The sequence below is a fragment of the Flavobacterium hiemivividum genome, from assembly GCF_004349145.1.
Classification (GTDB): domain Bacteria; phylum Bacteroidota; class Bacteroidia; order Flavobacteriales; family Flavobacteriaceae; genus Flavobacterium; species Flavobacterium hiemivividum.
This window is the reverse complement of sequence record NZ_SMFO01000005.1, coordinates 173,014-230,684: the sequence shown is the minus strand read 5'-3', so window position 1 is coordinate 230,684 and position 57,671 is coordinate 173,014. Positions and strand designations below refer to the sequence as shown.

Genomic DNA, 57,671 nt, shown 5'->3' with positions numbered 1-57,671 from the left:
AATGATGTAAGTCCGTATTTTTAATGAAAGGCTTTAATAAATCACTTCCAGGCCCATACATCGCTAGTTCACTATAATCAGCAGAATGATCCATACTAATCCAGCCAACTGAATTGTATTTCTTTTGAATGTCAGCTAGTAGTTTGAAAGGCAAATGTCTCGGATTATAAAGACCTTCTTCTAATTTTATATTCGAATAAAAATTTAAAATTTCCTTAGCTTCGTCCTGTTTTAGAATTGTTTTATTAGCGTATTCGATTCTGTCAATTAACTGAGAAACCATAGTTTCTTGGCCAATTCCATTTAAAATCCATTCATTAGTTTGTTTGTAATTTTGGATACTATCAAAATTAGCATCTGCATCTCTACCGTAGATAATTCCCGGATTGGCATTTCCATGGTCAGTGGTAATAATTACAAGGGTGTTTTTATCTTTTTCAGCAAAATCAATAGCAAGTTTTACAACTTCATCGTGTGCTACTTGATCGTAAAGTAGACCTGTAATATCGTTCCCATGTGCCGCCCAGTCCACTTTTCCAGCTTCTACTTGAAGTACAAAACCATTGGGATGATCTTTCATTTTATCAATAGCACGTTGTGCCATTTCTGCTAATGTTGGAATAGTTCCGGTTAATTCTTTACTACTTTCTCTATCTTTAGAATAGGGTAGTCCATCGTTATAAAATACACCAAGAATAGGTTTGCTATTACCGCAAGCAAACATTTCACTTTTGTTTTTTACTACAGAAAATCCATTGTTAGAAAACTCTTGATACAGATCGCGTTTATCTTTGCGGCTTTCAGAAGAAAAATAGTTATTTCCGCCGCCCATCATAATATCAAATTTCAGGTCAAGATACATTTCGGCTATGCTGTCCTGACTATTTCTGCTTTTTGAAGCAACACAAAATCCAGCAGGTGTGGCATGAGTAATAGGAACTGTAGTCACACAACCCGCCATTTTTCCGGCTTTTTTAAATTTTTGCCAAATTGGAAGGTAGTCTTCTCCATTTATGCCAACATTTAAAGAACCATTTTTTACACGGAAACCACTTCCCCAAGAAGAACTTGCTGCTGCGGAATCAGTAACGATTGATGAAGCCGAAGCCATATCCATCAAACCTCGAGTTACTTTATTGTCTTTATATAGTTGAATCCAGTTACTCCCTTTTCCAGTTTTTCTATTGAGGTAAATATCAGCCATGTTTAGCGTACCAATGCTCATTCCATCGCTAACAATAACAATGATATTTTTTGCTTTTGTATTCTTTTTTAAAGTATCAAAATCAAGTTCTTTTGCATTTCCTTCGAAAGGATTTAATACGGTCGCTCCAATTGCAAATAAAGAACCGTTTTTGAAAAATTTCCGTCTATTCATTGTTTTTGATTTTTTTTGTAGGAAATTCAAATGTAAATAAACTACTTCATTTAGTATGTTAAGAACTGTTTATTTTTTTGTAAATATGTTTTTTTGGTTGCTTTTTTAAAGAAAAAAAAATCCCATTCGTCAGGAACGAATGGGAATGTTATTTTAGGCTGTTGCCGTTGTTATGGGAAGTGGAATTTGATTTTTAAGCAAATCTTCAAAGGTTTCATGAGCTCGTATTAAATGCCCTTCGCCGTTCATCCATAATACTTCAGCTGGTTTGTATCGTGAGTTGTAGTTAGATGCCATAGAATAACAGTAAGCACCCGCATTTCTAAAACTTAATATATCGCCTTCTTTAATTTCTGAAATTCTTCTATTATTAGCAAATGTATCCGTTTCACATATATAACCTACTACTGAATAGAAACGTTCTTTTCCTTTAGGATTAGAAATGTTTTCGATATGGTGTTGTGATCCATATAACATTGGACGGATTAAATGATTGAAACCACTATCAACTCCAGCGAAAACAGTCGATGTTGTTTGTTTAATTACATTTACTTTTACTAAAAATGAACCAGCTTCACTTACCAAAAATTTCCCTGGTTCGAATATTAAAGTTAATTCTTTACCGTATTCAGTGCAAAAAGCATTGAATCTTTTAGATAATTTTTTACCTAACTCTTCAATGTCAGTTTCGATATCATCTTTTTTGTACGGAACTTTAAATCCACTTCCGAAATCTAGAAATTCAAGGTTTTTAAAGTTTTTGGCTGCGTCGAATAAAATTTCGGCAGCATATAAAAACACTTCGATATCAAGAATATCTGAACCTGTATGCATGTGAATACCTACTATGTTCATCTTTGTATTTTCTACAATTCGAACTAAATGAGGTAATTGATGGATAGAAATTCCGAATTTACTATCGATATGTCCTACAGAAATGTTAGTGTTACCGCCCGCCATTACATGAGGATTGATACGAATACAAACCGGCACATTAGGATGTTTTGCACCAAATTGCTCTAGTATGGATAGATTATCAATATTGATTTGTACTCCCATAGCGTGTACTTCTTCAATTTCTTCAAGAGAAACTCCGTTTGGCGTATAAAATATTTTTTCTGGATCATATCCAGCATGAAGGCCTAATAGAACTTCTTGAATCGATACCGTATCAAGACCAGATCCCATTTCTTTTAAAAGTTGAAGGATGGCAATATTAGACAATGCTTTCATGGCATAATTGATACGCAACTTCTCTACCTTAGAAAATGCCTTAGTTAATCTATTGTATTGAGATTTTATTTTTTCGGCATCGTAAACATAAATTGGACTTCCAAATTGTTCGGCTAATTGTAGTAGATCTTTTGATTGCATCGTTATTATTTTTTAGCAAATTTATTATTCTTTATTGATATAACAAGGGAATATTTAAATTCTAACAATTTGTAACAAAAAGTTATAAATACAACATTAAGTACGTTTTAATTAATTAGATTCAACATTCTTAAATAAGGCGTTCTAAAATTAAAATAGTTGGCATAAATCTGACTTAGTATGATTTATTGATACACTCAAATAAAAATGGCTGTCAGAAAAAAAATCTGACAGCCATTTTTCGATAGTAGTATCATTTATAGACCGGGTAAATCACCATTCCCTTTTGTAGGTAAATTAGTGTAGCCCATTAAATAATTATCAACTTCTCTTGCTGCTTCACGGCCTTCGGAGATTGCCCAAACAATTAAAGATTGTCCTCTTCGCATATCACCAGCGGTGAAGATGTGCGGTACATTTGTTTGATAATTTTTTGCTTTATAATTGCTACGCATATCAGTTTCTAATCCCAGTTGGTCACTCAAGGTTTTTTCAGGACCTGTAAATCCAAGAGCAAGTAAAGCCAAATCACAAGGCCATGTTTTCTCAGAGCCTTCCTTTTCGACTAATTCTGGTCGTTGTCCTGGAGTCATTTTCCAAGCTACTTCTACAGTTTTTAATCCTACCAGTTCTCCTTTTTCATTTGCAATAAATTCTTTGGTATTGATTAACCAGTTTCTATCACAACCTTCTTCATGAGAAGAGGATGTTTTTAATTGCAAAGGCCAGAAAGGCCAAGGTGTAGTTTCGCTTCTTCCAACTGGTGGTTTAGGCATAATTTCGAAATTAGTAACGGATTTTGCTCCGTGTCTGTTTGATGTTCCTACACAGTCAGAACCCGTATCTCCACCACCAATTACGATAACGTCTTTCGCAGTCGCTTTGATTTGGTCAGGAATAACTTCTCCATAAACTACTTTAGTTTGCTGAGTTAAAAAGTCCATTGCCTGAACAACTCCTTTTATTTCAATTCCTTTAGTAGGTAAGCTTCTTCTTTCGGTAGCTCCACCACACAATACGATTGAATCAAATTCATTCAATTGTTCTACACTATAGTTTACTCCAACATTTACATTCGTTTTAAAGATAATTCCTTCGGCTTCTAATATGAGTACGCGTCGGTCAATTATTCCTTTTTCTAATTTAAAATTAGGAATTCCGTAGCGCAATAGTCCACCAATAGCATTATCTCTTTCGAAAACAGTTACAGTGTGCCCCGCTCTATTTAATTGCTGAGCAGCAGCTAATCCGGCAGGTCCGGAGCCAATCACAGCTACTGTTTTACCAGTTCTTTTTAATGGAGCTTGTGGCTTGATCCATCCTTCTGCAAAACCTCTTTCGATTATGTTTTTTTCAATGTTTTCAATTGCTACAGGTTCTTCGATAATACCTAACACACATGATTTTTCGCATGGAGCAGGGCATAAGCGACCAGTAAATTCAGGAAAGTTATTTGTTGATTGTAAAATCTCCAAAGCACTTTGCCATTCTTCCTGATGAACCATATCGTTAAAGTCAGGAATCAAATTTCCTAAAGGACAGGCGCTATGGCAAAATGGAATTCCGCAATCCATACATCTCGATCCTTGTTCTTTAATTTTATCTTTCGATAAAGGAATTGTAAACTCATTATAATTTGAGACACGATCCTTTACTTCTATATTACTTTCGTCAGTTCTATTGTATTCTTTAAATCCACCTATCTTTCCCATGACTATGCTATTAATTCTTCAATTTTCTTTTCTTCTGCTAATCGTTGTAATGCTATTTTATAATCGGTAGGCATTACTTTGATGAAATGTTTTTGTTGGTTTTCCCAATCTTTCAAGATTCTTGTGGCTAACGGACTGTTAGTATACATCGAGTGATTTTTGATTAATCGTCTTAGTTTTTTCAAATCATCCTCTTCTAATGTTTCTAAAGCAACCATTTCCATATTGCATAAACCATTTTCGAATTGTTTTTTCTCATCAAAAACGTAAGCAACACCACCACTCATACCTGCAGCAAAATTTCGTCCCGTTTTACCTAAAACAACTACTGTTCCTCCGGTCATGTACTCACATCCATGATCCCCAATTCCTTCTACAACTGCTGTTGCTCCAGAATTTCTTACAGCGAAACGCTCTCCGGCCATACCATTAATATAGGCTTCACCAGTTATAGCTCCATACAATGCTACGTTACCAATAATTATATTTTCTTCTGGTTTAAACGTTGCAGTAGGAGGAACTTTGATAATTAATTTACCTCCAGAAAGTCCTTTTCCTAAATAATCGTTACAGTTACCATGAATTTTAAATGACAATCCATTAGTAGCAAAGGCACCAAAACTTTGTCCAGCAGAACCTTCAAAATCTACAAGAATAGTGTCGTCTGGCAAACCTTGGGCACCGTATATTTTTGAGATTTCGTTACTTAAAATTGCACCTACAGAACGGTCTGTGTTTTTAATTTTAAACGTTACTCTCGTTTTTTCTTTTCTATAAATCGAAGGAATAGCTTCTTTTATGATTGCAAAATCAAGTACATTTTCTAATGCATGATCTTGAGTAGTTGTATTGTGATTTGGTACTGTTTTCGCTTTTTCTGGTTTGTACAAAATAGTAGATAAATCTAAACCACTTGCTTTATAATGTTTGATGGCTTTGTTGACATTCAGTTTTTGTGATTGTCCTACCATTTCTTTCAATGTTCTAAAGCCTAACTGAGCCATGATTTCTCTCAACTCTTCAGCAATAAAATACATGAAATTAATGATGTGCTCTGGTGTTCCTTTGAAATTTTTTCTTAATTCAGGATCTTGAGTAGCAATACCAACGGGACAAGTGTTTAAATGACAAGCTCTCATCATAATACAACCTGAAGCCACTAGAGGTGCAGTCGCAAAACCAAACTCTTCCGCTCCTAATAAGGCAGCAATTGCAACATCACGGCCTGTTTTCAATTGCCCGTCGCATTCTAATACAACACGACTTCTTAAATCATTTAATATTAGTGTTTGTTGTGCTTCGGCAAGTCCAAGTTCCCAAGGAATACCTGTATGTTGTAATGAAGTCAATGGTGCAGCACCAGTTCCTCCGTCGTAACCTGAGATCAAAATCACATCCGCTTTTGCTTTTGCAACACCGGCAGCAATTGTTCCAACCCCTACTTCAGAAACTAACTTAACGTTTACACGAGCTTCACGATTGGCATTTTTTAAATCAAATATCAATTGTGATAAATCCTCAATTGAGTAAATATCGTGATGCGGAGGGGGAGAAATTAATCCAACATAAGGAGTTGAATTTCTAACCTTTGCAATCCATGGCACTACTTTTTCGCCTGGTAGTTGTCCACCTTCACCCGGTTTAGCACCTTGGGCCATTTTTATCTGAATCTCTTTGGCACTGGTCAAATAGTTAATAGAAACTCCAAATCTTCCTGAAGCCACTTGTTTGATCGCACTATTTCTGGAATCTCCGTTTTGATCCTTTTGAAAACGTTGGGGATCTTCTCCACCTTCTCCAGAATTGCTTTTTCCGCCTATTCTGTTCATGGCAATCGCCAAGTTCTCATGCGCTTCTTGGCTTATCGATCCATAAGACATCGCACCAGTTTTGAATTTTTTTACAATTTCTGTCCACGGTTCTACTTCATCAATTGAAATAGGATCCAAGTTATTGAATTCGAATAAACCTCTAATTGTCATTAGGTTTTTACTTTGGTCATTGACCATAGTTGAATATTCTTTATAACTCTCAGGACTGTTTAAACGAACTGCTTGTTGCAATTTAGCAATAGTAGTAGGGTTAAACATATGCTTTTCTCCCGTTCTTCTCCATCTGTAGATTCCTCCAATTTCGAGAGACAATAGATTAGCTACTTTCGAATTTGGGAATGCTTTCTGGTACCTTTTTTTAATTTCTTTTTCGATTTCCATTAAACCGATTCCTTCAATTCTGGAAGGAGTGTAGGGGAAATATTTAGTAGAAAAAGTTTTGTTTAAACCTAAAATTTCAAAAATTTGAGCAGCTCGATACGAATGTAAAGTAGAGATACCAATTTTATTCATGATTTTCAGAATCCCTTTTGCAATCGCTTTATTATAATTTGCAATTGCATATTCAGGTGTAATACCTGTAATGGATCCTTTCTCAACTTGATCATGGATAATTTCATTTACTAAATAAGGATTAATGGCACTTGCACCATATCCAAATAAAAGGGCAAAATGATGTGGTTCACGTGGTTCTGCAGATTCAATTATAATTCCGAATTTAGAGCGAACTTTTAGAAGATTCAACGAATGATGAATGTAAGAACAAGCTAATAGCATTGGTATTGGAGCCTTTTTGTCGCTAACTCCTCTGTCTGAAAGTATAATGATATTGTATCCTTCTTGTACTGCTTTGAAAGTTGCTTGAACACATTTTTCTAGCGCACGCTCTAGTCCATTTGCTCCTTTTTCTATTTCATATAAGGTAGAGATCGTCGCCGATTTGAAATCGGGATGGTCAATATTTCTTATTTTATCTAAATCTTCTTTTGAAATTACCGGATTCTGAATTTTTAACTTTTTACAATGCTTTGGAGCAATGTCAAAAATGTTGAAATCTCCTCCAATCGCTAAGCTAACATCGGTAATAATTTCTTCACGAATTCCGTCCAAAGGTGGATTCGTAACTTGCGCGAATAATTGTTTGAAATAATTATATAAAAGTTGGGGTTGGTCTGATAGTACAGCTAATGGAGTATCATTCCCCATGGAACTAATAACCTCTGCGCCTTTGGCTCCCATTGGGGTGATTACGGTCTTAACATCTTCAATCGTGTAACCAAATAATCGTAATCTCGTTTCGAAATCTACCTTTTCAGTAAGAGTGCTATTATTAGTATATGGTATTTGAGATAATTGTAATAAATTTTCGTCTAGCCATTTTCTGTAAGGACGTTTGGTTACAATAGCATTCTTGATCTCATCATCTTCTATAATTCGACCTTCATTCATATCTACAAGGAACATTTTTCCTGGTTCTAGTCGGCCGTGCTGGACTACATCTTCTGGCTTTATATCAAGAACACCTATTTCGGATGCCATAATTACAAAACCTTCTTTTGTAAGTGTGTAGCGCGAAGGACGCAATCCATTTCTGTCAAGAAGTGCACCTATCACGTTTCCATCCGTAAACGGAATAGAAGCAGGACCATCCCATGGTTCCATAATACAAGCATTGTACTCGTAGAACGCTTTTTTATCGTCGGACATGGTTTGGTGTTTTTCCCATGCCTCAGGAACGACCATCATCATAACTTCAGGCAATGAACGTCCCGTCATTAATAACAATTCGACAACCATATCCATAGAAGCGGAATCCGATTTACCATCTAATATTATAGGAAACAATTTTTTGATATCATCGCCGAATACGTCACTTTGCATTAATTCTTCACGAGCACGCATTCTACTTACGTTTCCACGAAGGGTGTTTATTTCACCATTATGACACATGTATCTAAAAGGCTGTGCTAACTCCCAAGAAGGAAAAGTATTAGTCGAAAAACGCTGGTGAACTAAAGCTAGTCGAGTAACTAAATCGGTATCGGTTAAATCAGTATAGTATCTACTAATGTCTTCTGGCATTAATAAACCTTTATATATTATAGTTGTTGTTGATAAACTAGAGAAATAAAACATATGACTTTCTGAAGTTTTTGAACTCAGAATTGTATGTTCGGCTATTTTTCTTGCTGCAAATAATTTGGCGTTGAATTGTTGTTCGGTTAGTTCCAATCCATTCTTACCAATAAATACTTGTTTTACTGTTGGTTCTTTTTCGGCTGCTATTTGTCCAAGGTTGGAAACGTCCACAGGAACATCTCTCCATCCGATGATATTCAAATTTTGATTGCGAATCGCAGTTTCAAAAGTAGTTTTGCAAAAATCAGATTGGTTTTCCTTTTTTGGTAAAAAAACCATTCCTACCGCATATTCTCTCGTTTCTGGAAAAGTAAAGTCACATACTTTTTTAAAAAAATCATGGGGAATATCAAAAAGAATTCCTGCTCCATCTCCTGTTCTTCCATCAGCGCTTACTGCACCACGATGCTCTAATTTAATTAAGATGTCGAGTGCTTTATGTATAATGTCATTAGATTTAATTCCATTTAAATTACAAATAAATCCTGCGCCACAGTTGTCATGTTCAAATTCGGGCAAATAAAGGCCTTGTTCTTTAACTTTCATGTCTTTATAATTTTTTTTATACAAAAATAGAGATTTCATTGCGTTTAATGTATTGAAATGGGGTAAAACGGGTAATTTTTGCTATAAAATTAGAATAACGGTAAATAAATGTCAATAATCATTTTTAGGCATAGCTGAATTACAATATTGGTAAACTGATTTTTCTATTGAGACGATATAATGATAAATGGGAGGGGTACGTTCAAATTTACGGAATTAATTTCAAACGATATAGTGACTTTTGGATCACTGTTTTAATTTATTTTTATGTTTCGAAAAGTTTAATTTGCGCTGTTATTTTGTAATTATTATGGAACTTATAATATAAGAAATTTAAATAGGTAAAAGATTTTTCTGTTCAGATGAATTTTGCTATTTTTGTGCCACTTATATTCTGAAATAAATTCAGGAGCCAGACAAATTCTATATTATGAACATACACGAATATCAAGGAAAAGAGATTTTAGCTAGTTACGGAGTTCGCATTCAACGCGGTATCGTTGCTAATAATGCAGTTGAAGCTGTAGCTGCTGCAAAACATTTAACTACTGAAACAGGAACAAGTTGGTATGTAATTAAAGCACAGGTTCATGCAGGTGGACGTGGAAAAGGTGGAGGAGTAAAACTTGCCAAAAACTTACAACAAGTAGAAGAGATTGCAGAACAAATTATTGGAATGCAATTGGTTACGCCTCAAACTTCTGCAGAAGGTAAAAAAGTACGCAAAGTTTTAGTTGCTGAAGATGTTTATTATCCTGGTGAATCTGAAACTAATGAATTTTATGTTTCTGTTCTTTTGAATAGAGCGACAGGTCGTAATATGATCATGTATTCTACTGAAGGCGGAATGGATATCGAGGAAGTAGCTGAGCATACTCCGCACTTAATCTTTAATGAAGAAGTTGATCCTTCTGTTGGACTTCAAGGTTTTCAAGCAAGAAGAATTGCTTTTAATTTAGGTCTTTCTGGAAATGCTTTTAAAGAAATGGTGAAATTCATCGACTCTTTATACAATGCATATATCGGTTCTGATGCTTCCATGTTTGAAATTAACCCAGTTTTAAAAACATCTGACAATAAAATTTTAGCTGTTGATGCTAAAGTTAATATTGACGATAATGCTTTATACAGACAAAAAGCGTATGCTGAGATGCGTGATATTCTTGAAGAAAATCCAATCGAAGTAGAGGCAAAAGAAGTAGGATTAAACTATGTAGATCTTGACGGAACTGTTGGATGTATGGTTAACGGAGCTGGATTAGCAATGGCAACTATGGATTTAATTAAGTATGCTGGTTTTGAGCCTGCAAACTTTCTTGATGTAGGTGGAACGGCTGATGCAAAACGTGTTGAAACTGCTTTCCGTATTATCTTAAAAGATCCAAACGTAAAAGCAATTTTGATTAATATTTTTGGTGGAATTGTTCGTTGTGACCGTGTGGCACAAGGAGTTGTTGACGCTTACAAAAATATGGGAGATGCTATTAAAGTGCCAATCATTGTTCGTTTACAAGGTACAAATGCAGCTATTGCAAAAGAATTAATTGATAATTCAGGAATGCCAATTTTATCGGCTGTTGAATTCCAAGAAGCAGCTGACCAAGTAAAAGCAGCGCTTTCTTAATTAGAAATTATTAGATATAAAAAAATCCTGTTTGCCTCGGCAAACAGGATTTTTTGTTTTTTAAAAAAGTTATTTTGCGCCAATTGCTTCTTAGCCTCTTAATATAATCTTGTTTTCATTGTCTAAATTTTCTTTGGTTTTCACCAAGATATTAATGATGTCAAATTTGACTGCACTATCTCTTAAATTATAAAACTCATTTGAATTGGTGATTTCGATCTTTAAAATATAGTTTTTATCTATTTTGAACGTCTTGTAATTGTCCTTAATAAATGCTCCATTTATCATATAAATCACATCGTTATTTTTTATTTTGGTAAATTTAGATTTTACTTGTTCCAAATTTATAAATGCATATTTTTTTGGATTTTTGGAAGTAATATGAATCTGTCCAACGTAATGTAGGTTATTAATTACCGTATCATTTTTAATAACATTGACTGACGCTATTTCGTCAGGATTAAAGTACTTCATTGTATCGGCAGAAATAAGAGCTGAATCAAGAAACAAAGCAGCTTCTTTAGTTTTATTATTTTGTCCAAAAAATAGTGTCGTAATGAATAATAATTGAAGGGTTAGGAGTAGTTTCATATTTGAGCAGCTAAAATAGTTGTACAATAAATTAAATGTACAAAAAAATCCTGTTTGCCATGGCGAACAGGATTTTTTGTTTTTATTAGTTTCCGATTTGTTGAACTTCATCAGATTCATATATTGTAAAACCTTTTAAGTTTTTCTGTGCAATTCTAAAAAGAGCTTTTGCTACAGTTTCACTTTCTATAGGTTTATATTTTCTAATACTTCCAATAAATAAAAAGGAAAATATTTTCATAACGAAAGCCGCCGTTTTTTCAGTTAATCTAAACTCGTTTCGGTGTCCTAGAAGTAACGAAGGTCTTACAACCGCGACACTTTCAAAACTCGAAAATTTCAAGAAGTCTTCTATTTCTCCTTTGGTTTTCAAATAGAAATTGCCGGAGGCTTTGTCAGCACCAAGTGATGATATGATCAGAAATTGCTTGACATTATTTTTTATGGCAAATGAAGCAAACTGTTGTGGATATTCAAAATCTACTTTTCTAAATGCTTCTTTAGTGCCCACTTTTTTGATAGTTGTGCCAATTGTACAGAAAAAATCGTCACCTACAACTAAATCTTGATAACTTTCAGGTTTATCAAAATCTATAATATGCTGCGTTAATTTGGCGTGCTCTTTTCCGGCATCTCTTTTTACGAAAGTAATTACGCTGTCGTAATAAGTACTTTCTAAAAGGATATCCAATAATTGGGAACCAATTAATCCAGTACTACCAATAATTATTGCAGTTTTCAATGGCGTGTTATTTTTTATTCTTTCCGAAATTGTATTTCACTTTTTCGACTACCTGTGTTTTTGAATTTCCTTTCGGGTACTCTTTCTTAGACGGTTTTTTTGTCGCAGATTTTGTTTTCGAAGGGGCTTCATCACCTCTTGACTTTTCTTGATCTCTAGGTTTTGCTTTAAATTCAGGTCTTTCTTTCGACCCTTCTTTTGCAGGAATTTGAGCTTTGTGTTTTGCTAAAACGTCATTTGGATTTTTAGGATTCTCTTTTGTCCCACGTAAGTGAATAACTAAAGCATTCAGGAAATTACGTAACACTTGGTCACCACATTCCATATAATTTTCATGTTTTTCATCACGGAAAAACGCGCCTAATTCTGATTTAGTAATTCTAAAGTCTACTAATTCCAATATTTCAACTATTTGGTCATCACGTAGCATCAAGGCAACACGTAGTTTTTTGAAGATATCGTTATTTGTCATCATATTCTAATTTTTTACAAAGGTACGTTTAAAATGTAAGTGGTCGTAATTTTAGATTCAGAATTGGTATTGGTTTAGAATAGCAATTATTTTATTTAAATCGTCCTCCGTATGATTGGCGGTAAATATGATTCTGTTCAAATCTTTACCATCGGTAGGATATTTAAAATTAGTTACAACGATGTCATTTTTAGTAAACACTTCATTGATTCCAGGCATCTCTGGATAAATTACAGGATAGTCAGGATGAAAGGCAAATGCTTTATTTTTGACTAATATACTTTCAATATATTTTAGATTTTTTTTTAATTTTAAATGTTGACTTTTATATATTCCTTCAGCTTCGCCCACTGCCTCAATTAGAGCTGGGCTCATTCCTGCACTTGAAACAAAGGAGGGATTATTCATAATTTGACTAATAAAGTATTGATCAGATGCAATTACACCCCCGGTAACTCCCATCGCTTTACCTAGAGAAGCGAGCATGATTTTTCTTTTAACATTTTTATAGTTTATCGAAGAGTAAATCCCACTGCCGCTATTTCCTAAAACACCCAAAGAATGCGATTCATCGACGACTAAAGTAACTTCTTTATTGGGCGAAATTAAATTAATAGCATCTAAATCCACTGCTTTGATTTGAAAGCTAGGCACGGCATCAGTCAGAATTGTTATTCTTTCCTGTTTGGTGTCTAGCAAGCGCGGATTTAACTCATTTTCGATAAAAAAGGGTAAGCTATTAGAAACTCTTAACGCAGTGTGAGTGTTGGGAAAGTAATAGAAAACATCGGTGGAGTCGCTAAGTTCTTCGATTACTAATTTTGCGGCTAACATTCCTGAAGAAACAGTAACAGTGGCTTCTGCTTGTATATAAGCAGATAGAAATTGCTCTCCTTTTTCGTATGCGGTTAGTTGTATGTTTGAATTTCTGGAACTGCCGTAAGCAGAACCCCATCGCAGAATATTTTTTACAATTAGTTGTTGGAATTCAGGGTTGGCAGGCATTCCTAAATAAGCTGTTCCGCCAAAATATAAGTAACTTTTTTCCTTAACTTCAATAATTCTATCTGGAAAATGATTGATTTTCATTGCTGATTATTTTAAAACAACGCCAGTTCCGTTTAGCTCAGAATAGCTGATTTTTCCGTTTTTTATGGTCACTCCATTTGCGATATCTTCTGCAAGAAGAAGCGCACCGTCCATATCTACATAATCCAATTGTGGTAATAAATGAGCAATAGCTGAGATTCCGACAGAGGATTCCGTCATGCATCCTACCATTTTTTTTAAACCCAGGTTTTTGGCTTCTTGAATCATGCGTCGCGCCGGAGTAAGGCCACCACATTTTACTAACTTTATGTTTATGCCATGAAAATGGTTGTGGCATTTAGCGACATCTTCTTCGATAATACAACTTTCGTCGGCTATTATCGGAAGAACTGAATGTTTAAAAACTTCCTTGTGTCCTTCCCAATTATCTGCTTTCATAGGTTGTTCCAGAAATTCTACACCTAATTTTTTCAATTCTACAGCATTGTTGATGGTTTCTTCAACTCCCCAACCACAGTTTGCATCAATTCTAAAAATAGCATCTGTATGTTTTCGAAGTTCTTTTACTATGGCAATGTCTTCTTTAGTTCCAAGTTTAATTTTATATATGGGCCATGGCAACTCCTTCATTTTAGAAACCATTTTGTCTATAGAAGCAATCCCAATAGTGTAATCTGTTAATGGATTATTTTCGATTGAATAGCTCCAATGTTCATATAATTTCTTCCCTTTTATTCGTGCGTACAAATCATTGTACGCCATGTCCAAAGCACATAAAGCAAACATATCCTCTTTTAAATGAGAATGCATTTTTTTCCAAAAATCTTCAGGTGTTTCACCTTCACTTGCTTCAATAATACTACGTATTTTGTTCAAATCTTCCGTCATTACGGGAACGGTAGTTTTGTAATAAGGATTTGAGGTGGCTTCACCAAAACCTGAAAATTCTCCGCTTTTCAATTCGACAATTAAGGAAGGCTGGAAATCGATCGATTCTCTTGAAATAGTGAACGTATGTTTTAATTTAAGGTCGTAGGCTCTTATTATTAATTCCATAATTTATTGAGGATGTAAATTTTTGTTTAAATAAGTTGTGATAACAGTCTATAAATATAAGGAATTAGTTAATATCCTAACCATAGAATGGCTTTTGTAAATCCATCACGCCATAATTTTTCGTTGTGCTGGCCTCCACTAATAATTTCCTTTTTATTTAGGTGCAAACAGCTGCATCGCTTTGTATTTACTAAATGTTCCATCTTGTTCATATCGGCAATCATATCTTCACTTTCCTTATCACCACAGAGGAAATAAATTTTAGTTTTTATTTTTTTAGTATTTTCTGTTAAGTCGAATATCTTATTAGAGAACCAAAATGAAGGACTGAAAACTCCCGCTTTCCCGAATACATTTGGATATTTCAGAATGGCGTAATACGATACTAATCCGCCAAGAGAGCTACCCATTATTAATGTATTTTTCTTTTTTGTCTTTGTTCTGTACTTTTTATCTATTGCTGGTTTTAGAGTTTTGACAATAAATTCAAGATAGGCATCGGCATTTCCGCCACCATATTTTTCGTTTTTAAAGGGAGTCAGCTCTTCCATTCGTTTCTCATTCCCATGTTCGATTCCTATTACGATGAGCTGGGCATTTATACTGTCTAGCTTTTCGTCAAGATTCCATTCGCCGGCATAGGAAGTTTTAGCATCAAATAAATTCTGCGCGTCGTGCATGTAAATAACAGAATAATTTTTCTTGGAGGTTTGGTAATTCTTTGGAAGATAAACCCATATTTTTTTTGTGGTTTTTAATTCTGGGGCTTTAATAGTAAAAGTAGAAACTTGTTTTGAGGCGGTGCTTTCTTGAGCAATTGTATTTGACAGGAAAAATAATAGCGCAAGAGTGGGAAGTAGTTTTTTAATCATTGAAAAGGGTTTTTATAGCTAAAAATAGTAATTATTTTTATTGTACAACTGCATGAGTAGTTCTGGTTAGCACTAATATTTTTTTTATATTTTATTTTAAGATTGTAAATACTTGATTATGCGTGTGTATAGTTTTTGTAGTTAATGATTTCAGTTGGCTTTAATAATTGTCATTGTTTGTGGAACAATTAAGTGGCATAGTTATTGGCTTGGGTTAATATAGTTGTAATTTAAATTTTAGAACATATGAAAAATATAAAAGTACTTGCAATACTAGGAATCGCCTTTTTTGCCTCAAGCACGATAAATGCGCAAGTTTCAGTGGGTGTCAACATCGGACTTCCATCAGTAGTTATATCGGGTCAGTATGAACGCGGCTATGAGCCACAAAGGAGAAATGTTGAATATCGTGAGGAACGTGTAATATATGTAGAACGTGAAGACTGTGATGATAGATGGCATGACGATCGAAGATATTACGAGAAAAATTATAAGAATAAAAAATACCACAACGGGAAGCATTATGACAAAAAATATAAAGGAAAAGGTCATAAAAAACACGACGATAACGATTGGGATGATTAATAGCAGATCCAGATAAGAGTACGTAAAGAGAACCAATTCTGGTTCTCTTTTTTGTTTCCTACTTTTTTAATGGAGCTCTAAAAGTAGTGAACTCCGCTAAAGAGTGAAGTTTATAATATAATCTTCAGCAGCTGTTTTTATGTTTTTGAAAAGGGCTTAACTAGTGTTCTAAAAAAGAATAATAAAATAATTGATGTAATTTGTTGAATCACTGCTTGTTTTAGGGTTTTAATTTTAAAATCCATATTTTAGCTAAAATTAATTATTATGAACGAAGAAAAAAGGAGCCTGCTCAAAGAGATGATTGCGTTTTCGACCGTTGATGGTCATTTGCAAAAAAAAGAATACGAATTATTATTTCTAGTTGCCAATGAGTTGAATATCGAAAAAGGAGGTTTTAACGATTTATGCCATCAAAAATTACCGAAACTTTCGCAAAAGAAGGAGTCAGAAAGAATTCAGCAATTTTATAGATTAGCAGTATTATTAAATAGTGAAGGTAATTTGTATTTACGAGAAGCAGCATCAATTAAACAAATTGGAATGAGTATGGGGTTGAATCCAGATGCTACCAAACGAGTTTTGAAGAAAATCGAAAAAGCGCCAACTACCACTATTCCTGAAGATGTATTAGTACGAATTTATAAAGAGGAGCAAAATTAGCTAAGTTGTGCTTGTAATTTTTTGATGTCATCACGCAGTTTTGCAGCTTGCATAAAGTCTAAATCTTTTGCAGCTTTCTCCATTGCTTTTCGTTTTTCACGAATTCGTTTTTCTAGTTCTGCTTTCGATAAATATTCGGTTTCCGTTTCAGCGGCGGTATCTAAAGTTAATCCTAGTTCGTAATCAACTAATGGGTTTTTAGTAAAAGCACTTTCTATTTTTTTGTTCAGTGCTTGTGGAACTTGGTTGTTCTCTGTGTTATAATTGATTTGTTTGGTTCTACGGTACGTTGTTTCATCAATAGTCTTTTGCATACTTGCTGTAATTTTATCAGCATACATAATTGCTTTTCCATTTAAATTTCTTGCAGCTCGGCCAATAGTTTGTGTCAGCGAACGATGGCTACGAAGGAAACCTTCTTTGTCAGCATCTAAAATGGCTACCAGAGAAACTTCCGGTAGATCCAGTCCTTCACGAAGTAAGTTCACTCCAATTAATACATCAAACAATCCTTTTCGTAAGTCTTGCATGATTTCGATGCGCTCTAGCGTATCGATATCAGAATGGATGTAGCGGCAGCGAATATTGACTTTTGTCAAGTATTTAGCTAATTCTTCAGCCATTCTTTTGGTTAAAGTAGTTACTAAAACTCGCTCGTCAACTTCACTTCGCGCATGAATTTCCTCAATTAAATCATCGATTTGGTTTAAACTTGGTCGAATTTCAATTACGGGATCTAATAATCCTGTAGGACGGATGACTTGTTCTACAACAACACCTTCTGTTTTTTGTAATTCATAATCCGCCGGAGTTGCCGATACGTAAATGACTTGGTTTTGCATAGCTTCAAATTCGTCAAATTTCAAAGGACGATTGTCCATCGCAGCTGGAAGTCTAAAACCATATTCTACTAAGTTTTCTTTACGGCTACGGTCACCACCGTACATGGCGTGCACTTGAGAAAGTGTGACGTGGCTTTCATCAACTACCATCAGGAAATCTTTTGGAAAATAATCCAATAAGCAAAATGGTCTTGTGCCTGCTAATCTTCCGTCAAGGTAACGAGAATAATTTTCGATACCAGAGCAATAACCCAATTCTCGAATCATTTCTAAATCGAAATTTGTACGTTCTTCTAAACGTTTTGCTTCGAGATGTTTACCAATTTCTTTGAAATAATCGACTTGTTTGACTAAATCTTGCTGGATTTCCCAAATAGCACCTTGCAATACATCAGGCGATGTTACAAACATGTTTGCAGGATAAATGGTCAGTTTTTCGAGTTTTTCAATAACTGCTGCTGTTTTTATATCGAAAGATTCAATCTCTTCAATTTCATCTCCAAAAAAATGAATTCGAAACGCATCATCGGCATAACTTGGATAAACCTCGACTGTGTCGCCTTTTATCCTGAAATTTCCCGGCGTAAAATCGGCTTCTGTTCTAGAATACAAACTCTGAACTAATTGGTGTAATAATTTAGTTCTTGAAATAACTTGATCTCTTTCGATCTCAATTACATTTTTCTGAAATTCTACAGGGTTCCCAATACCGTATAAGCAGGAAACGGAAGCGACAACTAAGATATCGCGACGACCAGAGAGTAGGGAAGAGGTGGTGCTTAATCGCATCTTTTCGAGTTCTTCATTGATAGACAAATCTTTTTCAATGAAAACACCTGTCACCGGCATAAAAGCTTCGGGTTGATAGTAATCGTAATAAGAAACAAAATACTCCACCGCATTATTAGGAAAAAACTGTTTGAACTCTGAATACAATTGAGCCGCCAAGGTTTTATTATGAGCCAAAACTAATGTAGGCCTTTGTACTTCTTGAATAACATTAGCCACAGTAAACGTTTTACCAGATCCTGTTACTCCCAATAGAGTCTGGAATTTATCTCCATCAACTATTCCTTGAGCTAATTTTTCTATGGCTTGTGGCTGGTCGCCTTTTGGCAGGTAATCGGATACTACTTGGAAATTCATTTGTGTAAGGGACAATAATTTAGAATTGCAAAGTTACAAAGTTTATAATTATTCCAATCGAAAGTTAAAACCAAAAAAAAACCACCATGCAGTGCATGATGGTTGGGATTTTATAGCTTCTGTTTTATTAGAAGCTGAAGCTTACTCTAGTAAAAATGAATCTTCCGTTTTGTCCAAATTGAGATACGTTTCTTGAATACGTAAATTGGTTTGAATTGGACAAATCTGATGTTGTTGGAGCGGCAGTATAATCAACCGCACCATTAACGATTCTAGGTTTGATTGCCGTTGATGGACCATAATTTGCATCTGGGTAAATGTCAAAGATATTATTTGCACCAATAACAATTTTTGCTGATTTAGTAAAATTATAGGCAATTGAAAAGTCTGTTATAACTTTTCCTCCCCAAACTGGGTGTTCCGTTTCAACTATTTGACCATTAATAATAGCGCCTTCAATTCTTCCGTCTCCATTTACATCAACTGTATTTGGGTCAGTAACTTCACCGAAATATACGTTTCTCAAGAAGAAATCAAATTTATTAACAGAAAGTGAATTGGTTAAATTTGCTTTTACTCTTGGCACAGCCTCTTCTAGATAGATTCTACTAGTCTCAGAATAGTATTTATTAATTTGGCCGTTAGCTTCTAATATCGGGGAAGCATTGATATCACCTACCTTTGTTGTTTTAGAAATAGTTCCAGATAGATCAGTTTTTAAAGTCAAACCATTTCCGATATCTCCTTTATGGCTAATTACAACATCGATACCTTTTGATTTTGTGTCAATTGCATTTGCAAAGAATGTTGCTGCTGTAGCATTAGCAGAATCAAACAAAGTGTTTAATTGAGCCGCAGGAGTTCCTGGATCTGGGTTTCCTCCTGGTCTAGAGAACTGGTCTGTAAGTACGACTCTGTCATCGATATTTACGATGTAAGCATCTGCAGTTAAGGTAAGATTAGCTTCGGGAATTTTAGCTGTAAAACCAATACTTGCACTTTGAGACTCTTCTTGTTTTAATTGAGGAATTCCTAGTAATTTAGCTGCTGGCGAATCATTACTAAATGTTCCTACTTCAAATGGTACACCTCCTACGAATTGCGTAGCTGTAGAGTTAAAGTAGATTTGGTGTAATGAAGGAGCTCTAAATCCAGTTGAAATTGCTCCACGTAAATTAATATTATCTGTTAGTTTGTAACGAGATGCTAATTTATAATTTGTAGTTCCTCCAAAATCAGAATAATTCTCGTAACGAAGGGCACCGTTCAATAGCCATTTTTCAGTTACATCATATTCTAGATCGGCATATACTGCAGCACTATTTCTTCCTTTGTCAATTGCATTCACCGGTTTGAAACCCGGGAACACCTGAGATGATCCAGGTCTAAAAGATCCGTAAAAATCAGTTACTTTAATATTATTCGGAGTAGTTGCAGTAACTATACCTCCGTTAATATCGTAGGTGTTATAAGATTCTGGTTGTCCCTCCTTTATTTTAAAATTTTCATATCTGTATTCTGCTCCGAATGCTACATTCAGTTTATCAAATTTTCTACTTACATCAAAATTGGTTGTGTTTTGAGAAAAACCTAACCCTCCAGCATCAAATTCTGTAGGAGATTGTTCTCTTAAAGTGGTATTTAATGTGTTTTCGATCGTGTAGTCGAAGGTGTTTTGACCATAGGTGTTACTTAAATCAAAATTCCAAGTTTCGAATATATTTCCTCTAAGCCCTGCTGCTGCAGATACGTCATTAATTGTAGAGTGTATTTCAGGTAAGAAACCATTTGGATACAAAGCAGTGTAGGCTCTTGATTGATTTGGTCTTCTGTAAAATCCTGCTGCTTCACCCTCTCTATAACTTGTACCTCCAAAAGCGTATACTTCAAGATTGTCATTAATTGGATAGGCTGCATTCAAAAAGAATTGTCCACTTTGTAATGACGATTGTCCTACCGCCATGTTGAAGGCACTTCTTTCTAATTTTCTATAAGCTAATTCTCCTGCTGTTGCGTCAAAATTCAAAGCGGTTTGCATTTGCGTAATAGAAGTTGCACCTAGTATTGCAGTTTGTTGACCGGCTGTAAAATAACTAACTTGTGGAGCATAAGTTTTAATTAGACCAAGAATTTGAGTAGAGTTTGGCGTGTTATCAATATTTCCAAATAATGCGTTAATATTAGTACCAGCTTCTACAGCTCTTTGCTCTACAGCATTAAATGCACTAAACAAAGTACCAGTAGCATCTTTCGCTCTTCCTGTTTGCCCTCTTAATTGAAAACTTGCCGTTGCGTTGATGAAACTTTTCTCTTTACCAAGACTAGTACCGTAGTTCATGTCTATTTGTGCATTATTTCCATCATTACCGCCTCTGTGATCATTTGCTCCTTTAGAAAAATGACTCCCTCCAAAAAGGGCAATATCAAATTTATTAGTATCTTTTTTTACATTGATGTTGATCACACCTGCAATCGCATCAGAACCATACTGAGCTGAAGCTCCATCTCTCAAGACTTCGATTTTTTCGATAGCAAAAGCTGGAATCGCATTCAAATCCGTTCCTACAGAACCTCTACCTGGTGATCCATTAATGTTGACTAGAGAAGAAGTATGTCTTCTTTTTCCATTTACCAATACCAATACTTGGTCAGGACCTAAACCTCTTAATTGTGCAGGGTCAATATGGTCCGTTCCATCTGCAACAGTGGCAGTGTTTGAAGTGAACGATGGTGCTACCATGTTCAAAATTTGATTTAAATTTACTTGTGCACCTTGTGACGAAATCTCTTTCATACTAATCACATCAATTGGCACCGCAGATTCAGTTACTGTCCTAGGAGCACTTCGTGACCCCAATACAACTACATCTTGAAGTGTTAGTCCGCTTTCGGCTAACTTAGCGTTTAAAGTAGTTCCTGTAACTTTTAGCGTTTTAGTTTCCATTCCTACAAATGTGAACTGTAAAAATTCTCCAATTTTTGCACTAATTGAATATTTTCCATCAGCATCTGTTGTTGTTCCTTTAGTTGTTCCTTGTACTAGGACTGATGTGCCTGGTAAAGGTACATTTGAGTCGTCAGTAACAATTCCTGAAAACTTTAATCTCTTGTGCAGTTAATCCTGCCGAAAAAATAAAAGTTAGAATAAATAATAATTTTTTCATTATGTGGTTGGTTTATGGTTAGTCTTGTAAACTTACATATTTAAAATCTAAATGTTATTTAAATGTTAAAAAATATAAAAACAGTAATATGTGGAGGTTTTTAGTTTCTATAATTGAAATATTGCACTCGTATTAGTATTTTTTTTAGGAATTTTCTTAACTTTTATTTTTTGTTATCGTGAATTTATGAACTGTAAACGACTAGTTAAGAATGTGATTCAGTAAAAAACACTTAGTTTTTATCAAAATTTGAATCATTAGTATGGTTTTGATATATCTTTTAAAAAAAATATGGAAATTCGATTTGCATACTGCAAAAGGAATTTCCATACTTAATAAACGATCAGTTTTAAACTAGCTATTCAAACTTCCATTGTTTTTGTTGTCCTTCGCTTAGAAAAGTCCAAGCTATTATTCTACTATTTTTTTGGCCTTGAGCCATATCGATAGTTTTAATCATAGCAGCATTCACTTTATTCAATGTTTTATAAATGCTCGAAAGATGAGATTGTTTTGATACTAATGTAGTGAACCAAAAACATTGCATTGGATATTTTGCACTCTCATATATCATTTGGGTAATGAATCCAAGTTCTCCGCCTTCACACCACAATTCTGCATTGTGTCCACCAAAATTCAAAACAGGTTTAGTTGCTTTGTTTGCGACATCTCGAGATTCTAGATTATTTACTTTGCGCAACGAACCCTTTGTTGCTTCTTCCTCTGATTTGTGAAATGGCGGATTGCAAATGGTGAAAGTAAATCTATCTTCAGGCGTAATTATATTTTTAAAAATAAATCGCGACTCTGTTTGTTGTTGCAGACTAATTGATTCAATTAATTTAGGGTTGTTTTCAATTATATCACTACAGTTTTGCAGTGCTTTTTCATCGATATCGGTTCCTACAAAGCTCCAACCATATTCTACATTTCCTATTAGTGGATAAATACAGTTAGCGCCAATACCTATATCTAAACCTTGAATTACATTGCCTTTTGGGATTATTCCGTTGTTGCTACTGGCCAATAAATCGGCTATATAATGGATATAATCGGCTCTTCCAGGAATGGGAGGACAAAGATAATTGGCTGGAATATCCCAGTTTTTAATATCGTAATTCGTGATCAATAATGCCTTGTTTAATGCTTTTACAGCTTCAGGATCACTAAAATCTATAGTTTCGATTTTGTGTTCGTTGATTGAAATATACTTTTTTAAGGCTGGACTATTTTCAATTAAAAGCTTAAAATCGTATCGGAATCTATGTTGATTCCTTGGATGTAAATTTGTTTTCTCTGTATTCGTTTTAGTTGTCATTTTTTTTGTTTCAAGGCAAATATGGAGCTCTTTTTAAAATCTAGTTTTGTAGCAAGTTATGTAAAAAAGAATCGCTTTAGTGATTTACTTAAGATTTGTTTTTCGATTTCAAAATTAATCAAAGCATTCCATCATTAATAAATCACCGGCATCATGTTCTATGACTACAATTCCATCTTTTGCTACATGGTTGCTACTGCCGGTTCGGTATCCAATGGTGAGGCTGTCATTTTGCAAAGGATAAAATAAATTTTCAGAATGAATTCCACTAACATGGCCTATTGGAATTAGTGAAATAGGAGTATTTGCAGTGTACCATTTTTCGAATCTTTTAGATAATAAAAAAACTTTGGAATGATCGTCCAGAATAACAATTTTTAATTTTTCGCGGTAGCGTACAATATTGGTAAGGTTTGTTATCGTGTGATCGGTGCGTTTTCCTGTCGCCCACACGACATTTACGGCAGGTATTTTTCTTTCGTACAAATAGTCAAAGGCTTTTTCTAGATCTGTTTTGTTTTGATCTGGCGCATGTATTATTTCAATGGGATACTGGGATTCTTTATATCGAGCCACATCAAAATTACGGTCAAAATCACCTAATAGCACATCTACTTTTATATCGAGCTTCATGACTCTTTCCATAGCCGAATCTAATACGATTACTAAAGGAGACCATTCTAATAATTGTCCCAGTAGCTCAGGGTCGCAAGAAGCACCATTAGCGATTATTAATGCGGGTTCTTGATCGTCGCGTACAATATGGTGTGAGGACATTTTTGAAATTAGATTTTGGTTGTTTTTAATTTTAAAATTTGATTGTTACACAAACGAATTTCAGTTTGCAAAGTTAATCAAAATCTAATAAGCTTACTACTGTATTATATAGGTTCGTGTATCGGCTTCACTCAGAGCAAAATAACCCAGTGGATAATTTGCTGCATTTGTGGTGTTGATAATATTTCCTCTCACTGTTGCAGGAGGAGATTGAAAAGGTGCGCCACCGTTACCGCCTGCAATACTCACTAGTATTTTAATGTAATTATAATAAGACTTCGAAATACCGAAATGGCTAATAGCGATCTCGTCTCCCTGCTCTAAGTCGTCATTTTGCGAAATACTGAAAAACTTATTTCCCTGAAAAAAGATATCTTCATCAGCATTGTAATTGATCTTTTTCTCCTTTGGATAACTGTATTTGTATAAGTAATAATTGGATTCGTTATCCGGATCAGTAAAGTACGTTTTAATTTCAATGTTTTTTCCTGTAAAACCACCCTCGTTATTTTGTATTATTTCTGATATTGGAGCTACTGATTTTAATTTTTCTGTAGCCGTATAAGTTTCACCGTCCTCTATTACAGTTAAAACGTAGTCTTCGTTGATAACTGGCACAAAGTTGTTGCAGATGTATTCTCCCGTATTTGGGGTTTCAATAAAATCAAATCGTATATTGGAACTGTTTGTAATGTAAACGGTGGCGCCAGATACCGTGGGAATTGTATTGCTGAAGTAGTCTGCTGTTGTCGTTAATTTTACTTTTTGTACTCTTCCAGTCGTTTCTTTATACCAGTTTATAGAGGCTTCAATAACTAGTTTTGGTGGAGTATTATTTAGATCTACGTCAACAACTTCTTCACAGCTGACAAAGAGGACTGATAGTAAGATTACGATAAAGTGAATTGATTTTTTCATAGTATTTTTTTATTTCGAATTACATTCTTAAAATTTAAAATTGTAACTAACTGCGGGAACGATCCCAAAAATTGATGTTTTTACAGCCTCGTTATTTCTTGTGTCTTCATTTTTCCTAAAATTAATAGACGCCGCATTTCTTCTGTTGTATAAATTGTAAACACTAAAAACCCATTCTCCTTGCCATTCTCGGTTCTTATTTTTGCGCGGGGTCAAGGTGGCAGAAACATCGAGATGATGATAGGTGGGAAGACGGTTTTCATTTCGTAATCCATAACTCGGAACGGTAATTCCTAAGTATTCATATTGTCCGTTAGGATAACTCGTTGGTTGTCCAGTTTGCAAAGCAAAGTTGGTGCCAAAAGACCATTTCTCATTTAAAGTGTATGATGCAGTTACAGCAAGGTTGTGCGGCTTGTCATAACTAGAATTGTACCAACTGCCGCTGTTTATTCCGGACTCTTCTGCAGTTCTTCCAGGAGTTTGCTGCTCTGACTTTGATAACGTATAGGAAATCCATCCGTTTAATTTACCTTCATTTTTTCGAAGTAGTAATTCAATCCCATAGGATCGTAACTGGCCGTTTAAAATGATTTGTTCGATTGCTTTATTTGCAATTAAATTTGCGCCATCCGTATAATCCAATCTGTTTTTCACCTCTTTATAATAGGTTTCTACCTCCAGCGAGTAGCTATCATTTTTGAAATTCTTAAAATATCCAACTGCTACTTGATCTGCAATTTGAGGTTTTATAAAATTATCACTTGGCATCCATACATCTAGCGGAGTAGGTGAGGAAGTATTAGATATTAATTGTAAATATTGGGTCATTCTATTGTAGCTCCCTTTTATCGATTGGTTCTCGTTGAGTTGATACGAAACTGAAAATCGAGGCTCTAGATTATTGTAACTTTGAATGACTTTATTCTTATCATAGAATTTTGTTCCTATAGGTGTCGCCTTTTCATATATCTGTAAATCTGTATTGAAAGTCAGCGGACTGTTATTTTCATATATATTCACCGTCGATGATCCTAATCTATAAAAAAGGCTGTATCGCAGTCCATAAGAAAGAGAGAGTCTATCTGAAACTTCTTGTACGGCACTAATATAAAGAGACGGTTCGAATGCATATTTTTTATCTAATTGATCGAAATTGATTCCGGAGTCTTCATTGGATGGCTTTATAGTTCCAGGATTAAAGTCATAATAAATGGCGTTTATACCATAATTCAATTTAAATTTATCTGAAATATAATTTTTGAAATCATATTTTATATTGTAATTCTTAATACCAGAATCCCATTTGAAGCCAACGAAATCTAAATCCAATCCGTAATAATAGTCGCTGTAAATTAGGGAAAGGTTCGAAAATAACTTGTCTGAGAAAAGATGGTTCCATCTTAGGTTCAAAGTCGAATTTCCATAAATATTAGAAAAGCTTTTGTTTATTGAAAATACATCTCTACCAAAATATCCCGATAGAAATAAGTTGTTATTTGGATCTAATTTATAGCTCAGTTTGGTATTCAAATCATAAAAATAAGCAGAGTTGTTTTTTTGCTCTTCAGACAGTTTTAAAAATAAATGGGCATAAGAGCTTCGGCCGCCTATCAAGAAAGAACCTTTGTCTTTTACTAATGGTCCTTCCAGTAATAGCCTGGATGAAATTAATCCTATACCACCATTCATGTGGAATCCTTTGCTGCTTCCGTCTTTTTGGTAAATGTCCAATACAGAAGAAACCCGACCTCCAAAATTAGCTGGAATACCACCTTTATATAACTTTAAATCTTTAATAGCATCAGGATTAAAAACAGAGAAAAAACCAAATACATGAGAGGAATTAAAAATGGTTGCTTCATCCAGTAAAATTAGATTTTGATCTGCGCCACCACCACGAACGTTAAATCCAGAAGCGCCTTCACCGGCATTTGTTACTCCAGGGAGTAGTAAAAGTGATTTTATTACATCGACTTCACCTAGGACAACAGGCATTTTCTTAATGGCCGAAATGGAAAGCTTGTTGAGGCTCATTTCTGGCGAGCGAATAGCACTGCGCGGACTATTATCTGTAATGATAACTTCTTGGAGTATTTCACCACTTTCAGATAGGCTGAAGTTCATTTTTTTGTTTCCCGATAATTCTATATTTTCAGATACAGTCTGAAACCCGATGTAGCTAATTAAAACTGTATAATTATTTTTAGGGAGTGTTATCGAATAAAAACCGTATTCATTTGTTGTTGTACTAGATTTAATTTCAGGAATATACACATTCACGCCTATCAGCGTTTCGTTGTTTTTTATATCGGTAATCGTGCCGCTAAGTGTAAACTTTTCTTGTGAATAGCAGGAAAGTGTAAATAAGAAACCGACAGTTAAAACGATAATTTTATTGAAAAACATACTATTTATTTAGAATTACAAAGTTGATGCAATGGTACGTAAAATTCTATTAAACAAAGGTTAAAAAAATAGTAATAAAAAAAAAGACAACCGTTGCTGGTTGTCTTTTAGAGTATAATAATAAGATAAATTAATTAAGCAATTTTAGCTAAAATAGTATTAAATGTTGCGCTAGGACGCATTGCTTTGCTTGTTAATTCAGGAGTCGGTTGATAATAACCACCAATTTCTTGTTGTTTTCCTTGCGCTCCAATTAATTCCGTATTAATTTTCGTCTCGTTTTCTTGTAGTTCCTTTGCAATAGGTGCAAATGTAGCTTGTAATTCAGTGTCTTTGGTTTGCGCTGCTAAAGCCTCTGCCCAGTACATCGCTAAATAGAAATGAGAACCACGGTTGTCAATTTGTCCAATTTTACGAGCTGGAGATTTATCATTTTGCAAGAACTTCTCTGTCGCTTGATCCAAGGTTTCTGATAAAACTAATGCTTTTGGATTAGAATAAATACCAGCTAAGTGTTCTAATGAAACAGCTAAGGCTAAGAATTCTCCAAGAGAGTCCCAACGCAAGTAACCTTCGTAAGTGAATTGTTCTACATGCTTTGGAGCTGATCCACCAGCACCAGTTTCAAACAAACCACCACCATTCATTAATGGAACGATTGATAACATCTTAGCTGAGGTTCCTAATTCTAAGATTGGGAATAAATCAGTCAGGTAATCACGCAATACATTTCCTGTTACAGAGATAGTGTCTAATCCTGCTTTAGTTCTTTCTAAAGTGAAAATAGTAGCTTCTATCGGGTTTAAAATTTGAATGTCTAAACCAGCTGTGTCGTGATCTTTTAAATATTTTTTTACTTTTTCAATAACTTTTCTGTCATGTGCTCTGTTTTCGTCTAACCAGAATATAGTAGGTAAATTAGTTGCACGAGCTCTGTTTACAGCTAGTTTTACCCAGTCTTGAATAGGAGCATCTTTAGTCTGACACATTCTGAAGATGTCTTTTTCTTCAACAGCTTGCTCCATTAAAACGTTTCCTTTACTATCTGTAACACGAACAACTCCGTCTGCAGTCATTTGGAATGTTTTATCATGAGATCCGTATTCTTCTGCTTTTTGTGCCATCAAACCTACGTTTGGAACACTTCCCATTGTTGTAGGGTCAAAAGCGCCATTCTTTTTACAGAAATCAATTGTAGCCTCATATACTCCAGAGTAACAACGATCTGGAATTAAAGCGAAAGTATCTTGAGATTTACCCGCTGCATTCCACATTTGTCCCGAAGTACGAATCATTGCAGGCATAGAAGCATCTACAATAACGTCTGAAGGAACGTGAAGGTTAGTAATTCCTTTGTCTGAATTTACCATCGCTAAACCTGGACCATTTTCAATTGCTTGAGTAATGGCAGCTTCTACTTCTGTTTGTTTCGGATGTCCAGCAATTTTTGCATAAACATCGCCTAATCCATTTCTGGTGTCAATACTTAATTCATTAAATAAGACTCTGTATTTTTCAAATACTCCTGCAAAGAAAACTTCGACAATTGCTCCAAAAATAATTGGATCTGAAATTTTCATCATTGTTGCTTTCAAGTGTACAGAAAGCAATACATTTTCTTTCTTAGCTTCGGTAATTACATTAGCAACAAAGCTTTTCAAAGCCTTTAAGTTCATTACTGAACTGTCTATTATTTCTTCGGCTTTTAGCGGAGTACTCGCTTTTAAAATTGTAGTAGCGCCATCTTTTCCAACGAATTCAATTTTTACGTCAGTAGCTTCTGCAACAGTTACTGATTTTTCACTTCCGTAAAAATCCCCCTCTTTCATTGTCTCTACTTTCGTTTTCGAATCTGCAGACCAAGCTCCCATCGAGTGCGGGTGTGCTTTTGCAAAGTTTTTAACCGCTTTAGGAGCTCTACGGTCAGAATTTCCTTCACGTAAAACCGGGTTTACTGCTGATCCTAAAACTTTAGAATATTTAGCCTTAACTTCCTTTTCTGCGTCGTTTTTCGGGTCTTCAGGGAAATTAGGTATTTTATAACCATGCTTTTGTAATTCAGCAATAGCTTCTTTTAACTGAGGTACAGATGCAGAAATATTAGGTAATTTGATAATGTTTGCATCAGGAGAAGTCGCTAGTTTTCCAAGTTCAGATAAAGAGTCTTCCACTTTTTGGTCTTGGTTCAAAACTTCTGGGAAGTTAGATAAGATTCTAGCGGCTAGAGAAATGTCTTTTGTTTCGATTTCAATCCCTGCTGTTGCAGTAAATGCTTGTACAATTGGTAAAAAAGAATAAGTAGCCAGCAAAGGCGCCTCATCAGTCAAGGTGTAAACAATCTTTGATTTTTGTATCATTTTTTTATTTTTATAGTCGTATCCCTAATTAACTAGGATGTGAAATGTATGTTTTGCCTAAAATTTGGCGAAGCAAATATATGAAAATCAGACTGAAATTAGAGTGGATTTTACATAGAAATAAAGGAATTGTGAGATTGTTATGTTGGTAGTCTTAAATTGTCGATTCCTTGCTTTTTTTAGATAAAATAAGATTTTTATTATTTTTTTTTAATAAAACGCAAAAAAAAGTCCCGACAATGTCGAGACTTTTATGATAAAGAGATATTTGACTATCTTCTTTTGTCTTTAATTTTTGCTTTTTTACCAGTAAGTTCTCTGAAGTAGAAAATTCTAGCTCTACGAACTGCACCTTTTTTGTTGATTTCAACTTTTTGTAAAGCTGGCAAGTTTACAGGGAAGATACGCTCAACACCTACAGCACCTGACATTTTACGAATAGTAAAAGTTTCTGTGTTACCAGAACCTCTTCTTTGGATAACAACTCCTTTAAAAAACTGTGTTCTCGTTTTTTCACCCTCTCTAATTTCGTAGTAAACGGTGATAGTATCTCCAGCTGCAAATACAGGGAAATCTTTTCTTGTTACGAATTCGTCTTGAACGAATTTCATCAAATCTGCCATGATATATTTAATTATGGTTTTGAATTAGAGCAACATACGCGGATCTCGCCAGAGGTTAGTCTAAAGTGGCTGCAAAAGTAGCAAATTATTTTGAATTATAAATTATAAATTTTGAATTATTTAAATTCTTATAATGAGGTGTTTAGAATATAAAATAATGTCTAATCTTCCAGTAAATCCGGTCTGCGATCTTTAGTATGTTCATAAGCCATGTCCTCTCTCCATTTGTCGATTTTGGCAAAATTTCCGCTGGTTAAAACTTCAGGAACTTTCCATCCTTTGTAGTCGGCAGGTCTTGTATATATAGGTCCGGACAATAAACCATCTTGAAAACTATCTGTCAATGCTGAGGTTTCGTCACTTAAAACACCTGGAATTAATCGGATTAAAGCGTCTGATAAAACCAAAGCGCCTAATTCTCCGCCAGATAAAACATAATCACCAATGGAGATTTCCTTTGTGATAAAATGATCACGCACTCGTTGATCTACTCCTTTGTAATGTCCACACAAAATGATAATATTCTCATACATCGACATGGTATTGGCCATTTTCTGGTTTAAAGTCTCACCATCAGGTGACATATAGATGATTTCATCGTAGGTTCTTTCGCTTTTCAAATGTGTGATACAGGCATCGATAGGCTGAACCGTCATTACCATCCCGGCACCACCACCATAAGGATAATCGTCTACACTTTTTTGTCTGTTAGTGGTATAATCTCGCAAATTGTGGAAGTGAACTTCTACCAATCCTTTGTCGATTGCACGTTTCATAATCGAAGCCTCAAATGGGCTTCTTAACAATTCTGGTAAAACGGTAACAATATCAATGCGCATAATTTTATTTGTAAGTTTTGAAAGTGCAAAGATACAAAGTTTTTTATCAGGACTTCATCTTGCTATTGAGCTCCATTTTTTTTAGAAGTATTTTATTATTCTGAGGTTTTTTTAATAAAACAGTCCCGCAAGGTTTTACCAAGCGGGACTGGATTTTAATTATAAAGTAATTCTGTTCGAATATGTATTTTGAAAGATTACTAAAGAGTTTACATCAATTTGCTAAAGAAAATTGCGTTCCAAAGTAGCTTTTCTGTACCTAGCCAGAACGCTCTAAAATTTGTATTGTCAGTAAATAAAATGATTTTTCCTTCACCTTTTTTATGGATTGAAAAGGAACGCTTTCTTTTAATAACTCCAAATTTTGTTTTTTAGTAAGCAAATATAATGATATTTCTTTATGAGCGTCGTCCTAATTTTGAGAAGCTTACCTACTTGATTTAATAAGCGACAATAGTTACGAAAACGTTTGAGCTACTCTGTTTTTTGACTACTTTTATGACTCGAAAATTAAACTACTTAAAATATGCAAATCATTTCTAAAATTAATCTGGCAAGTGCCCTGTTTTTGTTTGTGGCTGTCTTGCAGACTAACACCCTTCATTCACAAAATAATTCGGTTAAAATGAAAAATCCTCTTTTACAAAAAAGTACGCTGCAGTATCAGGCACCGCATTTTAATCTCATAAAAGACGAACACTTTAAACCTGCTTTTCAATATGGATTAAGTGCTCATGACAAAGAAATAATGGCAATTGCAAACAATCCTGCTAAAGCCACTTTTCAAAATACGGTACTTGCATTAGAGACTTCGGGAGTTGATTTAAAAAGAGCTACAGGCGTTTTTTATAATTTAACAGGTTCTAATACAAACTCTAGTTTGCAAGCTTTACAGGCTGAGTACGCGCCTATCTTTTCGGCGCATAGCGATAAAATGTACTTGAATAGTAAATTATACAAGCGTTTTAAATCGATAGATTTTAAAACTTTAAAAGGAGAGGATAAAAAATTAACAGAGTACTATTTGCAAGAATTTGAATTAGCGGGTGCTAATTTATCTGCTGCCGATAAAGAAAAAATGAAAAAAATCAATGAAGAGCTAGCTAGTTTAGGGACGCTTTTCGGAACTAAATTATTAGTTGCACGTAAAAACGGAGCTATTATTTTTGATAATGTAAAAGATTTAGAGGGTTTGAGCGCAAATGAAATTGCTGCTGCAAAAGCCAATGCCGCTGAAGCAGGTCATGGAGGAAAGTATTTAATAGGATTATTGAATACTACCCAACAACCAGTTTTGCCAAGTCTTACCAATAGAGCAACGCGAGAAAAAATCTTTAAATCGTCTTGGACTCGTTCCGAAAAGAATGACGATGGTGATACTCGCGAAGTATTAGAAAAAATGGCCAAATTGCGTTTGCAAAAAGCCAACTTAATGGGAAAAAAGAATTTTGCAGAATGGAAATTACAAGACCAAATGGCTCAAAATCCAGAACGTGCAATGAATTTATTAGCGAAAATTGCTGGTCCAGCAGTTGCTAAAGCAAAAGTAGAAGCAAAAGAAATCCAAGATTTAATTGACGCTCAAAATGGTGGATTTAAATTAGAACCTTGGGATTGGAATTTCTACTCAGAGCAAGTACGTAAGGCTAAATATGATTTAGATCAAAATGAAGTTAAACCCTATTTTGAGTTGACAACAGTGCTAGAAAAAGGAGTGTTTTTTGCAGCCAAAAAAATGTATGGTATTACCTTCAAGCAACGCACAGACTTACCAGTGTACCATCCAGATGTTGTGGCTTATGAAGTTTTTGATAACGATGGAAAATCAATGGCGATCTATTATTTAGATTTCTATACTAGAGACAATAAAAATGGAGGTGCTTGGATGAGTAATTTTGTTGATCAATCCCATTATTTAAAGCAAAAACCAGTAATTGTAAACGTTTATAATTTTTCAAAACCGGCTAACGATAACCCTTCCTTAATAAGTTTTGATGATGTAATTACGATGTTCCATGAATTCGGACATACATTACATGGTTTGTTTGCAGATCAAAATTATACTAGTCTTTCTGGAACTAATGTCCCACGTGATTTTGTGGAATTTCCTTCTCAAATTAATGAGCACGCTGCTTTAGATCCTGAAGTTCTAAAAAATTATGCGATTCATTATAAGACTAAAGAGGTGATTCCTCAGGCGTTGATTGAAAAAATTAAAAAAGCAGAAACTTTTAATAAAGGATATGATGTAACTGAACTTTTGGCAGCAGCCACATTAGACATGAGTTGGCATACTGTTGAAAACGAAGCTGATTTTAAACCGACTTTAGTTTTTGAAAATGAAGCGCTTAAAAAGTACGGCTTGTTAGTAAACGAAGTTCCTACAAGATACCATTCGCCTTATTTTGCTCATATTTGGAGTGGCGGTTATTCAGCGAGTTATTACGCTTATACCTGGTCTAAAACATTAGATTATAATGTATATGACTGGATGAAAGCAAATGGCGGCTTAACAAGAGAAAATAGTGAGCGTTTTAGAAAACACATTTTATCGGTAGGGAATAGTGTCGATTTAAATAAAGCTTTTAAAGAATTTATAGGTCACGATATGGAAATCGAACCTTATTTAGAGAACGCAGGACTTTCTGATAAGTAATCTAAGTTCAACAATAATAAAAATGGCATTCGTAATGGATGCCATTTTTTTTGTACTTTTTTTTGAAGCAATTTCCAGCTGTCCACTATATCTATTGTTCCGAACCCCGGAACAATAGGATGCCGTTTCGATCTGGGCTAGCGCTTGTACTTCGGATTGTGTTTTAGTTTCCAAATTGTAAATTTTTCCTACTATTTTTCATTCAAAATTATTATGTCTAAATTTACACTTCGTCCTAAAAATTTTAAATGTTCAAAAATGAAAATTAAATTTATTCTACCGCTATTTTTTATCAGCCTGCTTTCGTTTGCTCAACAAGCCCCGTTAAAATGGTTGGACCTTAATTTGAGTAATTATGATTATCCTTATCCAGTACATTTTATCACTTTAAAAGTCCAACAACAGGAACTTAAAATGGGATATATGGATGTGAAACCGAGTAATTATAACGGTAAAAACATTTTGTTGCTACATGGTAAAAATTTCAATGGAGCTTATTGGCAAACGACTATTGCTGCTTTGACAAAAAAAGGTTTCCGAGTGATAGTTCCAGATCAGATCGGTTTTGGAAAATCAACTAAGCCGGATCATTTTCAGTATACTTTTCAGCTATTAGCACAAAATACAAAGCAAGTTTTAGATACACTCGGGATTCAAAGAACTGCAGTCTTAGGACATTCGATGGGAGGAATGCTAGCGACTCGTTTTGCATTAATGTATCCTGAACTTACAGAGAAGTTAATCTTAGAAAACCCGATAGGCTTAGAAGATTGGAAACTTAAAGTGCCCTATCAAACGGTCGATTGGTGGTACAACAATGAACTGAAACAAAGTTATGCAGGAATAAGAAAATACCAGCTAGAGAGTTATTATGATGGGAAATGGAAACCAGAATATGATGAATGGGTGAATCTTTTGGCGGGATGGACTTTAAATTCTGATTACAAAAAAGTAGCGTGGAATTCGGCTTTGATGTATGACATGGTTTTTACCCAACCGGTATTGTATGAGTTTCAAAATTTAAAATGTCCTACTTTATTAATCATTGGAACCAGAGATAGAACTGCTGTAGGCAAACCTTTGGTGAGTGATACTGTTCGGAAAACAATGGGCTTATATGAGGTTCTAGGAAAAGAAACACAAAAGAAAATACCAAATTCTAAACTAGTCGAAATAGCTAATATTGGACACATGCCTCATATAGAAGATTTTAATAAGTTCATTACTCCCTTGCTTGAATTTTTAGAAAATAAATAACACTTTATTGGGTCTATATAATTCGTTATAATGTTATTTTTGCAAAATGAATTTATCAAAATCAAACGTACTGTTTATGGCAGTATGTACCGGACTTATAGTGGCCAATTTATATTATTGCCAGCCACTGATTATCTTAATTGCCAACGAATTTAATATCCCTGAAGCCGATGCTGGAACAATAACTTATCTTACACAAGCAGGTTATGCTATTGGTTTGTTCTTTATGGTGCCGCTTGGTGATAAAATGGAACGAAAGCGTCAAATTTTAATTACAACTTTTGCGTCAGTTATCGCGTTGATTCTTGCGGCTACTGCCAATAGTTTCTTTCTTCTTGCAGTTGCTTCACTTCTTATCGGAATTACTTCTATCGTACCTCAATTAATCCTTCCCTTAGCCGCTTCTTTAAGCGAACCTGAACAAAGGGGAAAAGTGGTGGGGACAATTATGAGTGGTTTGTTAATTGGAATCTTATTATCTCGAACCTTGAGTGGATTCGTAGGTGAATTATTTGGATGGCGCGCTATGTTTTGGATTGCTTCGGCTTTGTGTTTGCTTATCTTTTTTATGATTCGAAAAAAAATTCCGCAAAACATGCCTACGTTTAAAGGATCCTATGGACAATTGATAAAATCTCTTTTTACATTGATAAAAGAGCAACCATTATTAAGAGAAACGACTTTAATTAATATGTTTTGTTTTGCTCAGTTTGGTGCTTTTTGGACTACAATGGTTTTATTGCTTTCAGCAGAACCTTTTTCTTTTAACAGTGCAACCATTGGTTTATTCGGAATCGTAGGTGCTTCAGGAGCATTTGCGGCGCCTCTTGTGGGAAGACTTGGTGACAAAGGAAACTCTAGAATTGCAGTAGGTTACGGTTGTTTGTTAATAGCCATCAGTTTTTTAATATTTTACTTTTCAGCAAGCAGTGTTATCGGTCTTGTTATTGGAATAATATTCATTGACCTTGGTTTGCAAGGAGTTCATATTTCGAATCAAACTAGAGTGTATTCCTTACTTCCCGAAGCTAGAAACCGAATGAATACTGTATTTATGTCTTTTAGCTTTTTAGGAACTGCCGCAGGATCTGCTTATGGTTTGTTCTTATGGGAACTGGGAGGATGGCATGCTGTTGCTTTAGGTTGTTTGCTTTTGTCATCCTTGGCATTTGGAGTTTATGGATATACTTTTAAATCCAAACGCAAAGCATTAGAAAGCATCAATGAATAAAAAATTAATTCGTAAATTTGCACTTCAATAAAAATTATACAACAATGGAAAATGGAATATATGCTAAATTCAACTCTGCAAAAGGGTCGGTATTAGTAAAATTAGAGCACGAATTAACACCTGGAACTGTTGGTAACTTCGTAGGATTAGCGGAAGGAAACTTAGAAAATAAAGTAAAACCTCAGGGAACAAAATTTTACAATGGATTAAACTTCCATAGAGTAATTCCTGATTTTATGGTTCAAGGTGGATGTCCACAAGGAACTGGAACTGGAGATCCAGGTTATAAATTTGATGATGAATTTCACCCAAGTTTAAAACATGATAAACCAGGAATTTTAGCAATGGCTAATTCAGGGCCAGGATCTAATGGTTCTCAATTTTATATTACACACGTTCCTACTTCTTGGTTAGATGGTAAACACACTGTTTTCGGACATGTAGTAGAAGGACAAGATGTTGTTGATGCAATTGCTCAAGGTGATGTTCTAGAAAGTGTAGAAATCGTAAGAGTAGGAGAAGAAGCTGAAAAATGGAATGCTATCGAAGCTTTTATTGAATTCAAAGGAGCGCGTAACAAACGTGATATTGCTTTGAAAGCAGAAGCAGAAGCAGCAATGGAAAAGTTAGCAGCTGGATTTGAAAAAACAGAAAGTGGTTTGCGTTACCAATTCATCCAAAGAGGTGAAGGTAAACAAGCAGCTGCTGGCAAAATGGTTTCGGTACATTACGAAGGATCATTAGAAAACGGAAAAGTTTTTGATTCTTCTTACCCAAGAAAAAAACCAATTGAATTCAAATTAGGTCAAGGTCAAGTTATCGAAGGATGGGACGAAGGTATCGCTTTATTGAAAGTAGGTGATAAAGCACGTTTCGTTATTCCATCTCATTTAGGATACGGATCTCGCGGTGCTGGAGGAGCAATTCCACCAAACGCTACTTTGATTTTTGACGTAGAATTAATGGACGTTAAATAGTAAGTATTCAGTGATCAGTTTTTCAATGGTCATTATACAAATTACAAAATCCCAATTATCATTTTAGATAATTGGGATTTTTTATATACAGTAAAAAAAATCTTCCTTTAATTCAATTCAGATTTTTAGTGGATTCAGGGAGTAAGTTCGTGCTAAGTGGATCAGCTTTTTTTTTTGGAAAAATATTTATTTTCTAAAAAACCTCGACGAAAATAGTTTAAGCAATTCCAGAATTTTTAAATTCACTCTTCACTCTGTCCTTATTTCTTCCACTTAATATTACATCCTACGCTCGTTTTTTGATCTGGGTTAATTACTCGATTGTAAAGAACACCGTCTATCGCACCGCGTAGATCGTTTGCGCTTAATGGGATTCCGTTTCCAGGTCGACTGTCATCCATTTGTCCGCGATAGACTAGTTTATTTTGGTTGTCAAACAAGTAAAAATCAGGTGTGCAAGCTGCATCATAGGCTTTAGCGACCTCTTGTGTGGCATCATAAAGATAAGGGAATTCAAAATTATTTTCGAAAGCAAATTCAGTCATTAGTTCAGGTGCGTCCTGAGGGTAATTAATTACATCATTACTTGAAATAGCTATTACGCCAAGACCTTGCACACGGTAATCATTGGCAATCATAACTAGCTCGGTAATGAGATGATGTACAAAAGGGCAATGATTGCAAATGAATAATACTAGCGTTCCTTTTTCGCCTTGTAAATCTGCAAAAGAAAAATATTCGTTAGAATTGGTGTCTTTCAAATAAAACTCGGGGGCAGTGGTTCCCAGTGGGACCATTTTTGAAGCAGTTTTCGACATTGCAATTTTCTGATTTAAAGATTTAGCTTTAAAGTTAAGAAAAAAGCATAAGGATTTAAATGGAAAGCCTAATTATTGTAAGTAAATAAGTAGTTTTCTGCTTCTAGCTTTCGATGAAAAGGATGAATAGTGGAAGATGTTGTATATGAGAGCAGCAATTATGGCTAAGTTGTTGCCAGAAGAAAATGAGATAAAAAAAAACACCTTCATATAATGAGGTGTTTAAAAGATTCTGTATTTAGTTGCTAGTTGCATTAGATACAGTGATTATTTTTAAGGTTTTAATTCCAGACGGTAATTGCCATTCCACTTCGTCATTTTCTTTAAAGCCAATTATAGCAACGCATAATGGTGCTAAAACAGAAACTTTTCCCTCTTTAATGTTCGATTTTGAAGGCATCACAATTTGAACTTTCATCTGTTGCTTAGTGTTTACATCTTCGATCGTTACTTGTGAATTCATTCGCACGGTACTAGCATCAATAATGTTGTCCTTGTTGATGGTAGCGCGATCTAATTCTTGCGTTAACAACGCTATTTCTCTAATATTTGTACTGTCTTTTGCATTTTTTGTCAATTCCCGAAGAATATTATAATCGGAAATTGTTAAAGTGGGTATCGGTTTCATAGTAATTTAGTTTAAGTTAATTTTTTCATGATTAGTTATTTTTTCTAGATCGTTGAAAAATAACGATGTAAAACTTTCATTAGTTTTGTGGTCAATTCTTCTGTAAAATACATCTGGAGTAATCGCCTTTGGATTATCAAAGCCACAAGCTCCTATGAATTCTGCAAATGCTTTCATTGTATTGTTATGGAAATGAGCAACACGTACACTTTTGTCTGTAATGTCTAGACCTCGATATAATTTTTCATCCTGAGTTGCAATACCTACAGGACATTTTCCACTGTCACATTGTAATGCTTGAATGCAACCTAATGCAAACATCATTCCTCTTGCGCTATAACATGCATCAGCACCTAATGAAATCGCTTTGGCAATATCAAAGCCTGTAATGATTTTTCCAGAAGCCATCAATTTAATCTGATCTCTTAGTTCATATTCTTTTAAAACTTTGCTAGCAAAAATTAAAGCATCAGCAAGCGCCATTCCCATATAATCAATAAATTCTAATGGAGCGGCACCAGTTCCGCCTTCAGCACCATCTATGGTAATGAAATCAGGAACAATACCTGTATCTTTCATGGCTCGAATAATGGATATAAATTCATCCTGACGGCCAATACAAATTTTAAAACCAACTGGTTTTCCATTTGATAACGCTCTCATTTTACTTAAAAATTGCAATAACTCAACACTGTTTGTGAAAGCAGTGTGCCCCGCTGGCGAGTGTACTGCAACATGTGGCTGAATGTTTCTTATTTTGGCAATTTCAGGTGTGTTTTTTTCTCCAGGTAATAATCCACCATGACCGGGTTTAGCTCCTTGCGAGAGTTTCAATTCGATCATTTTTACCTGTGGATAATTTGATTTTACAGCAAATAATTCATCTGAGAACGTACCGTCGTCGTTTCTACATCCGAAATATCCTGTTCCTATTTGCCAAATTAAATCACCACCTTCTAAATGGAAATCACTGATTCCTCCCTCACCGGTATTGTGCGCAAATCCACCTATTTGAGCTCCTTTATTCAAAGAGGAAATCGCGGTTTTACTTAATGCACCATAACTCATGGCGCTAATATTATAGATACTTGCACTGTATGGTTGAAGACACTGAGTGTTTCCTACATTGGTTCTAAAATATTGTTTGTCTGCTCTTTTTGGATAAATAGAATGCGCCGCCCATTCATAACCAATTCTGTTAGGATCATCTTGCATTCCAAAAGAAATAGTTTGCTTTACATTTTTAGCTCTCTGATATACAATAGAGCGTTGTCTGCGGTTAAAAGGTTTTCCATCTAATTCCCCTTCGAAAAAATATTGACGTATTTCTGGACGGAAAGATTCTAAGAAATACCTGAATCTACCTACAATTGGATAATTTTTTTTGACTGTGTGGCTGGATTGAAAAGTATCCATAACCAATAGGTAAAGCAAATAAAACGGAACAATCAAGAAGAAGTAACTGAGATAGTGAAAGTAAGTCAGTGCGCAGCTGATTATTAAAAATGTAAGGATTGTCAGCCAGATAATTTGGTGTACAGCTAATTTTTTTAAAAACATGTTTTTAAATTAGATTTGATTTCAAAAAGATAACTTTTAAAATCGCGGGTTAAATAAATGAGTTACAGAAAAACCTTCGTCATGAAGTAGTTTGTTTTTATAGACGAAGGTCTAATCAACAAAGGCTTTGGAATGTGTGAATTTAGCACAAAGCACAAAATCCTCCTTAAAGAAAGAGGTAGGGGTCGATGTTATATTAAGAAAGTTCTTCATAAGAATTAAATTTCACTCTGCAAAAATACATCCATTTTTCTATTTTTAATAGCTTTTTTTAGAATTATGTTATATTTATGTTGTTTTTAAGACTCTTTATAAGCCTAATCTTTCTTTTTTGATAAATAGGTCTTGTTGGTATTTCGATTTTGACATAGTTGTAACTATTTTTACCTTTAAATAGAAAAATAATTTATGGATTTAACTTGGCAGGAATTTGATAGAGTGGAAATGTATGTGGGTACCATTGTGGAAGTTAATGATTTTCCGGAAGCTCGAAAGCCAGCTTTCCAACTCACGATTGATTTTGGAGAGGCTATTGGCCTCAGAAAATCTTCAGCGCAAATTACCAAGCGTTACTCTAAAGCTGATTTACTCCAGCGACAGATTGTTGCCGTAATAAACTTTCCTAAAAAACAGATTGGTAAATTCATGAGCGAATGCCTCGTATTAGGTGCAGTGGGAGAGGACGGAGACGTAATTCTATTGGCTCCCGATTTTAAAATTAAAAACGGATTAAGAATTGGTTGATAATCGCTCGAAACTATGCCCTATTATAAAGATCTAAGTCCGTGTTTCTTTTGTATCTTAATTTTTTGTTAGTCAATGTATAGGATATTTAATTGTAAGTTCAGTATATACTAAAGCTAGTGCTTTTTCTCTAAAGATACTTTCACTTCTCAATTAATTTGCAATTATTCTATTAATGAACTTAATTATTTAAAATAGTATGAGTACGCCTGATTCTAAAAAGACATTGCTTGATATTCTGGATTTGAGAAAGTTAATTCTTGAAAATTCAATTGAATTAAACGATGCGAATACTTTCGATAAATTAATTGAAAAAATTGGTGCTGCTAAATACGTATTGTTGGGTGAAGCCTCTCATGGAACGCACGAATACTATGCGTTACGGATGAAAATCAGCAAAAGATTAATAGAGAAAAAAGGCTTCTCCTTCATTGCTGTAGAAGGCGACTGGCCTGATTGTTATAAACTGAATCAATATGTGAAAAATGATCCAGATTCAGGGAATTCTGCTTTAGAAGTTCTTCACTCCTTCAACAGATGGCCAACTTGGATGTGGGCTAACTGGGAAACTGTTGCTTTGACAGAGTGGCTCCGTACATACAACGACCGCCGAGATAAGGTGAAAGTAGGGTTTTATGGATTAGATATCTACAGTCTATGGGAGTCTTTCGATGCGGTAATTAAGTATTTTGAAGATAAAGATCCAATAATTAAAGCGACGGCTAAAGTTGCCTTCCAATGTTTTGAATTCTATAAGAGAGGAGAAGGTCAAGAATATGGACGGGCTGCTCGCATGGTTTCAAAGTCCGCCGAAGACGAGGTAGCTAATCTACTGACAAAAATAACGGATTATATTTCAATCCAGAAGGGCGATTCTGAAGAAATTATTAATCTCAAACAAAATGCACTCTTGATTTTTAACGCAGAAAGATACTATCGGGCGATGGTAACCGCAGGACCAAAATCTTGGAATATTCGGGATCGTCATATGGTTCAGACTGTTGAAAATCTTATGGAATTTCATGGGTCAGATGCGAAAGGTATTATCTGGGCGCATAATTCCCATACTGGTGATGCGCGAGCTACAGATATGGCAGACGCCCGAACCATAAATCTAGGACAAATCTTAAACGAAGATCACAGGCCAGAAGAGGTGTTTTCTATAGGCTTTGGTTCGTATCAAGGCACTGTTGTAGCGGGACGAGAATGGGGTGATGTTATGCAGCTCATGAAAATTCCCAAAGCTTTAAAAGACAGTTGGGAATATCAATTACACCAACTTGACGCTAAAGATCGAATTGTATTTATGACCGAGGCTATGAAAGATAATCTCGGGAAAATGGAATTTGAACACCGTGCTATTGGGGTCGTCTACCGACCAAAAAACGACCATTTAAGCAATTATGTTCCTAGTAGAATTCCTTATCGTTACAATGCCTTCGTTTATTTAGATAAAACTTCGGCATTGCATCCACTTCACATCAAACCCGATGGAAATCAAATGCCAGAAACATTCCCATTTGGAGTATAAATTAGACGTTTTTTGTAATATTCCAAAAACTGATTTTTCTTCTGGCCTCGAATCCTAATTTTTCATACAACTTAATAGCACCAAAGTTTTTTTCATAAACATGTAAAAATGCTGTTTTATTTTGATTAAAAATCACATTTGTAGCGTGCGCTACAAGCTGTTTTGCATAACCTTTGCCAATGTGATCAGGATGTGTAATTACCGCACTGATTTCAGTAAAATCATTCATTTGCATTCTTTCACCCGTAATAGCGACAAGTTGATTGTCTTTGTAAATACCATAATAGTTGCCCAATGTAGCTGTTTTAGCTTTAAAATATTCTGGATATACTATTTTGACTAATTCCAAAAGATCTTCTCTGTGACTTTCTTCTAGTTTTATAATTGTATCAGTAATGGGAATGTCGATTGGTTTAAAAATAGTCATTTGGAGGCAAACCAATTCATTTCCTATTTTTAAAGTAGCTGGGATTTCTGGCTTTTCGCCAACAATAAAAAAGTTAGCGGATAACTTGGAATATTGATCAATTGCATTCAAACTCTTCTTAGTATCTAGAGCCGCGCCAAAAGGACAATATTCAGGATCATAAAACTGAGTGTCATCATCAAAGGTTATTGTGTGTGCTTTGTGGCTTTCAGATAAGGAATACCAAACGGGATTGTCTAGTTTACTTAAGTCTTCGTGACTCATAATTTAAATTTTTTATTTTTCAAAAGGCAAATTTAGGTCTTGTCCCCATTCTGTCCAAGAACCATCATAGATTGCTTTAGGATTATCTGAAATTAGTTCGTAAGCAATCAAATCAATACAAGCCGTCACACCAGATCCACAAGTAAACAATAGTGGTTTGTCTTGCGGTTGGAGTATTTTTTTTAATTCTTCTTTGGGCAAATATTTTCCGTCTTTAAGTAGCTGGGTAAAAGGGATATTGATCGAGCCAGGTATATGCCCGCTTCTCAATCCTACTCTAGGTTCTTCCGTTTCACCATGAAAACGATCTGTGGATCGGGCATCGACAAGCAAGGCTTCTTTAGCATCTATGTTTTCTAAAATTTGTTCCTTGGTTTTAACCAGCTGAGGTTGAAAATTTGCAGTAAAATTTCCTATTGAATACGATTGCGGCTCTCTTTTTTCAGTAGGATGACCTTCATTTAGCCACTCAGGTAATCCGCCGTCGAGCACCCAAACTTTTTCGTGCCCCATGACTTTAAAAAGCCACCACGCTCTAGGGCTCGAATAAATCCCTTTAGTGTCATAAACTACAATTTTACTGTTGTTGTTAATTCCGAGGGCACGGCAAGCTGTAGCGAAAGCTTCTGGATCTGGGATTGTATTGGGTAGCGGATTATTAGTATCACTAAAATTATTTTTAATATCGAAAGTTCGGGCACCTTTTATCTGGTGATCCTCTGAAGGCATATCGATAAAAGTATCTAGAATAATTAATTCAGGATCTTGAATGTTTTTTTGAAGCCAGGCTACAGATACGATTGGATCTTTCATAATTTTTTTATTTCGTTGGGTTTTGAGTTGTTGTTTCGCTTGTTCCATTTCCAAATTTCAATCCAAAGTACTGAAACTCCACTTACAGTAATGCAAATCGCGATTTGATATAGTGCTAATGGAATAACGTCAAAGAAACGGGCGATTGGATTTATATATACGATAAGGGCTAGGAAAATCAAGGTTAGTGAATTGGTAATCACCATCATGCTGTTTTTATTTTTCAAGGAAGTAAAAATAGAAAAGTAAAACGAACGATTTACTAAAGATAGAATTACATTCGAAAAAACTAAAGTGGTAAATACCATTGTCCTTGTCAGTTGTTCGTTACCTCCATTTTGTACGGTCCATTGGTACACAAATAAAATTCCTATCGTAATCCCAATTCCTTGGATAATGCTAATTCCAAGTTCTTTTAACGATAAGAATGTACTGCCGGTAGGTCTTGGGACTTCTTGCATACTGTTTTTTTCGGCAGGTTCATTTTCGTACACGATAGAACACATGGGGCCCATTACTAGTTCTAAGAAAATGACATGAACGGGCGTGAAAATATCGGGATAGACCCATCCTAAAAATAAGGGTAGGGATACCGCTAATATGATTGGAATATGAATGGAAACAATGTAGCGCACCGCTTTTTTGAGATTGGAATAAATGCGGCGTCCGGCCGCTACGGCAAGGATCATTTTTGATAAATCATCATCAATCAAAATTAGATCTGCTGCATCTTTTGCGATTTCAGTTCCCTTTTTTCCCATGGCGATACCTATATTTGAAGCTTTTAAGGCTGGGCCATCATTTACACCATCGCCCACCATGGCCACCACTTGATTGTCTTTTTTTAAGGCATTCACTACGGCAAGTTTAGCTTCGGGAAACATACGGGTTAAAAGCGTTGTGCCGTGAATGGCTTTTAGCATTTCGACTTCGTTCAATTTCATGAACTCTTCACCTTCCATCACGCTATCAGAGTTTTTAATTCCTGCTTTTTCAGCAATGGCTTTTGTGGTTAACGCGTTATCTCCTGTTATAACTTTTACCTGTATACCCGCTTCATAAAATTGTTGAATCACACTCTGTATGTTTGCTTTTGGAGGATCATAAAAAACCACCAAGCCCACGAAATGAAAGGGTAATTCCTGTTGGTCTTTCGGATAACTGTTTCCAGCATAATCTGAATAACCGACACCAAGAATTCGATACCCTTTTGATGCTAATGTAATTATTATATCATGGATTTGCTTTTGTTGCTCTGTCGTCAGGTTGGATACTTTTATAATCGTTTCGGGTCCACCTTTGGCGGCAATAATACGTTTGCCTTCCTCATTCTCAAAAACGTGCGTCATCATAGGTGGTTTTCCATCAAGTGGATATTCATGCACCATGGAAAACTGTCTGCGGGCGTCATTATTGGTGGTTTTCTCATACTCCTTATGCAAGGTTTTTTCCATAGGATCAAAAGGCACAGGTTCGCTGGCCCACATTGCAATTTCAATGACTTTTTTAGCCTCTTCTATATTCCATTGTTCTTTTTCGTATAATTTATTGCTGCTAAAAGCGTACACAGACTGCAGACTCATTTTATTCTCTGTCAGCGTTCCTGTTTTATCCGTACAAATAATCGTCGCGCTTCCTAAGGTTTCTACCGTTCTGATTTTTTTGACAATAACTCCTTCTTTCATTAATCGCCAAGATCCCAAGGCCATAAAAGTTGTGAACGCTACTGGGATTTCTTCGGGAAGAATGGACATCGCTAGGGTCAGTCCTTTTAATAAACTGGTCAATAGGTTCTGTGTTTTCCAAAAATAGACACCCCAAACTAATAAAAAAACAGCAATACCCATAATGGCCATTACTTTTACAAATTTTTGAATTTGAACTTGTAATGGGGTAGGTGTATCTTTGATGTTTTGTAAGGAGCTCCCTAATTTTCCAACTTCTGTATTAAAACCAATTTTAGTTACTCGGTAAACAGCTAAGCCAGAGGCAACCAAGGTGCCACTGAAAACAGATTTTAGTTCCGTTTTTTCTGATTTAAAAACAGCGTAAGGTTCGCCTGTTAGTAGCGATTCATTAACTGAAAAATCATTGCTGTGTATAATTTCGCCATCTGCATTAATCGTGTTTCCTTCCTGAGCAATTACCAAATCATCGATGACAATTTCAGCAGTGGGAATTCTTGTAGATTCCCCATTTCGAAAGACGGTAGTTAGTGGTTCATTTAACTTTTCTAAACTTTCCATCGCAATCCTGCTGCGGTTGTCCTGATAGAAAGAAATTCCAGAAACCGCAACTATTGCGGCCAGCATAAAGTAAGCTTCGTTATTTTGTCCTAATATAAAATAAATGATTGCTACGGCTATCAATAATAGCAACATGGGCTCTTTGAACAAGTCAAAAAGGCCTAGCCACCATTTGTGTTTTTGTTTGTTAATTTGTTTATTCTTACCAAATTTCCCTCTTGAAGTTTGAACTTCAGGATCAGTCAAGCCTATTATATTTTCGGGAATATTAATTTTTATTGACATAATTTTGAGAATGAAAACACTACTCAAATATAAGGTATTTAGTAGCAGTAAGAGTATCGTATGCAGTGATTTATTAGATGAAAAAATGTTATTAGAAATTAAGTACTGTAGTTATGTCTTTTCGGTGGTCATAAAAATAAAATACAAACCAATTAGCACACTAGCGATAGCGGTTACAATGAAAGCATTATTTGCGCCAAACTGAAACCATATCAATCCTGTCATTGAACTGGCGAGCATGGCAAAAAAACTTTGAAAAGCAGAGTAAGTTCCAATAGCGGTTGCGGTATCTTTTTCATTTGAAATATTGCTAATCCACGCTTTAGAAATGCCTTCCGTAGCCGCAGCATAGATTCCATAAAGTGCAAAAAGTCCAGCGAAAACATAAAAATTTTGATTGAATCCCATCCCAAAATATACAATCGAGAAGATACTAATTCCGAAAATCAGCATTTTTTTTAAGCCGATTTTATCAGCCAACATTCCGATAGGAAATGCAAATAAGGCATAAACGAGATTGTAAAAAATATAAATCCCTATAACCATTGTGTCACTTAGTCCAGATTCTTTCGCTTTAAGCAGTAGGAAAACATCAGAGCTATTAAATAAAGTAAAAGCTAAAAGTCCGATTACGACTTTGCGATACATCGGTGGGCTTACTTTCCAATAGTTCAGAAAAGAGAAGAAAGGGGTTGCTTTTTTATCTGTAGTAACTGTTCTTTGTTTTTCCTTTAATAAAAAGGTAGCGGTTATAGCTAAAAGTCCTGGAATAAAAGCGAGGTAAAATAAAGCAATATAATTCTCGGGATAAAAATAGAGGAAGAGCAAGGCTAATGACGGGCCTAAGACCGCGCCCAATGTATCCATAGAACGATGAAAACCGAATATTTTTCCTTTGGTTTGTGCAGTGGCTTCGTCCGAAAGGATGGCGTCTCTCGCTCCCGTACGGATTCCTTTTCCAAAACGGTCGATGGTTCTTGCAAAGAAAATCCAAAGCGGATAAACGAATACTGCCATCATAGGTTTTGAAATGGCGCTAAACGCATAACCCAATTGTACATACGGAACTCTTTTGCCAGTCACATCAGAACGCTTTCCGAAATATCCTTTGCTCAATCCCGCAGTAGCTTCGGCAACACCTTCAAGGATTCCAATAAGTACAATGGAGAAACCAATCGACTTTAAGTAAATGGGCATGATAGGATATAACATTTCGCTAGCCGTATCAGTAAACAGGCTTATCAAAGACAAAATCCAGACCGTGCGGCTGATGTTTCTCAAAATAGTGGCGATTGAAGATCATTCACTATAAATGTAAATAAAAAGTCTGAAAATCATATGACTTTCAGACATTTAAAATAATGCTTGTATTTGCTTTCGTAAAAAATAAGCCAGAAATGAATACTAATTTGATTTTTGAATTTTGTTTGTTTCCGCTTTAGCGGGGTTTTCTTGAGCTTCTTGAGGTTTATGCATTACCACTTGCGGAAACGGAATTTCTATTCCTTCATTATCAAAGGCAACTTTTAGCCTTTTGCGCAATTCACCAGTGACTTCCCATTGTTTACTTGGTAGTGTCTCTCCTAATATTTTAAGCATGATGGAAGAGTTGGCAAAGTCATTCACACGTAAAAATTGAGGAGCAAGGATAATGTTACTTTTCCATAACGGATCAGCGGCTAATTCTGTCCCCACTTTGTTTATCACTCCAATTACATGCTCCAAATTAGATGAATAACCTACGCCAATATCTAAGTTAATACGAGAGAAATCCTTGGAAAGATTGGAGACTTTCTTAATTTCTCCGTGAGGAATGTGGTGAACAGTTCCGTCTAAATCTCTTAATGTTGTTTTTCTCAGACTGATCTCTTGAACGGTTCCACCAGCATTGTCAAAATTAACTACATCACCAACGCGATATTGATTTTCGAGGATAATAAAAAGACCCGAAATAATATCCCTGATAAGATATTGTCCTCCAAAACCAAAGGCGAGTCCGACAATTCCGGCTGCTGCCAAAATGGGAGCGATTTCTACTCCAAATTCTTGAAGTATCATCAAACCAACGATAGTTATCAGAACAATTGTAGAAGTAGTAGTAAATATTTGAATTAGTGTATTTTCTCTTTTTTCTTCGGCATCTTTGGACGAAATTCCATCAGGTCTAACAGCAAGTCTTACCGCTTTTTCGATAAAGGTTATAATAACCTTGTTTAGAATTAAAGAACCTATAATGATAAAAACGATTTTTAGTCCGCTTGTTAACAGCCATGGGATAATAAATTCAGCGTATTTATCTGTGTATTTCATGAAAATCTCCTGCATCTGTTGTGTTTTTAGTTGAAATTGGTTTTTCGTAAAAATGTAAAAAGTCCAAAAACCATTTGATTTTTGGACTTCTTGCTTAAGTAAATATATTTAATTTAGAATAAAAAATTAAATGTCATCAAAATCAATATCTGTAAAAGTTGATATGTTTGGCAAAGCTTCATCAGCGGTTGCTTTTTCAGTAACATATTCTTTTTTGAAATCTTTCTGATGTCTCTCTGAAATTACTTCTTCGCCTTTGTGGTTCAAAACGTAAGAGGTCATATCTCCAAGAATTTCTGCGAAAGAGGCAAAATCTTCTTTATACAAATATATTTTATGCTTTTTGAAGTGAAACGATCCGTCTTCTTCAGTAAATTTTTTACTCTCGGTAATTGTAATGTAATAATCATCAGCTTTTGTAGCTCTCACATCAAAGAAATAGGTTCTTCTCCCAGCACGTAAAACTTTAGAAAAGATCTCTTCTTTTTCTAACATATCATTTTCTCTCATAATCCTTTTTCTCAATTTATGGTTGTTAAATCGTAACCAAAAATCATAAAAATATATTTATTAAACAACAATTACTGCAATTCTTTTTCTGAAAGTTGTTTTAAATATAATGAGGCATAATAGCCTTCTTGATTTACTAACTGGTTATGAGATCCTTGTTGAATGATTTTACCATCCTCTATAATTATAATCTTATGTGCATTTTTGGCCGATGAAACCCTATGACTTACAATAATGGTTGTTTTATCCTTGCATATTGTGTTTAGATTATTCAGGATTGTTTCTTCAGTTTCAGTGTCAACAGCTGATAAACAGTCGTCAAAAAGCAAAATTGGCGGGTTTTTAATGATCGCTCTAGCAATGGAAACCCTTTGTTTTTGTCCTCCTGAAAGTGTAATCCCACGTTCGCCCAGAACGGTATCATATTTTTTGTTGAAACCCATGATATTATCATGTACCACAGCACTTTTGGCAGCTGTTTGTACTTCTTCATCAGTAGCATCTTCTTTACCAAACTTGATATTGTTCTTAATAGAATCTGAAAACAGAAAGGCATCTTGTGGAACTATCCCGATGCTGTTACGCAAATCATTAAGGTTTAAAATACTTATCTCTTGATTGTCAATTTTAACTTTCCCGTCAGTCGCATCGTATAGACGCGAAATCAATGATAAAATAGTTGATTTTCCAGAGCCAGTTTTTCCAAGTATTGCTAAAGTTTCTCCTTTTTTAACCGTGAACGAAATGTCTTTAAGTGCGGTTATATTACTGTCTTCATAGGTGTAGCTTACATTTTCGAATGAAATCGAGCCATTTATAATCGAATGTTTTGGATTGTTATTTTTTATCTCTGGTTCGATTTTTAGGAATTCATTCAAACGCTTTTGCGAAGCTTCTGCTTCTTGAACCATTGACGAAATCCATCCTAATGAAGCTACGGGCCAAGTAAGCATGTTGACGTACAAAATAAACTCAGCGATCGTACCAATGCTTTTAATTGTTCCATCAATATACATTAATCCACCAAAGTAGATTACAACCAAGTTACTGATTCCAATAAGAGCAAGCATAAGTGGTCCAAATAAGGACTGGACTTTGGCTAAATTCAAACTTTTAATTTTACTTTCCTTTGCCAGCAAAACCATATTGTTCTGGTGTTGCTCTTCTAATGAATAGGCTTTTATCACTCGAATACCTGAAAAAATTTCTTGGGAGAAACTAGATACCTTCGATAAATATTGCTGAAAAACGGTACTTCTTTTGTTTATTTCTGTACTTAATTTAAAAATACCATAAGACAAAATGGGCAAGGGGAGGATGGTGTATAATGTTAGGAGCGGAGAAACATTGTACATGTATATAGTAACAATTGCAAAACGGATAAGCGTATTTATCGAATACATTACCGCGGGACCCACATACATTCTCACCTTTGAAACATCCTCGCTGATTCGATTCATTAAATCACCAGTACGATTCTTTTTATAGAAATTCTGAGATAGGTTTTCATACTGTCTAAAAACCTCATTTTTTAAATCAAATTCGATATGACGAGACATCACAATTAGCGTTTGTCTCATCAAGAAAGTCAGAAAACCCGCAATTATTGTTGTGGCTACGATTAATAGAATATTCGATAGCAATTCTTCTCTAATAACTGATGAAGGAATGCTAGAGTCTTTAGCAAATTCTTCAATTGCTTTAAATGAGCTGCTAATCAACTTGGGTGTGAACAGCATGAATATTTGTGCGATAATTGTGAAGGCAATACCTAGTAAAAAACGGTATTTATATTTGACGAAATATTTGTTTAAATAGAGTAACTCTTTCATTATTTTAAGATATTCTGTATTGGTTTTGTTTTGTTTTTATGATTTTTTTTAAATATTTAATAATTTAGCTAAATATGTTTTTATGATAATATTGCTAAATAATTAAATTTTATTAAAAATATATATAGATATTTATTTTTTATGTAATTTTGACTTGTCTTTTTTGACAAATTCATAATTTCACTACTTTAAAAATTAATACTATGGATGCAACTTTCACAACAGGAAAGGAACTTCAAAAAATGGATCCCGTTTTTGGACAATTATCATTTGATGATCACGAACAGATTGTTTTTTGCAACGACAAAGATACAGGTTTAAAAGCAATTATTGGTATTCATAATTCGGTTATGGGACCTGCTTTAGGAGGAACTAGAATGTTTAATTATGCTAATGAGTGGGAAGCGCTGAATGATGTTTTGCGTCTTTCTCGTGGAATGACTTTTAAAGCAGCGATTACAGGACTGAATATTGGAGGAGGAAAAGCCGTTATTATAGGCGATGCCAAAACTCAGAAAACACCTGAATTGATGCGCAAGTTTGGTGAATTTGTACATGGTTTAAGCGGAAGATACATTACTGCCGAAGATGTAGGAATGGAAACTAGAGATATGGATATCGTACGCGATGTTACGCCCTATGTTACGGGAATTTCTGAGGAAAGAGGTGGGGCTGGTAATCCATCGCCTGTAACTGCTTATGGAGTGTACATGGGAATGAAAGCAGCTGCCAAACATAAGTTTGGGTCAGATGTGCTTACAGGAAAGAAAGTATTGGTTCAAGGTATTGGTCACGTTGGGGAAACTTTAGTAGATTATTTAACTAAGGAAGGAGCGATTGTTACCATCGCTGATATCAATGAAGAAAAATTGTTTGAAGTAGGAACGAAGTATAATGCTACTATTTACACAGGAGCTGATTTATATACAGCCGATGTAGATATTTATGCGCCTTGTGCGATGGGAGCAACGATCAACGATGCTACAGTTCATAAGATAAAAGCAAAAGTAATTGCCGGCGCCGCTAACAATCAATTAGCAAATGAAGATATTCATGGTGCAATTTTGCAGGAACGTGGTATTTTATATGCTCCAGATTTCTTGATTAATGCGGGTGGAATCATTAATGTTTATGCTGAATTAGCGCATTATGGTAAAGAGGAAATTATGCGCAAAACAGAGAATATCTACAATACAACTTTAGAGATTCTTGATTATGCTGTTGCCAATGGAATTACGACGCATCATGCGGCGCTTACCATTGCTCAAAATCGTATCGATCAAAGAAAAATAGAGAATAGTAAGAAGTAATTTTTCTTTTATTTATCAAAAAGTCACAGTTTTCTATATAACCTTGAAAACTGTGACTTTTTTAGTATAAAAGAAACAAATTTATCAGCAAAATCTTTATTTGACATTTTAATTTTATTTTAAAAAAGGAAATGCTTATTTTTGCCAGCTAATTTAATAAAAGTTCTTACAAGGTGGTAAATAGAAGACACATACGCGTTAAAGTCATGCAATCCATTTATGCAATGCATCAAAACGGTTCTGATAATCTAGAAAAAGAAGAGAAATTCCTTTTTTACAGTATCGACAATATTCAAGATTTATACCTTACAATGATTTCTTCCTTAATGGAAATATGTAAAAGAGAGTCCGTTTTTTTACATAAATCAAGTTTGAAACATCTCGCTACAGCTGCGGAACTTAAACCCAACGAAAAATTTATTAAAAACAGTATTTTTCAAATACTAGCCGAAAACAATTCCCTTAGCATTGCTATGGAAACGCGTAAAGTTGACGCTTGGACTTTGAATGATGATTATATTTTGTTGTTGCTTAATGCTATAAAAGCAAGTAAGTTCTATACAGATTATATGAGCAATCCAGCAACTTCATTTGAAGAAGACAAACAGCTTATTGTAGATTTATTTACAGAAGTTATTGTGCCAAATGAAAAATTGTACGAATTCCTAGAGGACGATAAACTGACTTGGATTGATGATATACCTTTGGTAAACACTCAAATCATTAAGCAGCTTAAAGCGATGAAACCTATCATGGATGATAATTTCACCGTGCCAAAAGTGTATAAGGACAGTGAAGACAAGGCATTCGTTAAAGATTTGTTTAGAAAAACGGTTTTGAATGAAGTGGAACTTGCAAAGGAGTTTGTAAACAAAACACCTAACTGGGATAGCGATAGAATTGCTGAGGTAGATACTATTATTCTTAAAATGGCAATTTGTGAATTTTTAAAATTCCCCTCAATTCCAGTAAAAGTAACTCTTAACGAATATTTAGAACTTGCGAAAGAGTATTCTACACCAAAAAGTAGTATTTTTATCAACGGAATTCTGGATAATCTAGTTAAAGAGCTAGAAGTCAGTAAAAAATTAAATAAAACCGGTCGCGGTTTAATGTAACACTAATAAAAAAAAAGAATTTAAAATTATGGAACAATTAACTCAATTTGCACCTTTCTTATTAATGTTTGTAGTGATCTATTTCTTTATGATCAGACCACAACAGAAAAAAGCTAAACAAGAAAAAGAATTCGAAACAGCTTTAAAAGTAGGTGATAAAATCATCACTAAAAGTGGACTTCACGGTAAAGTTTCGGAGCTTGCAGATACTACAGTTGTAATTGAAACAATGTCTGGAAAATTAAAAATGGAGCGTTCTGCAATTTCTATGGAAATGAGCGCGACACTTGCTAAAAAATAATTTTAGTTTTTTAACTAATAAAAAAAGTCTCAACCGATATTCGGATTGGGACTTTTTTAATGATTTATGGTGATCATTTTTTTTTATTCTTCTTAGCTTTTTTCGCCTTTTTTGCTTTCGCTTTTGCTTTTTTTTCCTTCAACTTAGCTTTTGCTTTGGCCTTTTTAGCCTTGTCTTTTTTTTCTTTCTTAGCTTTGGCTTTCTTAGCTTTCGCTTTTTGTTTCGCTTTATCTTTAGCATCTGCCTTTTTAGCCTTTTCTTTCTCTTTTTTCTTCTTTGCCTTATCTTTTTTCTTTTCTACTTCTGCCTCAACTGTTTTATCAGTTTTCTCCACAGTTTCATTTTCAGATTTGATTACTTTCTCTGCATTGGGTTTTACACTGTCAGCATTAGGCGCTGCAGTCGTCTTCGTTGCCCTAGGTTTTCTAGTTGTAACTGGTGTAACTGCCGCAGTTTTGGCGGTAGTGTTTTGTTCTGCAACTTTTTCATTTTTTACAGCCATAATTTCAAGTGTTAGTTTAAAAATATATTATTATTATTACAAAAAATAGACAGGGGCTATTTTAATAGTCTTTACGTAAGACCTTAAATATAATGAATTTATGTCCTCTATAATGTTAATGTTTTATGAATTTTTATGAAAACGAGATTCTTTTCAAAGCTTTGAATAATCCAGTTAAAAGTGGATCGAAACAGTTGAAGCACTTCGTCGTAAATAAGAAATAGAGGAAAAAAAAGTCTCAACCAGTAGATTGAGACTTTTTATTAAAGTAAAGAGATTTTTTTATGAGTGTTGAATATTCAACCTCTTTTCTAGAATTAAGTAATTTATTTTTGCTTTTTCTTTTTGCTTTCCTTTGCTTCTAGGCCAAAGTTGGGCATTGTGGTCAACTCAGCAATTTTTACAATAACGTCCACTGCTTTTTGCATGCTTTCAACTGGAACATATTCGTATTTACCGTGAAAATTATGTCCGCCAGCAAAAATATTTGGACAAGGCAATCCTTTGTATGATAATTGACAGCCATCAGTTCCACCACGAATGGGTTTGATTAATGGTTTGATACCTACTTCCTTCATCGCTTTTTCGGCAATATCAACAATGTGTTTTACAGGAACTACCTTTTCTTTCATGTTGTAGTATTGATCATTGATCTCAACTATTGCAATGTCTTCACCAAATTGTTTTGCATATTTCTTATTGATTTTGCGGGCAATTTTTTCTACTTTTTCTTTTCTTTTTTCGAATTTAATCTTACTGTGGTCTCTGATTATTAATTCTAAAACAGTTTCCTCGATACTTCCTGTTAAGTGATGTACATGGAAAAAACCTTGGTATCCTTTTGTGGTCTCCGGTGTTTCATCAGAAGGTAGTGCAGTAATGAAATCATTGGCAATTAACATGGAGTTAATCATCTTTCCTTTGGCATAGCCAGGATGTACACTTTTTCCTTTAAAAATAATTTTGGCTGAAGCCGCATTAAAATTTTCATATTCTAATTCTCCTACTTGGCTTCCGTCCATCGTATAAGCCCAGTCCGCACCAAATTTCTCCACATCAAAATGATGCGCTCCACGACCTATTTCTTCGTCAGGTGTAAAACCAACTCTAATCTTTCCGTGTTTGATTTCTGGATTGTTAATTAGGAATTCCATTGCGGTCATAATTTCCGTAATTCCAGCTTTATCATCAGCACCTAAAAGAGTAGTTCCATCAGTTGTGATTATGGTTTGTCCCTTGTATTGTAATAAATCTTTGAAATAATTTGGAGATAAAACAATATTTTGTTCCGCATTTAGAATGATGTCTTTACCATCATAATTTGGAATAATTTGAGGTTTTACATTAGCTCCTGTAAAATCAGGAGTAGTGTCAAAATGAGATATAAACCCAATTGTAGGAGCCTCATGATCAACATTACTTGGCAGTGTGGCCATGATATACGATTTATCATCTATGGTCACATCCTGCATTCCTATGCTTTTTAGTTCTTCAACCAATTGATTGGCAAGAACCCATTGTTTTTCTGTACTTGGTGTCGTTTGTGAATTGGGATCTGACTCTGTGTCAACAGTAACATAACTGATAAAACGGTCTATAATATGTTGCATAATTGTATTTTTTAATGAAGGACAAATATAAGGTTTATTTAGAAAGGAGTGTTTAAAACTCTAACTTTGAAAAGCAATTGTGCTAATAAAATGGTATTGTTTTAATGCATCATTTGAGCTCCTTCTTTATAGGAATTGGCTTGGCCATAATGCATGACTTTTACTTTTGTTTCGCCGTTAGGATTTATCGTAAGTAGAAATAGATAATCGTACTCTTGATCATCAATAGAAGGGATTGGTCTCTTGCTTCCAAAAGCTTCAATCGTTTCTAAAACGGTATTAGAATGGCCTACAATTAATACTGTTTTTCCTTTATTTTCCTTTAGAATTTTGGCCGCTTCGACTGTTAAAATTTTAGCGTCATACAATTGAATATCTTTTTTTTGCTGCTTGGAGCTAGGTATTACTGTGCTTTGTGTACGCTTGTAATTTGTGCTGTAAATGTTGTTTATTGTTTTGTATTTTAGTTTTTTTGCAAGTGCAAGGGCTCTTTTGTTTCCATATTCAGTCAATAACGGATCTTTTTCTTTTGGATCATTCGTCATCTTTTCGGCATGACGTACTAAGTAAATCCGAGTTGGTTTTTCTGCTTGCGCAAAAAGGCTAATGGTCAGAAATAACAGTAGAAAGCTGCAATAATTTTTCATGTTTTTATTTATTAAATGCTGTGGCTAATTTATAAATAAATAATGATTCTTTCTTTCTCAGCGCGGTTTGTTATAGCCCAAAGTCGTTTGATAGATTTGAAGATCAAATTTTAAGGCTAAATATTTATTTATCGGCTAGATAATTCTATTTTTGCAGCACACAACAAAACACACATGTATAAACTATTTATTCGTCCCATTCTTTTTTGGTTTGACCCAGAAAAAGTACACTATTTTACCTTTTCTTTGATTCGATCTTTATCTAAAATTCCAGGATTTAGTGCTATCTTTAAATCACTTTATGAAGTAAATGACAAGCGATTAGAAACTGAAGTTTTTGGATTAAAATTTAAAAATCCAGTCGGACTTGCCGCTGGTTTTGATAAGGACGCTAAGCTGTACAAAGAATTGTCAAATTTTGGTTTTGGGTTTATAGAAATAGGTACACTTACACCAAAAGGACAAGAAGGAAACCCTAAAAAACGATTGTTTCGCTTAAAAGCTGATTCTGCTATTATCAACCGAATGGGTTTTAATAATGGAGGAGTTTTAGAAGCGGTCGAACGACTAAAAGAAAATACCGACGTTTTAATAGGAGGAAATATCGGGAAAAATAAATTGACGCCAAATGAAGATGCAACTTTGGATTATGAAATCTGCTTCGACGCCTTGTTTGATCATGTAGATTATTTTGTGGTGAATGTGAGTTCGCCAAACACGCCTAATCTTCGTGCGTTGCAAGACAAAGAGCCATTAACACAATTGCTGCAGACTTTGCAAAATAAGAATTTGGCAAAGCCAAAACAGAAACCAATATTACTAAAAATCGCTCCTGATTTAACAGACGAGCAATTACTAGACATTATAGACATCGTAGCACAAACAAAAATTGCTGGTGTTATCGCTACTAATACAACTATTTCTCGTGAAGGTTTGCTATCTGAAAACAAAACAGAAATGGGCGGATTGTCAGGAAAGCCATTAACAAGCCGTTCTACTGAAGTGATTCGTTTTTTGTCTCAGAAAAGCAATAAGGCATTTCCAATAATAGGAGTGGGAGGAATT

General features: G+C 34.8%; 45 protein-coding genes (2 of these 45 only partly in view). 13 read left to right on the top strand and 32 right to left on the bottom strand.

The genetic code is table 11. The features are described 5' to 3' along the window. The 4 genes from E0F98_RS09490 to gltB form a co-directional block, all read right to left on the bottom strand. Nucleotides 1–1,378: the 5' portion of an alkaline phosphatase gene (locus E0F98_RS09490; RefSeq protein ID WP_132110816.1), read on the bottom strand. Its footprint begins 38 nt before the window's first position; the window shows 1,378 of its 1,416 coding nt (coding positions 1–1,378); it begins with the start codon at nucleotides 1,376–1,378; the stop codon falls past the left edge of the window. 153 nt (nucleotides 1,379–1,531) lie between these two features. After that, entirely contained in the window at nucleotides 1,532–2,752 is a 1,221-nt protein-coding gene (lysA, locus tag E0F98_RS09485) for a diaminopimelate decarboxylase (RefSeq protein WP_132110814.1), read from the bottom strand. A gap of 257 nt (nucleotides 2,753–3,009) precedes the next feature. Beyond that, the gene (locus E0F98_RS09480) at nucleotides 3,010–4,464 is read right to left on the bottom strand and encodes a glutamate synthase subunit beta (protein ID WP_132110812.1); all 1,455 of its coding nucleotides are present in this window, start codon (nucleotides 4,462–4,464) and stop codon (nucleotides 3,010–3,012) included. Between the two features lie 2 nt (nucleotides 4,465–4,466). Then, on the bottom strand, nucleotides 4,467–8,981 hold the full coding sequence (gene gltB, locus E0F98_RS09475) for a glutamate synthase large subunit (RefSeq protein ID WP_132110810.1): 4,515 nt from the start codon (nucleotides 8,979–8,981) through the stop codon (nucleotides 4,467–4,469). Between the two features lie 430 nt (nucleotides 8,982–9,411). Here gltB and sucC point away from each other — a divergent pair, with 430 nt between their 5' ends. Further along, on the top strand, nucleotides 9,412–10,605 hold the full coding sequence (gene sucC / locus E0F98_RS09470) for an ADP-forming succinate--CoA ligase subunit beta (RefSeq protein ID WP_132110808.1): 1,194 nt from the start codon (nucleotides 9,412–9,414) through the stop codon (nucleotides 10,603–10,605). A 90-nt stretch (nucleotides 10,606–10,695) separates the two neighbouring features. On the opposite strand, the gene E0F98_RS09465 is transcribed toward sucC, so the two are convergent. The 6 genes from E0F98_RS09465 to E0F98_RS09440 form a co-directional block, all read right to left on the bottom strand. After that, a complete protein-coding gene (locus E0F98_RS09465; protein WP_132110806.1) occupies nucleotides 10,696–11,196 on the bottom strand; it encodes a hypothetical protein in 501 nt (166 codons plus the stop codon). Nucleotides 11,197–11,281: 85 nt separating this feature from the next. Next, nucleotides 11,282–11,938, bottom strand: a complete 657-nt coding sequence (locus E0F98_RS09460) for an NAD(P)H-binding protein (protein ID WP_132110804.1) — start codon at nucleotides 11,936–11,938, stop codon at nucleotides 11,282–11,284. 7 nt (nucleotides 11,939–11,945) lie between these two features. After that, entirely contained in the window at nucleotides 11,946–12,410 is a 465-nt protein-coding gene (locus E0F98_RS09455; RefSeq protein WP_132110834.1) for a DUF1456 family protein, read from the bottom strand. 57 nt (nucleotides 12,411–12,467) lie between these two features. Continuing rightward, nucleotides 12,468–13,499: an aminotransferase class I/II-fold pyridoxal phosphate-dependent enzyme gene (locus E0F98_RS09450; protein WP_132110802.1), complete on the bottom strand. Its 1,032-nt coding sequence runs from the start codon at nucleotides 13,497–13,499 to the stop codon at nucleotides 12,468–12,470. Between the two features lie 6 nt (nucleotides 13,500–13,505). After that, on the bottom strand, nucleotides 13,506–14,516 hold the full coding sequence (locus tag E0F98_RS09445; protein WP_132110800.1) for a dipeptide epimerase: 1,011 nt from the start codon (nucleotides 14,514–14,516) through the stop codon (nucleotides 13,506–13,508). A gap of 68 nt (nucleotides 14,517–14,584) precedes the next feature. Further along, on the bottom strand, nucleotides 14,585–15,388 hold the full coding sequence (locus E0F98_RS09440) for an alpha/beta hydrolase (protein WP_132110798.1): 804 nt from the start codon (nucleotides 15,386–15,388) through the stop codon (nucleotides 14,585–14,587). A gap of 246 nt (nucleotides 15,389–15,634) precedes the next feature. Between E0F98_RS09440 and E0F98_RS09435 the strand changes: the two genes are divergently transcribed. Then, the gene (locus tag E0F98_RS09435; protein WP_132110796.1) at nucleotides 15,635–15,973 is read left to right on the top strand and encodes a hypothetical protein; all 339 of its coding nucleotides are present in this window, start codon (nucleotides 15,635–15,637) and stop codon (nucleotides 15,971–15,973) included. A 267-nt stretch (nucleotides 15,974–16,240) separates the two neighbouring features. Continuing rightward, the gene (locus E0F98_RS09430) at nucleotides 16,241–16,636 is read left to right on the top strand and encodes an excinuclease ABC subunit B (protein ID WP_132110794.1); all 396 of its coding nucleotides are present in this window, start codon (nucleotides 16,241–16,243) and stop codon (nucleotides 16,634–16,636) included. On the opposite strand, the gene uvrB is transcribed toward E0F98_RS09430, so the two are convergent. The 9 genes from uvrB to trmD form a co-directional block, all read right to left on the bottom strand. After that, nucleotides 16,633–18,624: an excinuclease ABC subunit UvrB gene (gene uvrB, locus E0F98_RS09425; RefSeq protein ID WP_132110792.1), complete on the bottom strand. Its 1,992-nt coding sequence runs from the start codon at nucleotides 18,622–18,624 to the stop codon at nucleotides 16,633–16,635. The genes E0F98_RS09430 and uvrB overlap by 4 nt on opposite strands. A gap of 127 nt (nucleotides 18,625–18,751) precedes the next feature. Then, nucleotides 18,752–21,712: a TonB-dependent receptor gene (locus E0F98_RS09420; protein WP_449404272.1), complete on the bottom strand. Its 2,961-nt coding sequence runs from the start codon at nucleotides 21,710–21,712 to the stop codon at nucleotides 18,752–18,754. Nucleotides 21,713–22,146: 434 nt separating this feature from the next. Beyond that, the gene (gene rlmF, locus E0F98_RS09415; protein WP_132110788.1) at nucleotides 22,147–23,106 is read right to left on the bottom strand and encodes a 23S rRNA (adenine(1618)-N(6))-methyltransferase RlmF; all 960 of its coding nucleotides are present in this window, start codon (nucleotides 23,104–23,106) and stop codon (nucleotides 22,147–22,149) included. A 114-nt stretch (nucleotides 23,107–23,220) separates the two neighbouring features. After that, complete coding sequence (locus E0F98_RS09410; RefSeq protein WP_132110786.1) at nucleotides 23,221–23,883, bottom strand: thiamine diphosphokinase; 663 nt, start codon at nucleotides 23,881–23,883, stop codon at nucleotides 23,221–23,223. A gap of 96 nt (nucleotides 23,884–23,979) precedes the next feature. Then, nucleotides 23,980–24,801: a DUF4249 domain-containing protein gene (locus E0F98_RS09405; RefSeq protein ID WP_132110784.1), complete on the bottom strand. Its 822-nt coding sequence runs from the start codon at nucleotides 24,799–24,801 to the stop codon at nucleotides 23,980–23,982. A 27-nt stretch (nucleotides 24,802–24,828) separates the two neighbouring features. Next, nucleotides 24,829–27,210 (bottom strand): TonB-dependent receptor, encoded by a 2,382-nt coding sequence (locus E0F98_RS09400; RefSeq protein WP_132110782.1) that lies wholly within the window; start codon nucleotides 27,208–27,210, stop codon nucleotides 24,829–24,831. A 134-nt stretch (nucleotides 27,211–27,344) separates the two neighbouring features. Then, entirely contained in the window at nucleotides 27,345–29,567 is a 2,223-nt protein-coding gene (locus tag E0F98_RS09395) for an NADP-dependent isocitrate dehydrogenase (protein ID WP_132110780.1), read from the bottom strand. A gap of 272 nt (nucleotides 29,568–29,839) precedes the next feature. Continuing rightward, nucleotides 29,840–30,190, bottom strand: coding sequence for a 50S ribosomal protein L19 (rplS, locus tag E0F98_RS09390; RefSeq protein WP_132110778.1), 351 nt, complete (start codon nucleotides 30,188–30,190; stop codon nucleotides 29,840–29,842). A gap of 161 nt (nucleotides 30,191–30,351) precedes the next feature. Further along, nucleotides 30,352–31,029, bottom strand: coding sequence for a tRNA (guanosine(37)-N1)-methyltransferase TrmD (gene trmD, locus E0F98_RS09385; RefSeq protein WP_132110776.1), 678 nt, complete (start codon nucleotides 31,027–31,029; stop codon nucleotides 30,352–30,354). A 526-nt stretch (nucleotides 31,030–31,555) separates the two neighbouring features. Between trmD and E0F98_RS09380 the strand changes: the two genes are divergently transcribed. The 4 genes from E0F98_RS09380 to E0F98_RS09365 all read left to right on the top strand — a co-directional run bounded on the left by E0F98_RS09380 (nucleotide 31,556) and on the right by E0F98_RS09365 (nucleotide 37,150). Beyond that, nucleotides 31,556–33,685 (top strand): M3 family metallopeptidase, encoded by a 2,130-nt coding sequence (locus E0F98_RS09380; RefSeq protein ID WP_132110774.1) that lies wholly within the window; start codon nucleotides 31,556–31,558, stop codon nucleotides 33,683–33,685. Nucleotides 33,686–33,943: 258 nt separating this feature from the next. Further along, entirely contained in the window at nucleotides 33,944–34,942 is a 999-nt protein-coding gene (locus E0F98_RS09375; RefSeq protein ID WP_132110772.1) for an alpha/beta fold hydrolase, read from the top strand. A 76-nt stretch (nucleotides 34,943–35,018) separates the two neighbouring features. Beyond that, complete coding sequence (locus E0F98_RS09370; protein WP_243699223.1) at nucleotides 35,019–36,173, top strand: MFS transporter; 1,155 nt, start codon at nucleotides 35,019–35,021, stop codon at nucleotides 36,171–36,173. A 44-nt stretch (nucleotides 36,174–36,217) separates the two neighbouring features. Continuing rightward, nucleotides 36,218–37,150, top strand: coding sequence for a peptidylprolyl isomerase (locus E0F98_RS09365; protein WP_132110768.1), 933 nt, complete (start codon nucleotides 36,218–36,220; stop codon nucleotides 37,148–37,150). Between the two features lie 260 nt (nucleotides 37,151–37,410). Here E0F98_RS09365 and E0F98_RS09360 read toward each other — a convergent pair whose 3' ends face one another. From E0F98_RS09360 to E0F98_RS09350, 3 genes are all read right to left on the bottom strand, one after another. Then, nucleotides 37,411–37,968, bottom strand: coding sequence for a thioredoxin family protein (locus E0F98_RS09360; protein ID WP_132110766.1), 558 nt, complete (start codon nucleotides 37,966–37,968; stop codon nucleotides 37,411–37,413). 238 nt (nucleotides 37,969–38,206) lie between these two features. Continuing rightward, the gene (locus E0F98_RS09355; RefSeq protein WP_132110764.1) at nucleotides 38,207–38,596 is read right to left on the bottom strand and encodes a GreA/GreB family elongation factor; all 390 of its coding nucleotides are present in this window, start codon (nucleotides 38,594–38,596) and stop codon (nucleotides 38,207–38,209) included. A gap of 6 nt (nucleotides 38,597–38,602) precedes the next feature. Then, on the bottom strand, nucleotides 38,603–40,156 hold the full coding sequence (locus E0F98_RS09350) for an FMN-binding glutamate synthase family protein (RefSeq protein ID WP_132110762.1): 1,554 nt from the start codon (nucleotides 40,154–40,156) through the stop codon (nucleotides 38,603–38,605). A 408-nt stretch (nucleotides 40,157–40,564) separates the two neighbouring features. Here E0F98_RS09350 and E0F98_RS09345 point away from each other — a divergent pair, with 408 nt between their 5' ends. Continuing rightward, a complete protein-coding gene (locus tag E0F98_RS09345) occupies nucleotides 40,565–40,900 on the top strand; it encodes a tRNA-binding protein (protein WP_132110760.1) in 336 nt (111 codons plus the stop codon). Nucleotides 40,901–41,099: 199 nt separating this feature from the next. Next, the gene (locus E0F98_RS09340; protein ID WP_132110758.1) at nucleotides 41,100–42,431 is read left to right on the top strand and encodes an erythromycin esterase family protein; all 1,332 of its coding nucleotides are present in this window, start codon (nucleotides 41,100–41,102) and stop codon (nucleotides 42,429–42,431) included. Between the two features lies 1 nt (nucleotide 42,432). Here E0F98_RS09340 and E0F98_RS09335 read toward each other — a convergent pair whose 3' ends face one another. The 7 genes from E0F98_RS09335 to E0F98_RS09305 all read right to left on the bottom strand — a co-directional run bounded on the left by E0F98_RS09335 (nucleotide 42,433) and on the right by E0F98_RS09305 (nucleotide 51,118). Next, the gene (locus E0F98_RS09335) at nucleotides 42,433–43,122 is read right to left on the bottom strand and encodes a GNAT family N-acetyltransferase (protein WP_132110756.1); all 690 of its coding nucleotides are present in this window, start codon (nucleotides 43,120–43,122) and stop codon (nucleotides 42,433–42,435) included. Between the two features lie 12 nt (nucleotides 43,123–43,134). Further along, entirely contained in the window at nucleotides 43,135–43,935 is an 801-nt protein-coding gene (locus E0F98_RS09330; RefSeq protein WP_132110754.1) for a sulfurtransferase, read from the bottom strand. Continuing rightward, nucleotides 43,932–46,466: a cation-translocating P-type ATPase gene (locus E0F98_RS09325; RefSeq protein WP_132110752.1), complete on the bottom strand. Its 2,535-nt coding sequence runs from the start codon at nucleotides 46,464–46,466 to the stop codon at nucleotides 43,932–43,934. Before E0F98_RS09325 ends, E0F98_RS09330 begins: the two co-directional genes overlap by 4 nt. A gap of 111 nt (nucleotides 46,467–46,577) precedes the next feature. Next, nucleotides 46,578–47,747 carry an MFS transporter gene (locus tag E0F98_RS09320; protein ID WP_132110750.1) on the bottom strand — a complete coding sequence of 390 codons (1,170 nt, stop codon included), beginning with the start codon at nucleotides 47,745–47,747 and terminating at the stop codon, nucleotides 46,578–46,580. Between the two features lie 123 nt (nucleotides 47,748–47,870). Continuing rightward, on the bottom strand, nucleotides 47,871–48,791 hold the full coding sequence (locus E0F98_RS09315; protein ID WP_132110748.1) for a mechanosensitive ion channel family protein: 921 nt from the start codon (nucleotides 48,789–48,791) through the stop codon (nucleotides 47,871–47,873). A 111-nt stretch (nucleotides 48,792–48,902) separates the two neighbouring features. Beyond that, nucleotides 48,903–49,286 (bottom strand): PUR family DNA/RNA-binding protein, encoded by a 384-nt coding sequence (locus E0F98_RS09310; RefSeq protein ID WP_132110832.1) that lies wholly within the window; start codon nucleotides 49,284–49,286, stop codon nucleotides 48,903–48,905. A 71-nt stretch (nucleotides 49,287–49,357) separates the two neighbouring features. After that, the gene (locus E0F98_RS09305; protein ID WP_132110746.1) at nucleotides 49,358–51,118 is read right to left on the bottom strand and encodes an ABC transporter ATP-binding protein; all 1,761 of its coding nucleotides are present in this window, start codon (nucleotides 51,116–51,118) and stop codon (nucleotides 49,358–49,360) included. A gap of 203 nt (nucleotides 51,119–51,321) precedes the next feature. Here E0F98_RS09305 and E0F98_RS09300 point away from each other — a divergent pair, with 203 nt between their 5' ends. From E0F98_RS09300 to yajC, 3 genes are all read left to right on the top strand, one after another. Further along, on the top strand, nucleotides 51,322–52,428 hold the full coding sequence (locus tag E0F98_RS09300; protein ID WP_132110744.1) for a Glu/Leu/Phe/Val family dehydrogenase: 1,107 nt from the start codon (nucleotides 51,322–51,324) through the stop codon (nucleotides 52,426–52,428). Nucleotides 52,429–52,634: 206 nt separating this feature from the next. Then, on the top strand, nucleotides 52,635–53,546 hold the full coding sequence (gene nusB, locus E0F98_RS09295) for a transcription antitermination factor NusB (RefSeq protein ID WP_132110742.1): 912 nt from the start codon (nucleotides 52,635–52,637) through the stop codon (nucleotides 53,544–53,546). A 28-nt stretch (nucleotides 53,547–53,574) separates the two neighbouring features. Next, nucleotides 53,575–53,847: a preprotein translocase subunit YajC gene (yajC, locus tag E0F98_RS09290; RefSeq protein WP_132110740.1), complete on the top strand. Its 273-nt coding sequence runs from the start codon at nucleotides 53,575–53,577 to the stop codon at nucleotides 53,845–53,847. A 73-nt stretch (nucleotides 53,848–53,920) separates the two neighbouring features. Here yajC and E0F98_RS09285 read toward each other — a convergent pair whose 3' ends face one another. The 3 genes from E0F98_RS09285 to E0F98_RS09275 all read right to left on the bottom strand — a co-directional run bounded on the left by E0F98_RS09285 (nucleotide 53,921) and on the right by E0F98_RS09275 (nucleotide 56,606). Further along, nucleotides 53,921–54,349: a hypothetical protein gene (locus tag E0F98_RS09285; protein ID WP_132110738.1), complete on the bottom strand. Its 429-nt coding sequence runs from the start codon at nucleotides 54,347–54,349 to the stop codon at nucleotides 53,921–53,923. Nucleotides 54,350–54,675: 326 nt separating this feature from the next. Next, on the bottom strand, nucleotides 54,676–55,959 hold the full coding sequence (gene pepT / locus E0F98_RS09280) for a peptidase T (RefSeq protein WP_132110736.1): 1,284 nt from the start codon (nucleotides 55,957–55,959) through the stop codon (nucleotides 54,676–54,678). 101 nt (nucleotides 55,960–56,060) lie between these two features. Beyond that, nucleotides 56,061–56,606, bottom strand: coding sequence for a phosphoglycerate mutase family protein (locus tag E0F98_RS09275; RefSeq protein ID WP_132110734.1), 546 nt, complete (start codon nucleotides 56,604–56,606; stop codon nucleotides 56,061–56,063). 174 nt (nucleotides 56,607–56,780) lie between these two features. Here E0F98_RS09275 and E0F98_RS09270 point away from each other — a divergent pair, with 174 nt between their 5' ends. After that, nucleotides 56,781–57,671, top strand: the 5' portion of a protein-coding gene (locus E0F98_RS09270) for a quinone-dependent dihydroorotate dehydrogenase (protein ID WP_132110732.1). It continues 129 nt past the right edge of the window; only the first 891 of its 1,020 coding nucleotides appear in the window; it begins with the start codon at nucleotides 56,781–56,783; its stop codon lies off the right edge, out of view.

What these genes read in the sequence shown, in the direction of transcription:
- pepT (WP_132110736.1), bottom strand. Translation starts at nt 55,959, where the DNA reads ATGCAACATATTATAGACCGTTTTATCAGTTATGTTACTGTTGACACA.
- E0F98_RS09405 (WP_132110784.1), bottom strand. Translation starts at nt 24,801, where the DNA reads ATGAAAAAATCAATTCACTTTATCGTAATCTTACTATCAGTCCTCTTT.
- E0F98_RS09430 (WP_132110794.1), top strand. Translation starts at nt 16,241, where the DNA reads ATGAACGAAGAAAAAAGGAGCCTGCTCAAAGAGATGATTGCGTTTTCG.
- E0F98_RS09440 (WP_132110798.1), bottom strand. Translation starts at nt 15,388, where the DNA reads ATGATTAAAAAACTACTTCCCACTCTTGCGCTATTATTTTTCCTGTCA.
- E0F98_RS09275 (WP_132110734.1), bottom strand. Translation starts at nt 56,606, where the DNA reads ATGAAAAATTATTGCAGCTTTCTACTGTTATTTCTGACCATTAGCCTT.
- E0F98_RS09310 (WP_132110832.1), bottom strand. Translation starts at nt 49,286, where the DNA reads ATGAGAGAAAATGATATGTTAGAAAAAGAAGAGATCTTTTCTAAAGTT.
- E0F98_RS09365 (WP_132110768.1), top strand. Translation starts at nt 36,218, where the DNA reads ATGGAAAATGGAATATATGCTAAATTCAACTCTGCAAAAGGGTCGGTA.
- E0F98_RS09400 (WP_132110782.1), bottom strand. Translation starts at nt 27,210, where the DNA reads ATGTTTTTCAATAAAATTATCGTTTTAACTGTCGGTTTCTTATTTACA.
- uvrB (WP_132110792.1), bottom strand. Translation starts at nt 18,624, where the DNA reads ATGAATTTCCAAGTAGTATCCGATTACCTGCCAAAAGGCGACCAGCCA.
- E0F98_RS09455 (WP_132110834.1), bottom strand. Translation starts at nt 12,410, where the DNA reads ATGACAAATAACGATATCTTCAAAAAACTACGTGTTGCCTTGATGCTA.
- sucC (WP_132110808.1), top strand. Translation starts at nt 9,412, where the DNA reads ATGAACATACACGAATATCAAGGAAAAGAGATTTTAGCTAGTTACGGA.
- E0F98_RS09345 (WP_132110760.1), top strand. Translation starts at nt 40,565, where the DNA reads ATGGATTTAACTTGGCAGGAATTTGATAGAGTGGAAATGTATGTGGGT.
- E0F98_RS09450 (WP_132110802.1), bottom strand. Translation starts at nt 13,499, where the DNA reads ATGAAAATCAATCATTTTCCAGATAGAATTATTGAAGTTAAGGAAAAA.
- E0F98_RS09335 (WP_132110756.1), bottom strand. Translation starts at nt 43,122, where the DNA reads ATGAGTCACGAAGACTTAAGTAAACTAGACAATCCCGTTTGGTATTCC.
- E0F98_RS09350 (WP_132110762.1), bottom strand. Translation starts at nt 40,156, where the DNA reads ATGTTTTTAAAAAAATTAGCTGTACACCAAATTATCTGGCTGACAATC.
- gltB (WP_132110810.1), bottom strand. Translation starts at nt 8,981, where the DNA reads ATGAAAGTTAAAGAACAAGGCCTTTATTTGCCCGAATTTGAACATGAC.
- lysA (WP_132110814.1), bottom strand. Translation starts at nt 2,752, where the DNA reads ATGCAATCAAAAGATCTACTACAATTAGCCGAACAATTTGGAAGTCCA.
- E0F98_RS09285 (WP_132110738.1), bottom strand. Translation starts at nt 54,349, where the DNA reads ATGGCTGTAAAAAATGAAAAAGTTGCAGAACAAAACACTACCGCCAAA.
- E0F98_RS09340 (WP_132110758.1), top strand. Translation starts at nt 41,100, where the DNA reads ATGAGTACGCCTGATTCTAAAAAGACATTGCTTGATATTCTGGATTTG.
- E0F98_RS09325 (WP_132110752.1), bottom strand. Translation starts at nt 46,466, where the DNA reads ATGTCAATAAAAATTAATATTCCCGAAAATATAATAGGCTTGACTGAT.
- E0F98_RS09315 (WP_132110748.1), bottom strand. Translation starts at nt 48,791, where the DNA reads ATGCAGGAGATTTTCATGAAATACACAGATAAATACGCTGAATTTATT.
- E0F98_RS09410 (WP_132110786.1), bottom strand. Translation starts at nt 23,883, where the DNA reads ATGTCCTCACACCATATTGTACGCGACGATCAAGAACCCGCATTAATA.
- E0F98_RS09330 (WP_132110754.1), bottom strand. Translation starts at nt 43,935, where the DNA reads ATGAAAGATCCAATCGTATCTGTAGCCTGGCTTCAAAAAAACATTCAA.
- E0F98_RS09305 (WP_132110746.1), bottom strand. Translation starts at nt 51,118, where the DNA reads ATGAAAGAGTTACTCTATTTAAACAAATATTTCGTCAAATATAAATAC.
- E0F98_RS09480 (WP_132110812.1), bottom strand. Translation starts at nt 4,464, where the DNA reads ATGGGAAAGATAGGTGGATTTAAAGAATACAATAGAACTGACGAAAGT.
- E0F98_RS09380 (WP_132110774.1), top strand. Translation starts at nt 31,556, where the DNA reads ATGCAAATCATTTCTAAAATTAATCTGGCAAGTGCCCTGTTTTTGTTT.
- E0F98_RS09465 (WP_132110806.1), bottom strand. Translation starts at nt 11,196, where the DNA reads ATGAAACTACTCCTAACCCTTCAATTATTATTCATTACGACACTATTT.
- E0F98_RS09370 (WP_243699223.1), top strand. Translation starts at nt 35,019, where the DNA reads ATGGCAGTATGTACCGGACTTATAGTGGCCAATTTATATTATTGCCAG.
- rlmF (WP_132110788.1), bottom strand. Translation starts at nt 23,106, where the DNA reads ATGACAACTAAAACGAATACAGAGAAAACAAATTTACATCCAAGGAAT.
- E0F98_RS09300 (WP_132110744.1), top strand. Translation starts at nt 51,322, where the DNA reads ATGGATGCAACTTTCACAACAGGAAAGGAACTTCAAAAAATGGATCCC.
- rplS (WP_132110778.1), bottom strand. Translation starts at nt 30,190, where the DNA reads ATGGCAGATTTGATGAAATTCGTTCAAGACGAATTCGTAACAAGAAAA.
- E0F98_RS09435 (WP_132110796.1), top strand. Translation starts at nt 15,635, where the DNA reads ATGAAAAATATAAAAGTACTTGCAATACTAGGAATCGCCTTTTTTGCC.
- nusB (WP_132110742.1), top strand. Translation starts at nt 52,635, where the DNA reads ATGCAATCCATTTATGCAATGCATCAAAACGGTTCTGATAATCTAGAA.
- E0F98_RS09395 (WP_132110780.1), bottom strand. Translation starts at nt 29,567, where the DNA reads ATGATACAAAAATCAAAGATTGTTTACACCTTGACTGATGAGGCGCCT.
- E0F98_RS09445 (WP_132110800.1), bottom strand. Translation starts at nt 14,516, where the DNA reads ATGGAATTAATAATAAGAGCCTACGACCTTAAATTAAAACATACGTTC.
- trmD (WP_132110776.1), bottom strand. Translation starts at nt 31,029, where the DNA reads ATGCGCATTGATATTGTTACCGTTTTACCAGAATTGTTAAGAAGCCCA.
- E0F98_RS09375 (WP_132110772.1), top strand. Translation starts at nt 33,944, where the DNA reads ATGAAAATTAAATTTATTCTACCGCTATTTTTTATCAGCCTGCTTTCG.
- E0F98_RS09360 (WP_132110766.1), bottom strand. Translation starts at nt 37,968, where the DNA reads ATGTCGAAAACTGCTTCAAAAATGGTCCCACTGGGAACCACTGCCCCC.
- E0F98_RS09355 (WP_132110764.1), bottom strand. Translation starts at nt 38,596, where the DNA reads ATGAAACCGATACCCACTTTAACAATTTCCGATTATAATATTCTTCGG.
- yajC (WP_132110740.1), top strand. Translation starts at nt 53,575, where the DNA reads ATGGAACAATTAACTCAATTTGCACCTTTCTTATTAATGTTTGTAGTG.